Annotated in this window: 56 protein-coding genes and 5 pseudogenes (1 of these 61 only partly in view); 27 read left to right on the forward strand and 34 right to left on the reverse strand. The window is 62.0% G+C overall.

Translation table 11 applies throughout. The features are described from left to right. The 13 genes from IZV00_RS20745 (at window position 1) to IZV00_RS20805 (ending at window position 12621) form a co-directional block, all read left to right on the forward strand. Entirely contained in the window at window positions 1–438 is a 438-nt protein-coding gene (locus tag IZV00_RS20745) for a periplasmic heavy metal sensor (protein ID WP_179563619.1), read from the forward strand. Beyond that, the gene (locus IZV00_RS20750; RefSeq protein WP_174839326.1) at window positions 435–1007 is read left to right on the forward strand and encodes an RNA polymerase sigma factor; all 573 of its coding nucleotides are present in this window, start codon (window positions 435–437) and stop codon (window positions 1005–1007) included. Before IZV00_RS20745 ends, IZV00_RS20750 begins: the two co-directional genes overlap by 4 nt. Before the next feature lie 93 nt (window positions 1008–1100). Beyond that, window positions 1101–2996 (forward strand): copper resistance system multicopper oxidase, encoded by a 1896-nt coding sequence (locus IZV00_RS20755; RefSeq protein ID WP_196227741.1) that lies wholly within the window; start codon window positions 1101–1103, stop codon window positions 2994–2996. Continuing rightward, entirely contained in the window at window positions 2993–4255 is a 1263-nt protein-coding gene (locus IZV00_RS20760) for a copper resistance protein B (RefSeq protein WP_196227742.1), read from the forward strand. The genes IZV00_RS20755 and IZV00_RS20760 overlap by 4 nt, the downstream gene beginning before the upstream one ends. Before the next feature lie 77 nt (window positions 4256–4332). Continuing rightward, window positions 4333–4971 (forward strand): hypothetical protein, encoded by a 639-nt coding sequence (locus tag IZV00_RS20765; protein ID WP_230463545.1) that lies wholly within the window; start codon window positions 4333–4335, stop codon window positions 4969–4971. A 44-nt stretch (window positions 4972–5015) separates the two neighbouring features. Beyond that, on the forward strand, window positions 5016–5462 hold the full coding sequence (locus tag IZV00_RS20770; protein ID WP_174839329.1) for a DUF305 domain-containing protein: 447 nt from the start codon (window positions 5016–5018) through the stop codon (window positions 5460–5462). 70 nt (window positions 5463–5532) lie between these two features. Beyond that, entirely contained in the window at window positions 5533–5928 is a 396-nt protein-coding gene (locus tag IZV00_RS20775; protein ID WP_149524031.1) for a DUF305 domain-containing protein, read from the forward strand. 43 nt (window positions 5929–5971) lie between these two features. Next, window positions 5972–6415 (forward strand): DUF411 domain-containing protein, encoded by a 444-nt coding sequence (locus IZV00_RS20780; protein WP_196227743.1) that lies wholly within the window; start codon window positions 5972–5974, stop codon window positions 6413–6415. Between the two features lie 46 nt (window positions 6416–6461). Next, window positions 6462–6836, forward strand: a complete 375-nt coding sequence (locus IZV00_RS20785; RefSeq protein WP_196227744.1) for a hypothetical protein — start codon at window positions 6462–6464, stop codon at window positions 6834–6836. 102 nt (window positions 6837–6938) lie between these two features. Next, a complete protein-coding gene (locus tag IZV00_RS20790; RefSeq protein WP_149524029.1) occupies window positions 6939–7232 on the forward strand; it encodes a hypothetical protein in 294 nt (97 codons plus the stop codon). A 135-nt stretch (window positions 7233–7367) separates the two neighbouring features. Continuing rightward, window positions 7368–8690: a TolC family protein gene (locus IZV00_RS20795; protein ID WP_196227745.1), complete on the forward strand. Its 1323-nt coding sequence runs from the start codon at window positions 7368–7370 to the stop codon at window positions 8688–8690. 12 nt (window positions 8691–8702) lie between these two features. Continuing rightward, a complete protein-coding gene (locus IZV00_RS20800; RefSeq protein WP_006961814.1) occupies window positions 8703–11612 on the forward strand; it encodes a Tn3 family transposase in 2910 nt (969 codons plus the stop codon). A gap of 142 nt (window positions 11613–11754) precedes the next feature. Then, window positions 11755–12621: a recombinase family protein gene (locus IZV00_RS20805; protein WP_006961816.1), complete on the forward strand. Its 867-nt coding sequence runs from the start codon at window positions 11755–11757 to the stop codon at window positions 12619–12621. 64 nt (window positions 12622–12685) lie between these two features. Here IZV00_RS20805 and IZV00_RS20810 read toward each other — a convergent pair. The 12 genes and pseudogenes from IZV00_RS20810 to IZV00_RS20865 form a co-directional block, all read right to left on the reverse strand. Next, window positions 12686–13045, reverse strand: a pseudogene (locus IZV00_RS20810) (ATP-binding protein); the annotation flags it as partial. Next, window positions 13042–14529, reverse strand: a complete 1488-nt coding sequence (istA, locus tag IZV00_RS20815; protein ID WP_196227746.1) for an IS21 family transposase — start codon at window positions 14527–14529, stop codon at window positions 13042–13044. The pseudogene IZV00_RS20810 and the gene istA (IZV00_RS20815), both read right to left, overlap by 4 nt. 90 nt (window positions 14530–14619) lie before the next feature. Next, window positions 14620–15198 (reverse strand): MBL fold metallo-hydrolase, encoded by a 579-nt coding sequence (locus IZV00_RS20820; RefSeq protein ID WP_230463546.1) that lies wholly within the window; start codon window positions 15196–15198, stop codon window positions 14620–14622. 21 nt (window positions 15199–15219) lie between these two features. Next, window positions 15220–15861, reverse strand: coding sequence for a DsbA family protein (locus tag IZV00_RS20825; protein ID WP_188658603.1), 642 nt, complete (start codon window positions 15859–15861; stop codon window positions 15220–15222). A gap of 2 nt (window positions 15862–15863) precedes the next feature. Further along, window positions 15864–16490 (reverse strand): DsbA family protein, encoded by a 627-nt coding sequence (locus IZV00_RS20830; RefSeq protein WP_188658602.1) that lies wholly within the window; start codon window positions 16488–16490, stop codon window positions 15864–15866. Beyond that, window positions 16487–17296, reverse strand: coding sequence for a TlpA disulfide reductase family protein (locus tag IZV00_RS20835; protein WP_188658693.1), 810 nt, complete (start codon window positions 17294–17296; stop codon window positions 16487–16489). The genes IZV00_RS20830 and IZV00_RS20835 overlap by 4 nt, the downstream gene beginning before the upstream one ends. Next, window positions 17296–18078 (reverse strand): sulfite exporter TauE/SafE family protein, encoded by a 783-nt coding sequence (locus tag IZV00_RS20840; protein ID WP_188658601.1) that lies wholly within the window; start codon window positions 18076–18078, stop codon window positions 17296–17298. The genes IZV00_RS20835 and IZV00_RS20840 overlap by 1 nt, the downstream gene beginning before the upstream one ends. Beyond that, entirely contained in the window at window positions 18075–19307 is a 1233-nt protein-coding gene (locus IZV00_RS20845) for an NAD(P)/FAD-dependent oxidoreductase (protein ID WP_196227747.1), read from the reverse strand. Before IZV00_RS20845 ends, IZV00_RS20840 begins: the two co-directional genes overlap by 4 nt. Further along, window positions 19304–19738: a TIGR01244 family sulfur transferase gene (locus IZV00_RS21450; RefSeq protein ID WP_043060757.1), complete on the reverse strand. Its 435-nt coding sequence runs from the start codon at window positions 19736–19738 to the stop codon at window positions 19304–19306. Before IZV00_RS21450 ends, IZV00_RS20845 begins: the two co-directional genes overlap by 4 nt. Before the next feature lie 18 nt (window positions 19739–19756). Next, window positions 19757–20182: a DUF6691 family protein gene (locus IZV00_RS20855; protein ID WP_043060756.1), complete on the reverse strand. Its 426-nt coding sequence runs from the start codon at window positions 20180–20182 to the stop codon at window positions 19757–19759. Beyond that, window positions 20182–20622 (reverse strand): YeeE/YedE family protein, encoded by a 441-nt coding sequence (locus IZV00_RS20860; protein WP_043060755.1) that lies wholly within the window; start codon window positions 20620–20622, stop codon window positions 20182–20184. The genes IZV00_RS20855 and IZV00_RS20860 overlap by 1 nt, the downstream gene beginning before the upstream one ends. Continuing rightward, entirely contained in the window at window positions 20622–21551 is a 930-nt protein-coding gene (locus IZV00_RS20865) for an MBL fold metallo-hydrolase (RefSeq protein ID WP_196227748.1), read from the reverse strand. Before IZV00_RS20865 ends, IZV00_RS20860 begins: the two co-directional genes overlap by 1 nt. Window positions 21552–21623: 72 nt before the next feature. Here IZV00_RS20865 and IZV00_RS20870 point away from each other — a divergent pair, with 72 nt between their 5' ends. From IZV00_RS20870 to nhaA, 4 genes are all read left to right on the forward strand, one after another. After that, window positions 21624–22247 carry a peroxiredoxin gene (locus IZV00_RS20870; protein ID WP_043060754.1) on the forward strand — a complete coding sequence of 208 codons (624 nt, stop codon included), beginning with the start codon at window positions 21624–21626 and terminating at the stop codon, window positions 22245–22247. Beyond that, a complete protein-coding gene (locus tag IZV00_RS20875) occupies window positions 22244–22654 on the forward strand; it encodes an ArsR/SmtB family transcription factor (RefSeq protein ID WP_043060753.1) in 411 nt (136 codons plus the stop codon). The genes IZV00_RS20870 and IZV00_RS20875 overlap by 4 nt, the downstream gene beginning before the upstream one ends. A 28-nt stretch (window positions 22655–22682) precedes the next feature. Continuing rightward, on the forward strand, window positions 22683–23228 hold the full coding sequence (locus IZV00_RS20880) for a DsrE family protein (protein ID WP_373284538.1): 546 nt from the start codon (window positions 22683–22685) through the stop codon (window positions 23226–23228). A gap of 326 nt (window positions 23229–23554) precedes the next feature. After that, window positions 23555–24736: a Na+/H+ antiporter NhaA gene (gene nhaA, locus IZV00_RS20885; protein ID WP_043060751.1), complete on the forward strand. Its 1182-nt coding sequence runs from the start codon at window positions 23555–23557 to the stop codon at window positions 24734–24736. Here nhaA and IZV00_RS20890 read toward each other — a convergent pair. The 11 genes and pseudogenes from IZV00_RS20890 to IZV00_RS20940 form a co-directional block, all read right to left on the reverse strand. Then, on the reverse strand, window positions 24729–25466 hold the full coding sequence (locus tag IZV00_RS20890; protein ID WP_196227749.1) for a sulfite exporter TauE/SafE family protein: 738 nt from the start codon (window positions 25464–25466) through the stop codon (window positions 24729–24731). The genes nhaA and IZV00_RS20890 overlap by 8 nt on opposite strands. A gap of 58 nt (window positions 25467–25524) precedes the next feature. Continuing rightward, window positions 25525–26241, reverse strand: a complete 717-nt coding sequence (locus tag IZV00_RS20895; protein ID WP_196227750.1) for a sulfite exporter TauE/SafE family protein — start codon at window positions 26239–26241, stop codon at window positions 25525–25527. Window positions 26242–26278: 37 nt separating this feature from the next. Continuing rightward, window positions 26279–26536, reverse strand: a complete 258-nt coding sequence (locus IZV00_RS20900; protein WP_052814241.1) for a PepSY domain-containing protein — start codon at window positions 26534–26536, stop codon at window positions 26279–26281. Window positions 26537–26639: 103 nt separating this feature from the next. After that, window positions 26640–27032: a fluoride efflux transporter CrcB gene (gene crcB, locus IZV00_RS20905; protein ID WP_249042167.1), complete on the reverse strand. Its 393-nt coding sequence runs from the start codon at window positions 27030–27032 to the stop codon at window positions 26640–26642. A 49-nt stretch (window positions 27033–27081) separates the two neighbouring features. After that, window positions 27082–27894, reverse strand: a complete 813-nt coding sequence (locus IZV00_RS20910; protein ID WP_043060748.1) for an undecaprenyl-diphosphate phosphatase — start codon at window positions 27892–27894, stop codon at window positions 27082–27084. Then, the gene (gene eno / locus IZV00_RS20915) at window positions 27891–29186 is read right to left on the reverse strand and encodes a phosphopyruvate hydratase (protein WP_043060770.1); all 1296 of its coding nucleotides are present in this window, start codon (window positions 29184–29186) and stop codon (window positions 27891–27893) included. The genes IZV00_RS20910 and eno overlap by 4 nt, the downstream gene beginning before the upstream one ends. A 19-nt stretch (window positions 29187–29205) precedes the next feature. Continuing rightward, a complete protein-coding gene (locus tag IZV00_RS20920) occupies window positions 29206–29835 on the reverse strand; it encodes a 2,3-bisphosphoglycerate-dependent phosphoglycerate mutase (protein ID WP_076718498.1) in 630 nt (209 codons plus the stop codon). Between the two features lie 3 nt (window positions 29836–29838). After that, a complete protein-coding gene (locus tag IZV00_RS20925) occupies window positions 29839–30657 on the reverse strand; it encodes a universal stress protein (protein ID WP_229664494.1) in 819 nt (272 codons plus the stop codon). Further along, the gene (locus tag IZV00_RS20930; protein ID WP_196227751.1) at window positions 30654–31472 is read right to left on the reverse strand and encodes an ABC transporter ATP-binding protein; all 819 of its coding nucleotides are present in this window, start codon (window positions 31470–31472) and stop codon (window positions 30654–30656) included. The genes IZV00_RS20925 and IZV00_RS20930 overlap by 4 nt, the downstream gene beginning before the upstream one ends. Next, window positions 31469–31681 (reverse strand): hypothetical protein, encoded by a 213-nt coding sequence (locus IZV00_RS20935; RefSeq protein WP_043060745.1) that lies wholly within the window; start codon window positions 31679–31681, stop codon window positions 31469–31471. Before IZV00_RS20935 ends, IZV00_RS20930 begins: the two co-directional genes overlap by 4 nt. Continuing rightward, window positions 31678–31974: pseudogene (locus IZV00_RS20940) on the reverse strand (histidine phosphatase family protein); the annotation flags it as partial. The gene IZV00_RS20935 and the pseudogene IZV00_RS20940, both read right to left, overlap by 4 nt. A gap of 15 nt (window positions 31975–31989) precedes the next feature. Between IZV00_RS20940 and IZV00_RS20945 the strand changes: the two are divergent. From IZV00_RS20945 to IZV00_RS20955, 3 genes and pseudogenes are all read left to right on the forward strand, one after another. Next, entirely contained in the window at window positions 31990–32754 is a 765-nt protein-coding gene (locus IZV00_RS20945) for an IS6-like element IS6100 family transposase (RefSeq protein WP_001389365.1), read from the forward strand. A 53-nt stretch (window positions 32755–32807) separates the two neighbouring features. Further along, window positions 32808–33065: pseudogene (locus IZV00_RS20950) on the forward strand (recombinase family protein); the annotation flags it as partial. Continuing rightward, window positions 33062–33847, forward strand: a complete 786-nt coding sequence (locus IZV00_RS20955; protein ID WP_196227729.1) for an SDR family NAD(P)-dependent oxidoreductase — start codon at window positions 33062–33064, stop codon at window positions 33845–33847. The pseudogene IZV00_RS20950 and the gene IZV00_RS20955, both read left to right, overlap by 4 nt. 89 nt (window positions 33848–33936) lie before the next feature. Here the strand turns inward: IZV00_RS20955 and IZV00_RS20960 are convergent, their stop codons facing one another. Beyond that, entirely contained in the window at window positions 33937–35049 is a 1113-nt protein-coding gene (locus IZV00_RS20960; RefSeq protein ID WP_230463543.1) for a tyrosine-type recombinase/integrase, read from the reverse strand. A gap of 114 nt (window positions 35050–35163) precedes the next feature. Between IZV00_RS20960 and IZV00_RS20965 the strand changes: the two genes are divergently transcribed. After that, a complete protein-coding gene (locus tag IZV00_RS20965) occupies window positions 35164–36189 on the forward strand; it encodes a hypothetical protein (protein WP_196227730.1) in 1026 nt (341 codons plus the stop codon). A 61-nt stretch (window positions 36190–36250) separates the two neighbouring features. Here the strand turns inward: IZV00_RS20965 and IZV00_RS20970 are convergent, their stop codons facing one another. The 3 genes and pseudogenes from IZV00_RS20970 to IZV00_RS20980 form a co-directional block, all read right to left on the reverse strand. Next, entirely contained in the window at window positions 36251–37267 is a 1017-nt protein-coding gene (locus tag IZV00_RS20970; RefSeq protein WP_092960248.1) for a ParB/RepB/Spo0J family partition protein, read from the reverse strand. Window positions 37268–37313: 46 nt separating this feature from the next. Continuing rightward, a pseudogene (locus IZV00_RS20975) lies at window positions 37314–38515 on the reverse strand (AAA family ATPase). 189 nt (window positions 38516–38704) lie between these two features. Continuing rightward, window positions 38705–39799, reverse strand: a complete 1095-nt coding sequence (locus IZV00_RS20980) for a replication initiation protein (RefSeq protein ID WP_196227753.1) — start codon at window positions 39797–39799, stop codon at window positions 38705–38707. 751 nt (window positions 39800–40550) lie between these two features. Between IZV00_RS20980 and IZV00_RS20985 the strand changes: the two genes are divergently transcribed. The 6 genes from IZV00_RS20985 to IZV00_RS21010 all read left to right on the forward strand — a co-directional run bounded on the left by IZV00_RS20985 (window position 40551) and on the right by IZV00_RS21010 (window position 47590). Further along, a complete protein-coding gene (locus IZV00_RS20985) occupies window positions 40551–40871 on the forward strand; it encodes a single-stranded DNA-binding protein (protein WP_196227731.1) in 321 nt (106 codons plus the stop codon). Between the two features lie 194 nt (window positions 40872–41065). Continuing rightward, the gene (gene istA / locus IZV00_RS20990) at window positions 41066–42586 is read left to right on the forward strand and encodes an IS21-like element ISRsp3 family transposase (RefSeq protein ID WP_032490240.1); all 1521 of its coding nucleotides are present in this window, start codon (window positions 41066–41068) and stop codon (window positions 42584–42586) included. Then, window positions 42576–43355 carry an IS21-like element ISRsp3 family helper ATPase IstB gene (gene istB, locus IZV00_RS20995; RefSeq protein ID WP_006955904.1) on the forward strand — a complete coding sequence of 260 codons (780 nt, stop codon included), beginning with the start codon at window positions 42576–42578 and terminating at the stop codon, window positions 43353–43355. Before istA (IZV00_RS20990) ends, istB (IZV00_RS20995) begins: the two co-directional genes overlap by 11 nt. Before the next feature lie 185 nt (window positions 43356–43540). Further along, window positions 43541–44821 (forward strand): metallophosphoesterase, encoded by a 1281-nt coding sequence (locus IZV00_RS21000; RefSeq protein WP_156518813.1) that lies wholly within the window; start codon window positions 43541–43543, stop codon window positions 44819–44821. A gap of 88 nt (window positions 44822–44909) precedes the next feature. Further along, window positions 44910–46793, forward strand: a complete 1884-nt coding sequence (locus IZV00_RS21005; RefSeq protein WP_156518803.1) for a CehA/McbA family metallohydrolase — start codon at window positions 44910–44912, stop codon at window positions 46791–46793. Between the two features lie 32 nt (window positions 46794–46825). Beyond that, the gene (locus IZV00_RS21010; protein WP_001389365.1) at window positions 46826–47590 is read left to right on the forward strand and encodes an IS6-like element IS6100 family transposase; all 765 of its coding nucleotides are present in this window, start codon (window positions 46826–46828) and stop codon (window positions 47588–47590) included. A gap of 54 nt (window positions 47591–47644) precedes the next feature. Here IZV00_RS21010 and IZV00_RS21015 read toward each other — a convergent pair. The 7 genes and pseudogenes from IZV00_RS21015 to IZV00_RS21050 all read right to left on the reverse strand — a co-directional run. Continuing rightward, window positions 47645–47980 (reverse strand): annotated as a pseudogene (locus IZV00_RS21015) (histidine phosphatase family protein); the annotation flags it as partial. After that, window positions 47977–49836, reverse strand: coding sequence for an alkaline phosphatase family protein (locus IZV00_RS21020; RefSeq protein WP_196227733.1), 1860 nt, complete (start codon window positions 49834–49836; stop codon window positions 47977–47979). The gene IZV00_RS21020 and the pseudogene IZV00_RS21015, both read right to left, overlap by 4 nt. A gap of 180 nt (window positions 49837–50016) precedes the next feature. Further along, window positions 50017–50796, reverse strand: a complete 780-nt coding sequence (gene istB, locus IZV00_RS21030) for an IS21-like element ISRsp3 family helper ATPase IstB (protein ID WP_006955904.1) — start codon at window positions 50794–50796, stop codon at window positions 50017–50019. Further along, a complete protein-coding gene (gene istA / locus IZV00_RS21035) occupies window positions 50786–52306 on the reverse strand; it encodes an IS21-like element ISRsp3 family transposase (protein WP_032490240.1) in 1521 nt (506 codons plus the stop codon). Before istA (IZV00_RS21035) ends, istB (IZV00_RS21030) begins: the two co-directional genes overlap by 11 nt. An 87-nt stretch (window positions 52307–52393) precedes the next feature. Next, complete coding sequence (locus IZV00_RS21040; RefSeq protein ID WP_196227734.1) at window positions 52394–53920, reverse strand: hypothetical protein; 1527 nt, start codon at window positions 53918–53920, stop codon at window positions 52394–52396. 366 nt (window positions 53921–54286) lie between these two features. Beyond that, on the reverse strand, window positions 54287–54676 hold the full coding sequence (gene cueR, locus IZV00_RS21045; RefSeq protein ID WP_196227735.1) for a Cu(I)-responsive transcriptional regulator: 390 nt from the start codon (window positions 54674–54676) through the stop codon (window positions 54287–54289). Next, a protein-coding gene (locus IZV00_RS21050; RefSeq protein ID WP_230463547.1) for a heavy metal translocating P-type ATPase crosses the window boundary here: on the reverse strand, window positions 54673–56250 show its 3' portion. The gene runs 681 nt beyond the window's last position; only the last 1578 of its 2259 coding nucleotides appear in the window; its start codon lies beyond the right edge, outside the window; its stop codon occupies window positions 54673–54675. Before IZV00_RS21050 ends, cueR begins: the two co-directional genes overlap by 4 nt.

Genomic DNA, 56250 nt, shown 5'->3' on the forward strand with positions numbered 1-56250 from the left:
ATGAAGGCAAAGTTGATTTTTTTGGTAGCTGTCGTCGCCTTCGTCGCAGCCGTTGCGGGCGTGTTCCTTGGGCGTCACTTCTTCCCCCAGCCCAAGGCGGCCGGTGTCGAACTCCACGACGTGTTGCACAGCAAGCTCGACCTGGACGACCGTCAGAAGGCGCAGATCGAACTGCTTGAGCAGCGCTTTGCCGTGCGTCGTCGCGCGCTGGAGCTCGAACTGAGAGCGGACAACGCGCGTCTCGCGGCCGCGATCGAAGCCGAACATGGCAACGGACCGGGTGTCACGGCGGCCGTCGATCAGTCGCATCAGGCGATGGGCGAGCTGCAGAAGGAAACGCTTGGCCATATCTTCGCGATGCGCCAGATCTTGCGCCCTGATCAGGCCAAGACCTTCGATCAGGCGGTGGTACATGCGCTCACCGACGATGCACGGTGAGTCTGGATCTTCGCGCGTGCTCGGACGGTGAACTTGCGGCGCTAACGCTCGCCGGTCGGCAGCCGGCCTTCGCAGAGATCATGCATCGGCACCAGGCTGCGATATTTCGACTGGTACGCGGCCTGGTGGGGAATGCCGAGGACGCGCTAGACCTCACCCAGGACTGCTTCGTCTCCGCGTTCAGCCATCTGCGAAAATATGATGGCGCGCGGCCGCTCCGGGCTTGGCTGTCCCGGATCGCGATTAACAAATGCCGCGACTGGCACCGCCGCCAGAAGGTGCGGCAGCTTTTCACCTTCGGTTATGCAGCGTCCGACGCCGAGATCGAACAAGTGCCGGATGATGCACCTTCCGCGCATGCCAGTGCCGACTCAAAAATGGAGATCAAACGAATGGCCGCCGCAATCAGCGCGTTACCGGTCTCGTTGCGGGAAGTTCTGTTGCTCCGCACAGTCGAAGGGCTGAATCAGTCGGAAGCGGCAACTGCGCTCTCGATAAGTGGCAAGGCGGTCGAGACGCGCCTTTACCGTGCGCGGTCGCGCCTTGCGGAAATCTTGGCCGAGGAATGAGGGGTGCGCCCCGCTCGCGCGTAAGGAGAGAGAGATACCGCGCTCGAGCGCCTTTGCGGACCCGGAGTGCTGCACGTTGAACAAGGAGATACTATGCCCCCGGTATTGACCCGCCGCGACCTTTTCCGCGGTGCCGCATTGACCGGCGGTGGTCTGGCATTGTCGGCCTGGATGCCGGCATGGGCTCAGCCCGTTTCGGCCGGGATCGTGAAGCCGCTCCCGATCGTCACCGGGAACGACATCACGCTCAAAATCGCCCATCAGATGATGATGATCGATGGCCGGGCAAGCCATGCCATTGGCATCAACGGCACGGTGCCGGCACCCCTCATCCGGCTGCGCCAGGGCCAGACGGCGCGCCTGTCGGTGATCAACGATCTCGACGAAGACAGCTCGATCCACTGGCATGGCTTACTCGTACCATTCCAGTTTGATGGCGTGCCCGGGATCAGCTTCCCCGGCATCAAACCAAAGTCGACCTTCGTCTACGAGTTCCCGATCGTTCAGGCGGGCACATATTGGTATCATAGCCATTCGGGGCTGCAGGAGCAGATGGGCCATTATGGGCCGATCGTCATCGATCCGGAAGGCGAGGACCCGATCCGCTCGGATCGCGAGCATGTCGTCGTGCTGTCCGACCATAGCCAGATGCACCCCCACGCGATTTTCCGGAAGCTCAAGCAGGTCGGCGGGGGCTATTTCAACTATCAGCGCCAAACGCTGGCCGGTCTCCTGGCCAAGAAAGACCAACCACTCAAGGAACGTCTCGACTGGGGCAATATGCGTATGGACCCGACCGACGTTTCCGATGTCACGGGTTCGACCTATACATATCTCGTGAACGGGCATGGCCCGCAGGACAATTGGACTGCGCTCTTCCGGCCCGGCGAGCGGGTCCGGCTGCGTTTCGTCAACGCCTCTGCGATGACGACATTCAATGTCAGGATTCCCGGCCTCAAACTTACGGTCGTTCAGGCCGACGGGCTCAACGTCAGGCCTGTCGAGGTTGACGAGTTCCAGATCGCGGTGGCCGAGACTTACGACGTCATCGTCACACCGACTGATGATCGCGCCTATACGCTGGTCGGCGAATCCGTCGATCGGTCGGGCATGGCCCGCGCAACCTTGGCTCCGCGCGAAGGCATGGCAGCTGAAGTGCCTGCGCTACGCAAACGTCCCCTCGCTAATATGAAAGACATGGGCATGGGGGACATGGATATGGGTGGCATGCAAGGCATGGACCACTCAGCGATGGGACATGACATGTCGGCAAGCGGGGCCGCCGCGGGCGGTATGGCTGGAATGAACATGGAATCCGGCGCCTCGATGCCCGCAATGGACAAGCCGGCCGATGGTTCGATGGCGAACATGCCTGGAATGGGTGCGCCTGCCGGCGACGCGATGGGCGGCATGGCGATGGGTGGAATGGGCGGCATGAATATGCGCGACGCGAGCAAAGCCCCGCAGGTCAAGATGGGGCCTGGCGTGCAGACGATCTCTCCTATGCCGATGGATCGCACGGGAGAGCCCGGACAGGGCCTTGACGATGTCGGGCACCGTGTTCTGGTCTATCGCGATCTCATGGCGGTCGACCGCAATCCCGACGTGCGGGCACCCGACCGCGCAATGGAGATTCATCTGACCGGAAACATGGAACGCTATATGTGGTCGTTCGACGGCGTGAAGCTGAGCGACAAGCGGGAGCCGATTCCGTTTCTCGAAAATGAACGGGTGCGTGTCACGCTGGTGAACGACACGATGATGTCGCACCCGATCCATCTTCACGGACATTTTTTCGAGCTGGTCACGGGCCATGGCGAATATTCGCCGCGCAAGCACACGGTGAACGTCGCGCCGGGCGGCAAGGTGAGCTTCGATCTCACCGCCAACGCCGTCGGAGATTGGGCGTTCCACTGCCATATGCTCTACCACATGCACGCCGGGATGATGCGCGTAGTCTCTGTCCGTCCCCGGGGAGAAACCGCATGAAGTCGCTTCTTCTCCTGATCAGCGCTGCGCCGCTCGCTTTCGCAGTACCGGCGAGCGCGCAATCCATGCAGAATATGCCGGGCATGAACATGCCTGCAGCCAAGGCGCCCGCGAAGAAGAGGCCTGCAGCAAAGCCCGCTACGCCCGCCAAGCGCAAAACGTCGGCCAAGCCGGCTACCAGACCAACACCCGCCAGGCGCGCGACACCGGCGGCGAAACCCAATGCCGCCGCCCACGACATGTCGGTAATGGGCACCATGCCCGGAATGGATATGTCGGGAACGGCGGGAAGCAAGGCATCTCCGAAGGCCGATCCCCACGCCGGACATGACATGTCGAGCGTGCCTGGCATGACAATGCCGGACACGGCGGGTGGCGCTATGAAACACGATATGCCCGGCATGAATATGCCTGCTGCTGGAAGTGGTCAGCCGATGGAGCATGACATGTCGTCGATGCCCGGGATGGCGATGGATGGGCAGATGGCGGGGCATGGGGCAGGGGGCACGAGCCTTGTACCGGGCAACGCGCCGGCACCATTGCCGCCGAGCGATCACTATGCGGATCGGATTTACCAGAACGGCGCGATGGCCGATTCCCGCGCTATGTTGCACAACGAACATGGCGGCAGCACATCCTCGATGATCCTGTTCAACCTGGCCGAATATCAGGTCCGAAATGGTCGCGATGGCTATCGCTGGGACGGCGAAGCGTGGTTCGGCAAGGATCTCGATCGGCTTGTCGTCAAGACCGAGGGCGAGGGGGCTTTTCGAGAAGGCGTCGATAGCGCCGAAGTTCAGGCGCTCTACAGTCGCGCACTCGATCCCTACTGGAATGTGCAGGCGGGTGTCCGCTACGACTTCAAGCCCAATCCCTCCCGCACCTACGCAACGATCGGCATTGAGGGCGTCGCGCCTTACTGGTTCGAAACGGAAGCTGCCGTGTTTCTGTCGAACAAGGGCGAGGTGCTGGGACGGGTCGAGGGCTATTACGATCAGCGCCTCACGCAGCGTTTGATCCTTCAGCCCCGCGTCGAATTGAATCTTTCGGCCCAGGATGTGCCCGAAACCCGGATCGGGTCGGGCCTCTCCAACGCGGAGCTGGGCCTGCGCCTGCGCTATGAGATTCGACGTGAGTTTGCGCCCTATATCGGCGTGTCCTACGATCGAAAATTCGGGCAGACTGCGGATTATGCCCGCGCCGATGGAAAAGGCGTCAAGGCGACCAGTTTCGTCATTGGCGTGCGGACCTGGTTCTGAGGAGCAACCGGCTTCGGCTCCACGTCGGGGCTAGCCGCGTCCACCGCTGGCTGGCTCTGATCATCGGTGTCCAGCTCTTGCTATGGTTTGCCAGCGGCCTGATCATGAGCGTGCTGCCGATCGACCGGGTTCGCGGTGAACGTCTCGTGGAGCGGGTATCGCCAGCGACGCTTGATCAAGCTCGTCCCCGTGCACCGCTGGATCTCGTGTTGCGCGAGGCGAACAAACCCGCGCGAGAGGTCCGATATCGTCTGCTGCTGGGACGCGAAGTCGCCGAGGTCGAGCTGGCCGATGGTGCGGTGGTGCTCCAGGATGCCGAGACTGGAAAGCGCATCCCTCCTCTAAATGCTGCAATGGCGCGAGCAGTCGCGGTCCAAGCCTATCGCGGCGTGGCGCCGACGCCGAACGTACGCGCCATTTTGACCGCCAGCACCGAATATAAGGCGACGCTGCCGGCATGGCGGGTCGATTTCCCGGACCGCGACGCGACCCGTATCTATGTTGCGCAAAACAGCGGTCGAATCGTCGCCGTCAGGAACGGCACCTGGCGTCTCTACGACTTTTTTTGGGGCCTCCACATCATGGACTGGAAGAACCATGAGGATTTCAACACACCTTGGCTGATTGGATTCGCCGCTGGGGGGCTTGCGCTGGCGATCGCTGGTTCTGCCCTTTTGTATTTTCGCTGGCCGCGAAAGCGGCGCCGCAAGAACTGAACGAACATGGGGAATTCTTGGGCGGGGGCCAAAGGAGACGACCGATGATGAAGAATGCTTATGCGAGCCTCGCGCTGCAGACGCTGGTCGGCGGCATCATCATGTATTTGGTGATGTTCGTCATGATCGACAGCTTGGGGAGCTTCTACAATAATCTCAATATGGTCTACATGACGCTGATGATGGTCGCGCCGATGGTGGTGCTGATGATCCTCGCAATGGGTCATATGTTCCCATCAAAGGTGGCCAATGCTGCTCTTCTGGTCGGCTCGGTTGTGATATTTGCTGGATCGTTCGCCCTGATCCGTACGCAAACGACGATCGGTGACACGGCATTCCTGCGTTCGATGATCCCGCACCATTCGGGGGCGATCCTCATGTGTCGCGAGGCGACCTTGAAGGACCCCGAAATCGTCCGGCTGTGCGGTGGCATCGAGGAATCCCAACGGCGCGAGATTGATGAGATGAAGGCTATTCTCGCCCGCAAGTAGGTTTCGCCATCCCATTCTCGAAAATTAGCGCAGGCTTGCGAGGGTATTGGCGCGCTCGCGCGTATTAACAATGCGGGGCGATGAGGAGAGAATTGTGAAGAAAATAATCGCCGTCATGATCGTCGGATTGTTGACCACACCCGCGATCGCGCAAATGCAGGGCATGGACCATTCGAAGATGGACATGGGCCAGATGACGAACCCTACGCCGGCCAACCCGTATCCGCTGGCCGAGATGGAGATGCATCAGAAGATGATGTCCGCCATGGGCGGCGACGCGACGGAAACCTGGGTTCGCAAGATGATCGAGCATCATCGCGGCGCGATCGCGATGTCACGCATCGTCTTGCGCGACACAAAGGACGCGCAGGTTCGAACGATGGCGACCAAGGCGATTACCGAGCAGACTCGGGAAGTGGGCGAGCTGCAGGGCTGGCTAAGGGCTCACCACAAGCGTGCGCAGTAGAGACTTTCCCCCGCCCAAGGGCGGGGGATAACTGAAGGTGTATATGCCACTGAAACTCGTTCTTGCTGCGTTCGCCGCGTCTGTCTCGGTCGCCAGTGCCGCGGCTGTACCTATCACAGTCCATCGCGATCCAGGATGTGGTTGCTGCGAGAAATGGGCCGCCCAGGTCCGCCAGCAATTCGGCCGGCGCGTGGCCATAATCGATGATCAGCAGCGATCTGCCTTTCAGCGCACGCACGGCGTGCCCGCTCGGCTGTCATCATGTCATACAGCGATCGTCGACGGCATGGTTTTCGAGGGACACGTCCCTATCGCGGACATGAAGCGCGTTCTCGCGCAGCGTCCTCGTGGTGTGAGCGGTCTTGCCGTAACGGGCATGCCTCTCGGATCACCAGGCATGGAGGCCCCCGGGCAGCCGGTTCAGCCGTTCAATGTCTTAGCCTTTGGTGCAGGAAGCAAAACTATCTACGCGCGGCACGGCGAATGAGCATGGCGTTGCTCTTGGATCAAGATTGGCGTAGTTGATTACAGCTGTGAAACGTGCGCTTCCCCTCTTTCTCCTGCTCGGAGCCCTGCTCGGTCTGCTCGGCCAGGAAGCCGCCTTTGCGTCAGCACCGCCTGTAGTGTCCGTATCGATGGCGATGACCGGGACGGCCGATTCCGGCATGTCCGAAGACTGCATGAAGATGATGATGCAGCAACAGCAGCCCGCGCAGAAACCCTGCAAGGGCATGACGCTCGCCTGCATCGCCGCGATGGGCTGTGTCATTCCCATGGCGGTTCGCAATGACGCACCGACGCTTGCGGTGCGCGCGGCCGATCCGACCCTGGCCTTCTGGTCGACCACCACTGTCCTGCGCGGCGGTGACGTTGCTCCCGAACCGGAACCGCCGACTCTCCTTGGCTGATCGAACTCGGCCGTAAGGCTGGAAGGGTCGTTGCGCCTGTCGCGGATCGAACCTCCTGTCCAACCTGCGGCTACCCCGATGATTTGCCAAAGGATGATAGTTATGAAGAACCGTGTTTTCTATGCGCTGCTGGGCGTAGCCCTTGCCGCACCCGTCGCCGCATTCGCCGGCCAACCGGACCACAGCCAACAGTCCGGCCATTATGAGTGGAAGTCGGTCCCGCAATATGGACCGCGTGCGCCGCTCCAGGGACAGCGGCGCGTCTGGGTGCCTGATACCACGCAAGTGGCGGCGTGCGACTGCGACATGATGAAGATGAGCAGCGCCGACGCTGCTGATTGCATGAAGCAGATGCACAGCATGGCATCGCCTTCGTCGGCCCCGTCGGTCGGTTAGGCAAAAGTTCTGGCCGCTTCAGGTCGCATAGACGGCTAGGCCAGCAGTGGCGGCAGAATGCCCCCCATTCCGCCGCCACTGATATGCCTGTCATAGTGTGCGCGGCCGATCCGGTCCTCCGATCAGGAGTTTTCCATGCGATTGTTTGTTTGTGCGCCGCTGCTCGCGGCGATCCCCGGGATTGCGTTCGCCGGTCCGCTGACCTTCGATGCGGCGCTTCGCCAGGCTAAGCACGATGCTCCCTCCATTCGAGCGAAGACACTTGGCACTGATGCCGCGCGTTCGGCGCGTGGGGCCGCGGGAACGCTGCCCGATCCCACCCTCGCAGTGGGCGTAGACAGCTTCCCGATATCAGGACCGCTCGCGTTCGAGCCGCAGCGGGACAATTTTACCATGGCGCGGGTGGGCGTGTCTCAGGACATTCCTAACCTCGCCAAGCGCCATGCCCAGCAGGCGCGCGCCGATAGCGACATCAGGGCGGCGGAGGCTGATACGGCGGTCGAGGCGCGCACCGTCGAGGTAGGTACGGCGTTGGCGTGGATCAATCTGGCCTATGCCGAGCGCAGGCTTGCCGCTCTTGAAGACGTGCTGTCCCGGCTCGAGCGCGTCGTAGGGACCACGACCGGCGCTGTCGCTTCGGGCAGCGTACGGCCGGCGCAGACGCTTGCCGGTCAGCAGGCCATCGCCACGATGCAGGATCGCCGGAGCGAACTGGTCTCGAACGTCGCGCGTGCCCGCGCTACACTTACCCGTTGGACCGGCGATCCCGCGCCGGAGATTGCCGGTCCAATTCCCGAATTTCCGGTCGATGGGACCGAACTTCGTGCTGGCCTCGATCGCCATCCCACCATCCAGATGATCGATGCCCAAGCTGGGCAAGCCGATGCCGATGTAAGGGTGGCGGATGCCGGTCGGCGTTCTGACTTCGGCGTGAATGTCGCCTATCAGCGCCGCGATCCCCGTTTCGGCGATTATGTCTCTGCTGGCGTGACGGTCAGCCTGCCGTTCTTCACCCGCAATCGTCAGAACGCCGGAATCGCCGCTGCCCAGGCCAATGCCGGGCGCGTTCTGGCCGAACGCGGAGCGGCGCGCCGCGCTCTTGCTGCCGACCTCGATGCCGATATCGCCGACCATGTCATGCACCACGAACAATGGATGCGCGCGCAAGGAACGCTGCAGCCGCTGGCCGAGCAGCGCGTGAAACTGGAGACCGCCAGCTACGGTGCTGGACGTGCCAGTCTTGTCGATGTCGCCGACGCTTATGCCGCGCTGGCCGACGCAACCCTCACTGTCCTCGACCGCGAGGCGCTGGTCGCCGCTGACGGCGCGCGATTGACTCTCACATACCGGCCCAGTCGGCCCGAAGCTGCGATTTTGGTCATCTTGGAGAACACGTCGGGAACGGGCTGGTTGTTGTTGACGATCGCCCATGCGAGGAACGACGTTCCGCTCCGATAAGGGAGCGGCGTTATGAGCCTTGGCGTTTCGAGTGGGGATCTGATCGGCTCCTGGAGCCTGAGTTTTTCGGACATCGCGTTCGTGACCGGCAAAGCGGAGACGGCACGACTGGGATTGGCGGTTCAGCTTAGATTTTTCGCCGGGCATGGCTTCTTTGTGCCGGATCATGCGTCGATACCCTCCGACGGTGTCTTGTATCTGGCGGAGCAACTTGGTCTCGATGCCAAATCCGTGAACCACTATGATTTTTCCGGGCGCACCGCCCGCCGGCATTGCGCGGAGATTTTGCGGCATCTCGGGTTCCGCCGTATGACGCAGACGGATCGCAGGGCGTTGTCGAGGTGGATTTCCGACGATCTTTGTGCGGGCGGGCAGCCGATCAATGCCATGCTCGAGCATGTTTTCCTGTGGTGCCGCGACCGCCGTATCTATGGGCCGTCGCGCAAGGAGCTGGAACGCCTCGTCCGTTCGCAACGACACCTCTATCTGGAGGCCCTGTTGGCCCGAGTCCGCGATCGGCTTGCGCCGGATGCGGTCGCCTTGCTGGAAGCCTCGCTCGCCGATCCCGATGGCCCGACCGGCTTCAACACGATGAAGGGGGATGCAGGTCAGGCGACGCTCGAAAACATTCTTGGCGTGACCGCCAAACTCGCCTTTATCCAACGGCTTGCTCTTCCCCGAGATTTCCTATCGGTCACGGGCAAGGCATGGGTCGATCAGATCGTTCGCCGGGTTGCCGGCGAGAAAGCCTCGGAGATGCGCCGGCATGTACCGGCGCGCCAGCTCGGGCTCTATGCCGTTTATCTGATGGCGCGGGAAGCTCAGCTTACGGATGCGATGGTCGACCTGCTGATCGAGACGGTCCATAAGATCGGATCGCGCTCGAAACGCAAGGTGGTGGGCGATATCGCGAAAGACATCGAGCGGGTCTATGGCAAGGAGCGACTCCTGGTCGAGATTGCCAGCGCTTCGATCGACGATCCATCCGGGCGCATCTGCGATGTCATTTTCCCAATCGCCGGCAAGGACAAACTGGCGGCGATCATCAAGGAAAGCCAGGCAAAGGGCGCCTTGGATCGGCGGATCTACAAGGTGATGCGGAGGTCATGGGCCAATCATTATCGCCGTATGCTGCCAAGCCTGCTTTCGGCACTGGAGTTCCGGTCGAACAACGCCGTGTGGCGTCCGGTGCTGGCGGCCCTGGACTGGATCAGAAGCAAAGTGGATGATGGATGCCGCTACGTGCCGCCGCACGCAGTGCCGGTCGACGAGGTCATTCCGGCGAGATGGCGCAGTTCCGTCATTGATGAAGAGGGGCGCGTAAACCGGATCAGTTATGAGCTTTGTGTCCTCGCGCAACTGCGCGATCGCATCCGTTCTAAGGAAATCTGGGTTGTCGGGGCGGACCGATACCGCAATCCCGATGACGATCTTCCCAAGGACTTCGATGCGCGGCGAGAAGCATATTACACAGGATTGAACCTGACGGCGGATGCGCGTGCATTTTCAAGCGCCATCCGGGAAGAGCTTGCTCAGGAACTGTTGCTCCTCAATGCCAATATTCCCCGGAACGACAAGGTTCGGCTGCTGTGGCGCGGCGAGAACCGTATATCTCTCACCCCGTTCAAACCCTTGCCCGAACCCAGGGGTCTCGCCTCGATCAAGACCGAGATCGGCCAACGCTGGCCGATGACCGGGCTGCTCGACGTACTGAAGGAGGCTGCCCTTGATACGGGACTTCTCGAAGCGTTCGAAACATCGGCCTCGCGTGTTGCACTGCCGAAAACCGCGCTGGATCAACGTCTCCTGCTATGCCTCTACGGCCTGGGAACGAATGCCGGGCTCAAGCGGATCGCCGGCGCCACCCCCGATGTCAGCTATGAAGAGCTGCTGCATGTCCATCGCCGCTTCGTTCATGCCGCGGCGCTCAAGGAGGCGTGTGCCAGGGTTGCGAATGCGACCCTGGCAATCCGCAATGCTGCAGTCTGGGGGGACGCCGGCACGGCCTGTGCGTCAGATTCCACAAAGTTCGGAGCCTGGGATCGCAACCTGATGACGGAATGGCATGCGCGTTATGGTGGACGGGGCGTCATGATCTACTGGCATGTCGAACGACGCGCGACATGCGTCTATTCCCAGCTCAAGCGCTGCTCTTCCTCCGAGGTCGCCTCCATGATCGAGGGCGTGCTGCGCCATTGCACCGACATGGAAATCCAGCGACAATATGTTGATAGTCATGGCCAAAGCGCGGTTGGCTTTGCATTTTGCCGGCTTCTCGGATTTGAGCTTGCACCCCGCCTGAAAGCGATCGCTCGCCAGAAGCTGGCTCTTCCCGATGTCGGCATGCGAACGCGGCTTCCCCACTTGCAGCCGATCCTCTCCAGTCCGATCAACTGGGATGAGATCGAGCAGCAATATGACGAGATGGTCAAATATGCAGCCGCGATGCAGACAAAAACCGCCGACCCGGAGGCGATCCTGCGCCGGTTTAGCCGCTCCGAGGTGATGCACCCGACCTACAAGGCGTTGAGTGAGCTGGGCCGCGCGGTCAAGACGATCTTCCTGTGCCGGTATCTGCGCGAGGAGTCCTTCCGCCGCGAAATTCATGAAGGCCTGAATGTCGTTGAAAACTGGAACAGTGCCAATGGGTTCGTTTTCTTCGGCAAGGGCGGCGAGATCGCCACTAACCGCATCGATGAGCAGCAGCTCTCGGTCCTGGCGCTACATTTGCTGCAAGCGTCGCTTGTCTATGTGAACACCCGAATGCTTCAGAGCGTGCTGGTGGAACCGAAATGGACGGGCCGGATGACGCCGGATGATTATCGCGGCCTCACACCGCTGATTTACAGCCACGTCAATCCTTATGGCCGCTTCGACCTCGATCTGAATAGCCGGATCGATTTTGGGCGGCTTGCTGCCTGACCGGGGCCTTTCCGCTCGCACCATTTGGGTGCACCCGAACGTGACGATCGGAAGTGACATATACGACATGTCACAAAAGGGTGGTTCCGTCACCAATGTTACTGTACGAGGGCAAAGCCACCCTAATGTGACGGATTTGCCCATGACCCGCGTCGGCTACGCCCGCGTCAGCACCATCGACCAGGATCTCGACATCCAGGTTGCCCGGTTGAAGGCAGCGGGCTGTGAAATCCTCCGCTCCGAAACAGGCTCGGGCGCATCGCGCACTGGACGCACGGAGCTTGAGACGATCATGCAGTTCCTGCGCGCCGATGACGAACTCGTCGTCCTGCGTCTCGATCGGCTCGGTCGCTCCACACGCGATGTTCTCAATCTGGTTCATGAACTCGACCAGAAGGGAGCCTCATTGCGGGTGCTTGAGCCGGAGGTGACGACGGCCGGAAGCATGGGGCGGATGGTGATCACCATTCTGGGCATGGTCGCGGACATGGAACTGACGTTCATCAAGGACCGGCAGCGCGCCGGGATCGAGGCGGCGCGCGCCGAAGGCGTCTACAAAGGCCGGAAGAAAAACATCGATGACGATGAAATCCGACGCCGGATCACCGCCGGCGCGAGCAAGGCCAGCGTCGCGCGCGACCTCAAGATCTCAAGAATGACCGTCTATCGGGCGCTTGACGTCATTCCTTCAAGGATCGGGCTGCCGGAAAAGCCGCCTTCTGTCACCATCGCCCTGCATCTGACCATCGAGAACTTCAACAAGCATGGTCGTGGCAGAAAGCCCGCTCGCGAGCGCATTGAGGCGATGCTGGAGCGGGATTACCAGATGCAAAAGACCGGGAACTGCGATTACACGCTGACCGTCGCCTATGATCAGGGTGCCGATGGCGTCAGCCTCGATGATGAGATCGCATCTCTCCAGACAGAGATGTTCAACATCGCAGAGAGCTACAGGTGCTCGATCGAGACCGATGTTTACGAGATTGGAGGACAAGAGCGAGCCTGGTAGATCGCCATGTTCAATCTTTGTTCTTCAACATGGCCAAAATCGCAGCTTCGGGCCGACTGGGCCTGTTACCCAGCGCGATGACGTTCTCTCGGCGCAGGATATATTCCGAGCGGGCGAGTTCGAGCACCAGCATCTTGTTGAGGCTGGGGATGGCGGTGAAGTCGAAGGTGTCGAGACTCTTCACCGCCGGGAAGCGGGCGGCGCGGATCCGCCGCTCGACCGTGCGCCGCTCCCGGTCGATGAGCTCAAGCTCGATGAGACGCAGCAGGTAGCGCGGGTGGTCGATACCGTCGCGGGCGCATTCGCGCGCGACCTTCTCATATTCGCGCAGCACGGTCGGCAGCTTGAGCTGCTTGAGGTGGTGGGCGAGCAGCACCTGGGGTGTCCCGCCGGTCGTGCCGGTCGGCATCTTGTCGCTTGTCATGCCGCCAGCACTCCATAGTCCGCCGCCCGGGTCGTCTTCACGTCCGTCCGGGGCAGGTGCGGATAGGCGGCCAGATCGAGACGGGGCGGTCGCCGTTCGATACGCGCCAGCGCGATGAGCTTCACCGCGTCGAAGCCGATGGCGCCGAGCTGCACGGCCTGTGTCACCGCGTCGGTGACGACGGCGAGCGGCAGGGCTTCGAGCAGCCGCAGCACCTGGATGAACTCCCGCTTCCCCTTGTTGCCCATACGGGCTTCCAAAAGGTGGCGCAGATGCTGGAAGATCTCGGGCAGATCCCAGCCCTGCAAGGCGGCCGCCTGGTCGAGCGCGCCGGGCTTCTGCTCGATGAGCGCGAGATAGTGCAGCGGGTTGGCGACGAAGGCGCCCTCGCCATAGCTGCGCGGATGGCGGGCGATCTCCTCGCCGGCGATGCTGATGACGACCTCGTCGACGAACCCCTTCACCAGGACGTCGCGGAAGCCGTAGGCGGTCGGCACCGAATAGTCGTTGGTCCGGTAGCGCACCAGCGCGGTCGACGACACGCGCGCCGACCGCTTCTCGCACGGCTCCAGCGGCACCGCCGGCAAGGCCCGGAAGACCTGCCGGTCGGCGGCAAGCCGCTCGGCGATGGTGTCGGCATGGCGTCCGGCATGCCCGTTCTGTCGGGCCAGGCAGTCCTTCGCCAGGCGCTCGTTCAACTCGTCGAAGCTGGCCGCCACGGGAATGGGCACCATGAACATCGCGCGGGCGTGCTTTACCAGCGCCTCGACCTTCCCCTTGTCGTTGCCCTTGCCGGGCCGGCCAAACCGGTCGGCAAACAGGTAGTGGCTGACCAGCTCGGTGAAGGCCCGCGTGCGCTCGCGCTTGCCGTCGCCGCAGATCCTCGCCACCGCAATCTTCAGATTGTCGTAGAGAATGGACAGCGGCACGCCGCCGAAGAAGGCGAAGGCCGAAACATGGCCGTCCAGGAACGCCTCGGTCGTCTCGCGCGGATAGGCCTTCACGAAACACGCATCGGAATGCGGTAGGTCCATGCAGAAATAATGAACCTTCTGCCGCACGCCGCCGATCTCGGCCCACGCCTCGCCGAAGTCGACCTGGGCATGGCCCGGCGGGTGCGCCAGCGGCACGAACGTCTCCCGGCTGCGGGCCCGACTTAGCCGCACATAGTCCTTCACCACCGTGTAGCCGCCGCCATAGCCATGCTCGTCGCGCAGCCGCTCGAAGATCCGTTTGGCGGTGTGCTGCTGCCTGGCCGGCGACAGGCGGTCCTCGCGCAGCATGGCGTCGATGACCGGCAACAGCGGCCCCAGCTTCGGCTTCTCCGGCGGCTTCGCGCGCCGGTAGCCTGGTGGCAGCGAGAACGCGCACATCTTCGCCACCGTGTCCCGGCTCAGACCGAACACCTTCGCCGCTTCCCGGCGACTATGACCTTCCACGAACACGAAACGCCGAACGACCGCGTAGCTCTCCAAGGCAAACATCCTCGCCGCCCCAAATGGAGCAGCTTACCACTGGCAGGATTTCTCTCCGCCGCACCGGCACCTATGCCGGCGCTCCCGTGGCCGGGTTTGTCACCGCCCTACACACGCGTGCGCGTCCCCGCCAGGGAAATCCGCCCGGCTCGTGCCGCTGTCAGGCACCATAAGGGTGTCGTGAACGAACGACGCGTCACCCACGACATAGGTGATCGAGGCGAGCGTGTGGCCGGGCGACAGCATGACGTGCGCGTCGAGCGAGCCGATCCTGAACTGCTCGCCATCGGCGAACAGGCGATCCCACTGGCTGCCATCGACGGGCAGGTCGGGCAGGCAGTAGATGTCCTGCCAAAGCTTCTGCACCTCTATGACCTTGGCGCCGATCGCGGTTTTGCCACCTGTCTTTTCAGCAAGGTACGGAGCAGCGGAGAAGTGATCGGCGTGGGAATGGGTATCGAGTACCCATTCTACTGTAAGACGCTTCGCGCGCACATATTCGAGGATCATATCGGCATTGTCGGTTGCGGTCGCACCGGCGCGCGGATCGAAATCGAGGACCGGGTCGATAATCGCGGCGACCTTCGTGGCCTCGTCAACTACGACATACTGGAAGCTGCCGGTGCGCTCGTCATGGAGTGACGCGATCGTCATGCCCTTGTGATTATACTCGATCATGTTTCGTATCCTCTCGCATCGTCAGCTTTCTTCCCGCGCACGCGCGAACAGCCGTTTGAAATCGCCGGTGTCGATCGCGCCCATCACCAACAGGCGACCGGCAAGATAACCCGGGGTGCCGGCTAGCCCGATCGAATAGGCTTCCTGACCGTTCGCCCGCAGGCGGGCTGCGACAGCGTCAGCATGGGCCGCAAGCCAAGTCGTCGCGCGCAGCCAGTCGCCGCCAGCGCGCATCACGACGTCCCGCAGCATTGCGTCGTCGATCGTGCGGCTGTCCGTCATCAACGCACGGTGGACGACTGGGTAAATCCCTTGCTCGGCGCACGCGAGCGCCACGCTTGCGGCACGTTCGGATGGTGGACCGAAGATCGGCCAGTCCTTGTAGATGACCCGCACCTTGCCGTCGCGCTGCACAGCCTCTTCCAGCGCGGGAAACCCGTGACGGCAAGCCGGACAACGATAGTCGCTGAACACGGCAAGCCGGAGCGTAGCGTCGGCAGGCCCGTCCTCAGGCGAGCCATTGCCGGCCAGGATCAGGTCAGCGGTCGGCCCGACGTCGCGCCCGATCGGGGCGGTACGCCACAGAACCTGCCCGACTGCCCAACCACCCACGACCACCGCGCCTAAGCCGGCAAGCTGTCTCCGATTGAGCGGCCCGGGCATGGTCAGCGCGCCGCAGGTTTTTTGCGCGCTTCCGCGACGAGACGATGCAACGTCGGGAGATCGACAGCACCGGCGACGACCTGCGAGCCGACGATCAACGCCGGCGTTCCGTTGAAACCGATCGCTTGGGCGATGCTATCGGTGCGCGTGAGCAGTGCGTCGATTTCGGCGCCACGCGTCTTCAAATCGCGTTGCAGACGGGGCCAGTCGACCCTGGCTTTGGCAGCCGCTGCCTTGACGCCCGCGCTGTCGAGCCGCGCCGGCGAGGTCATGAGGGCCTCGTGAAAGGCGGCATGCCTGCCCTGCCATTGGCTCGCGACGGCCGCGCGTGACGCCTCACGCGAGGCAGGTCCGAAGATCGGCCAGTCCCGGTACACGACCCGTACTTTCGGGTCGGAGTGAAGCAGGGCGTTCAGCACCGGCTCCATGCGACGACAATAGGGGCAGTTGTAGTCAAAGAACTCGACCACCGTGACATCATAGGTCTTGCCCGCGCGCTTGGGAGCCGCGGGATCATCGACGACGGACTTGCGCGACAGATCGGGCTGCTGGGCCATGAGAGGCGTGATCGGTGCGGCGAAGGCAAGCGCAGCCAGGAGGCCCCGCGACAACAGGTTGCGACGGTTCATCGGTGTTTCCTTGCTAATTCGATTCCATCGGCGAGGGCAGCGCGTGACAATTCGCCGAGCTGGAGCTGCACGATCGTGCCGTCGCCTGCGACGAAAGCCGTTGCGGGATATCCCACCACCTTCAGGGCTTGGGAAAGCCCGCGATCGGGGTCGAGCGCGACATGCCGCGCACCGACACCTTCACGGTCGAGAAAGCCGCTGACGATCGCTTGTGCCTCGCCCTGATCGGCAAGAAGGATCGGGACCTCGCCAGGGCGCGATGCAACCGCATCGAGCATCGGCAGCTCACGCCGGCACGGGCCGCACCATGTCGCCCACAGGTTGACCACGAACGGCCTGCCACGGAGGCGATCAAGCGGAAGCGGAGCGCCGGACGGGGTCGTCAGGTTGAAATGATAGGGGAACGGGCCGTAGGTCACGGGAGGCATCAGGGCCTGAAGCGAGAACCAGAGGCCACCCGCAACAGCCAACGCTCCCCAGCCTGCCGCCAGCGCGCTTGAGCGGCCAAGCCGGGTGGCCAGCGTCGCCGCAGCGCCGAGAAGCCCTGCGACGGGGGAAAAGCCGCCCTTCCACACGGCAAGGATGGACAGCGGAGCGTCGGCGTAGCTCGACCAATGCGCTGCGACGTAACCGGTCCGCGCCGCGACCATTCCAGCGACGATGGCGCTGGTTGCGGCTGCCGATACGCGAGGGAAGCGGAACCGACCGGCCAGCGTCGTGAGGCCAAGGAACACGACGATGCATAGCACAGCAAGCCCGCGATCGACGACCAGCATCAGCGGCCCGATGGCAATCGCACCCCCCATCAGAGAAACGCGGCCGTGCTCTTCCAAATCATATAGGCCGCCACCACGAAGATCAGGACGGCGAAGACCGTGGTGAGCGTGCCGCCGGTGCCGAGGCGCTTCGCGATCCGCGTGCCGATCAGGCCACCGACAACCCCACCGGCGATGAACACGAAAGCGAGCGGCCAGTCCACCAGACCGGAAAACGCGTAATTGGCGGCCGTCGTCAGCCCGAACGCGGTGACGGCGACCAATGACGTGCCGACAGCGTTCAAAATCGGCATGCCCGTCGACCCGATCAGGCCGGGGACGATCAGAAAGCCCCCGCCGATGCCGAAGAAGCCCGAGAACAGACCGGTGCCGAGGCCATAGCCCAGCACCTTCGGTGCCTTTTCCCGGTTGCACTCCGCTCCCGGGCTACCCGTGTCACCCCGCCCGCGCAGCATCAGGACGCCGACGACGACCATGACCAGCGCGAACAGGAATAGGAGCTTGCCGCCGTCGACGGCCTTGCCCGCAGTGGAGCCGAACAGGGCACCGATGACGCCGGCGGTCGCATACATGCCGCCACAGCGCCATTTAACGGTGTGCGCCCTTGCATGACCGATCAGCCCGGTTGCAGCGTTAGCGGCGACCGCGAACGCGCTCGTGCCGATGGCGAGGTGGGCGTTGGGCACGCGCACCAGATAGACCATGAGCGGGACAGCGAGGATCGAGCCTCCCCCGCCGACCAGACCGAGGGTGAAGCCCACCAGGCTGCCCGACAGCGCGCCCAGCAGATACTGGATCGGTTCGAGGGTCATGCCGCCTTGCCGATCTCATGCGGAGCCGCCATCCACTCATGGCCTTTCAGCATGCCCTGCCAATAGATCGGGGGCAGCATCCGCACCTTCAGGAACCAGGCCGCGCGCGTCGGGCGCGTGCCGTTCAGCAGCCACGACGGAAAGCTGGGGAGGAGTTTTCCACCATAGCCGAACTCGGCAAGGACGATCTTGCCGCGCTCGACGGTAAGCGGGCACGATCCATAACCGTCATAGTCGGCGACTGGGGCTTTACCATCGAGTGCGGCGAGCGCGTTGACCGCCACCACGGGTGCCTGCTTGCGGGCTGCCGCGGCCGTCTTCGCATTGCTCGTCCCGGCAGCATCGCCCAAGGCAAAGACGTCGTCGTACCGCTTGTGGCGCAGCGTGGCCTCATCGACCTCGACGAAGCCGTTTGCCGCCGCGAGCGGACTTTTGGCGACGACGTCATGCGAAACCTGAGGCGGCACGACGTGGAGCATGTCGAACTCGCGCTCGACCCGCTCGCTGACGCCGTCCCGCTTGTGCTCGAACGTGGCAATACGCCGATCGGCGTCGACCGCGACTAGGTTGGATTCGAGCCTGAGGTCGATCCCGTACTTCCCGACATATTCCATCAGCGCAGGGACGTAGGTCGCAACGCCGAACAGCGCCGGGCCGGCGTTGTGAAACTCGACGTCGATCGCTGGAAGAACACCGTGATCGCGCCAGATGTCGCAGGACAGGTACATCGCCTTTTGAGGAGCGCCGGCGCATTTGATCGGCATCGGCGGTTGCGAGAACAGCGCGCGTCCCCGCTGCAATTCCTGGACAAGCTGGCAGGTGTAAGGTGCCAGATCGTAGCGGTAATTGGACGTGACACCGTTGCGGCCGAGTGCTTCGGGAAGCCCGGCGATCTTTTCCCATGCGAGGCGCAGGCCGGGGGCGACGATCAGGACACGGTAAGCGATCGTATCCCCGTCGCCCAGGGTGATCGCCCGACGCTCGGGGTCGATGGCAATCGCAGGCAGCCGGATCCATTCGACGCCCTTGGGCATCACGTCGGCTTCCGCCTTGCGGGTCTGTTCGGGGGTGAAAACGCCCGCCCCGACCAACGTCCAACCGGGCTGATAATAGTGATCTTGGGCCGGATCGACGACCGCGATCGACACTTGGGCGTTGCGCTTCAGAATGCTGGCGGCCGTTGCGATACCCGCGGCTCCGCCTCCAATGATGACGATGTCGTAGGTCATTTGCCGGCCTTTCCGGAACGGCGGGCGAGCGCCGACTTCAGATCGGCCAGATCGTATCCGGCTGCCTTGGCCTGACCGATGATCGTCGCCGGATCGGCGTGATCCGCCTCCGCCAGCGCCCATAGGGTGGCCGCCCGCGTGCCGCTTCGGCAGAAGCCGAGCGTCGGCCCCGGCAGCGAGGCCAGCGCTTCCTTCATCCGGTCCGCATCGGCATCGGTCGCCTTGCCCGGCACGATCGGGACATGGGCGAACCCAAGGCCATGTTCTTCGGCGATCCGGGCCATTTCGTGCGCGCTCGGCTGCCCTGGCTCCTCGCCATCGGGCCGGCTCGAAATGATCGAGTGGTATCCTGCCTGTGCGGCAGCAGCGACGTCATTTCGGGTAAGTTGGGGAGCAGCCGAGAAGGACGATGTGATCTTCTTGAAGGCCATGTGACGTCTCCTATCCGGTCACGCCGAACGGCGTGGGGTGAGTGCGAAGCAGTGGATGGCTGCGCCGAGCGCCATTGCAGCGATGAAGAGCAGCGCGGGGGCAGGCTGGATCGCGAGTGCGGCGATGGCAGGGCCCGGGCACAGGCCGACAAGGCCCCAGCCTATGCCGAACAGGGCGGCACCGCCGATGAGGCGCGCGTCGATCGGCGACGTGGCGGGCGTATGGAATTGCTCGGCGACGATCGGCGTGGAGCGCCGACGCACGATGAGCCAGGCCAGCGCCATCGGCAGGATCGCTCCGGCCATGACGAAGGCGAGGGTCGGGTCCCAGGCACCGGCGACGTCGAGGAACGCCCGCACCCGCGCAGGATCGATCATGCCGGACACGGCGAGGCCGGCGCCGAACAGCGTGCCGCTCATGAGCGAAAGGAGGCTCTGGCGCATCACGATACCACTCCCGCCAGACGCATGAGGGTCACGGTGGCGATACCGGTCGCCATGAACGTACCCGTCGCAACGATGGACCGCGGCGACAGGCGCGACAGGCCGCAGACGCCGTGACCGCTGGTGCACCCCGCGCCGAGCCGCGTACCGATCCCGACGATCAGCCCGGCGACGGCGATCAGCCCAAGGGATGTCGGGAAGCGGGCTTCCACATCCACATCGGCCGCGGCCAGCGCCGCACCCAGCGGCAGCCCTGCCGTGAAAAGCAGTGCTGTCATCCAGGGAGCGCCCCCTTCGGAGAGGCCGAGGACACGCGCGAACATCCCGCTGACCCCGGCGATCCGACCGTTGCCCAGCAACATGATCGCCGCAGCGACACCGATCATCAGGCCACCGATGAAGCCGGCAAGCGGCATGGCATGGGGAAAAAATTCGGGCATCACAGCGCATCCAGTGGAATCTTGAGGTAGCGGGTGCCGTTGGCTTCCGGCGCCGGCAGATGGCCGCCGCGCATGTTCACCTGCACCGACGGCAGGATGAGCTTGGGCATCGCCAAGGTGGCGTCCCGACTGGTGCGCATCGCGACGAAGTCGTCTTCGTTCACCCCTTCGTGGACATGGACGTTGCCGACGCGCTGCGCGCCCACGGTCGTTTCCCAGACATACCGGTCGCGACCCGCAGCCTTGTAGTCGTGGCACAGGAACAGTCGCGTCTCGTCAGGCAACTGCATCAGCCGGCGGATCGAGCGGAATAGCTGGCGCGCATCACCACCGGGGAAATCCGCGCGTGCGGTGCCGTAATCCGGCATGAAGAGGGTATCGCCGGTGAAGACCGCGTCGCCGATGACATAGGCCATGTCGGCGGGGGTGTGCCCCGGCACATGCAGCGCGATGGCCTCGATGTCGCCGATCGCAAAACGGTCGCCATCGTCGAACAGGCGGTCGAACTCGGAGCCGTCGCGTTCGAAGTCGGTTCCGGCGTTGAAAATCTTGCCGAAGACGTTCTGCACGCGAATGATCTCGCGGCCGATCGCGAGCTGACCACCCAGCACCTTTTGCAGATAGGGCGCCGCAGACAGGTGATCGGCATGGGCATGGGTTTCGAGCAGCCATTCGACCGAGAGGCCGTGCTCCCGCACATATGCGATGACCGCGTCCGCTGATGTCGTCCCGGTGCGGCCTGCCGCGGCGTCGAAGTCCAGGACGCTGTCGACGATCGCCGCCTTCCGCGTGGCAGGGTCCCAGACGACGTAGGTCGCGGTGTTGGTCGGCTCATCGAAGAAGGAATGGACAATCGGCGCTCCTGCCGCCTTCGCACGTTCAATCTGCGCAACTGCCTTGTTTAACGCCGACTCCACGATCGTCTCCATTTATTGATTTCATGGTTTATGTAGTTGTATAATCTGCTTGCGTCAACGGGCTGCCCGTGCCATCTGAAAAGCATGGAAACGATGGATGCAGACGTACCGCGCTCGTTGCGCATCGGGGACGCGGCCCCGAATTTCATTGCCCGCACGACGCAGGGCGAGATGTCGCTCGATCAGTATCGTGGTCGTTGGGTCGTGTTCTTTTCGCACCCGGCTGATTTCACGCCGGTCTGCACCAGCGAGTTCGTGGCCTTGGCGAAGGCCGCACCGCAATTCGAGGAGCTGGATTGCGTCCTGCTCGGGTTGTCGGTCGACAGCCTGTATTCGCACGTCGCCTGGTTGCGCGCGATCAAGGATGTCTTCGGTGTAGAGGTGCCGTTCCCGGTCGTCGAAGACCCGTCGATGGCGGTGGGTTACGCCTACGGCATGCTCGACGAACAGGCCGGCGACGCCTCAGCCGTCCGCGCGACTTATTTCATCGATCCCGAAGGCATTATCCGTGCGCTCAACTGGTATCCGATGAACGTCGGGCGATCCGTCGACGAGATGCTCCGCACAGTCAGGGCATTGCAGCGTTCGGCCGATGGGCAAGCCTATACGCCGGCCGACTGGCAGCCGGGTGATGATGTCCTGCTGCCGCCTGCCTTGCCGGGTAGCGCCGGTGACGACTGGTTTCATCAGTTAAAGGCCGATCGATGACAGCGATCCATCAATCCCGCGCGATCGCCGATGCGGCGGTCGAAAAGCTGCGCGTGTTCGCCCAGCCTCAGCGCCTCATGATCCTGTCCTATCTGCTCGGCGGTGAGCGTCAGGTTGCGGACATAGAGGCTGCTACCGGCGTGACCCAACCGGCCCTCAGCCAGCAGCTTGCCGAGCTGCGCCGCGCCGATCTGGTGAAGACAAGACGTGAAGCCAAGCAGGTTCACTACCGGCTTGCCGATGACGCAGCTGCACTGTGCGTGCGCACGCTGGAAGCGATGTTCGGCGCTGACGATACAGCCGTGGAGGAAGCAGCTCCCGCTCCCCGTCCGGCGCGAGCGCGCGGGGCGTCGGTTGCCGCGCGGCCGCGAAACATGGGCGCGGCCGTGTTTGCGAGGGTCGGATGATCATTCCGGTTGTGGAAGGAAAAATGAGATGCGGCTTCCCGTTATCGCAGTTGCAGGATGCCTTGCCGTCATGAGCAGTGCCGGGTCAGCGGGAGGCACCGCTCAACAGCCCGTGATTGCCGGCTATGGCAAGATCACGCCGGTAGAAGGCGCGGTTGAGCGGCCGGACCGCTCCCTGCGCTATCGGGTACTGTTCAGCGTGACGAAGGCGGCGTCATCCCCCGACAAGGTCAATCCCTCGCTGGAGAAGGTCGCGCGCTTTCTGAATCTGCTCGGCGCGGACAACGTGCGGCCAGCACAGGGAGATGTGGTCGTGATCGTCCACGGCCCGGCGACACCGATTATTGCTGAAAATGGGGCGTATGCGACGAAAACCGGCGCTGCCACGAACCCTAATCTTGCCCTGATAGCGGCGTTGAAACGAGCAGGCGTGTCCGTTCGGGTGTGCAGCCAGGCTCTGGTCGGGAACGGGATTGCCCCTGCTGAGGTCGACAAGGTCGTCGAAGTCGATGTGTCGGCGCTTACGACGATGGCGACGTTGCAGATACGCGGTTGGGCATTGATCCCGGACTGATCGCTTTCACACTGTCCCGAAGCGCGATCGATTCCGAGAACGTCCCCTCGTCTCGTTGGCCGTTCCTTGGTGGGACGAGCGATAAGACCTCGGATACCGATCGGATGTCGACCGCCTGTTTGATGATAGCGGCCGCTGCAGCTCTCATGGGCCTGCTTGGATCGTTTCAATTGTACGATGGGCTCACGGCACGACATGACGTTGCCCTGATGATGTGACGATGCGATAGCTCTCCCCGGGTGTTCGCCGCCATATTCGGAGGTGGGCAGGTTCTTACGCTGGTCGGGCCGCCAGCGTCCGAATTCTCACGTCCGGATACCCTGTTGATGAGCCATGCCCAATCGCACCCCAGTGCGATCCGCCGTTTTCTCGAAGCACAGTCATCAGCCGGACTGGTTCTCATGGCCGCCGCGGTGGTTGCGCTCATCATCGCCAACTCGCCTCTCGGACCGGGTTATGCAGCGATGCTGCACGCCTATGTCGGGCCGCTGTCGCTCGAACACTGGATCAATGACGGTCTGATGGCGGTGTTCTTCCTGCTCGTCGGGCTGGAGATCAAGCGCGAGGTAGTAGACGGCCAGCTCTCGACATGGCCGCGGCGCGTCCTGCCGGGCATCGCAGCCGCCGGCGGCATGATCGTGCCCGCTCTTATCTATCTCGCATTCAATGCCGGACCGACCGCGGCCGGATGGGCGATCCCCGCGGCGACCGATATCGCCTTCGCGCTGGGCGTCATCGCACTGCTCGGTAATCGCGTGCCTGCATCGTTGCGCGTGTTTCTCGCGGCGCTGGCGATCATCGACGATCTCGGCGCGGTGCTCATCATCGCGCTGTTCTACACGGCCGACCTCTCGTTGCCTGCACTAGCGGGGGCGGGAGCGGCGCTCGCGGTTTTGATCGGGTTCAACCTGTTCAAGGTACGACGCCTGTCGCCCTATCTTCTCGTGGGCATCGTTCTTTGGGTACTGGTTCTGCGCTCGGGCATCCACGCGACGCTCGCCGGTGTCATGCTGGCCTTCACCATACCGATGGAGCGCACTCCCGGTCGATCCGACCATGCCTGCGTCAGCCCGCTGCATCGACTGGAACATGCCCTGCATCTGCCGGTGAGCTTTCTGATCGTTCCCGTCTTCGGGCTGGCGAATGCCGCGGTGCCGGTGCTGGGGCTCCCGCCGAGCGCGCTGGTCGCGCCCGTCACGCTCGGCGTCGCGGCAGGATTGCTGCTCGGCAAGGTCGGAGGCGTCTTCGGCTTTGCGTCGATCGCGGTCAGGCTGGGGCTGGCCGACAGGCCCGCACATGCGGGGCGGCTTCAGATGCTCGGGGTAGCGCTCCTGTGCGGCATCGGGTTCACGATGAGCATCTTCATCACGCTGCTCGCCTTTCCGAGCAGTCCCCTCCTCCAGGCGGAGGCCAAGATCGGTGTTCTTGCCGGCTCGCTGATTTCCGGTCTGCTCGGCTATTTCACACTGCGATGGGCCAAGCGTGATTCCGGGGGCAACGTCAGGTGAGCGCCAGTTTCCCGGCTGCGATCAGAAGGACAGCGCCGAGCGCCTGAAGCAGGCGCCGGGAATCGAGCTTCGACACACCGAGCCGGGTGCCGATCAGCGCGCCGAGAAAGACGGCCACGACAAAGATCGGCAACTCGCGCGGCAACCGGCCGACCGACGTGAGGTTGTCAAGCAACCCGGCGATCGAGACGCACAGGATGAAGGCGGCCGACAGTCCCGACGTGCGGCGCGGCGTCTCCCAGCCCAGGAGCAGCACGAGCGGACTGAGGAATATGCCGCCCCCTGTCCCGGTCAGCCCAGACAGCGCGCCGATGCCCGCTCCGGAGAGGATCGCGATTCCATGGCGAGGCGGCACCGGTTCCGGCGCTTCATGCTTCGACGGCCACAACAGGCGGATCGCGGCAAGCAGCAGCACGGCCGCGACGATCGGGCGGTAGATGTACCCCGGCAGATGGAGTTGCCCTGCCAGATAGGCGGCCGGGATCGCGCCGATCACGAACGGCAGCAGCAGCCTTGCATTGAATTGCCCGGCGCGCACGAAGCGCCAGGTCGTGAAACTTGCGACGAGAATGTTGAGGATCAGCGCGGTCGGGCGCATCGTCTCGGCGGGCAGCGAGAACAGCGCCATGATCGCCAGATAGGCCGATGCGCCGGCATGGCCGACCGAGGTGTAGAGTGCCGCACCCGCCATCATCAGAAGGGCGAGCAGCAGTACGGTGGAGGCATCCATCGCACGGACTTTCGGATAAGCAGTGACGGGATACGGCTATTGCGCCGATCCCCTATTGTCAGCCCATGACGATCATCTGCACCGCGATCAGTGCGAGCAGGACCATCACGAATTGGCGAAAGCGGTCGACGGGCAGTCGCTTGATAAGCGAGCGCCCGGCCCAGGTGCCGGCGATCATCGCGAGGCCCATCGCAATCGCAAGGGGCCAGAAAGCCGGTCCAAGATCGATCGTCGCGCCATAAACGATGGTCTTGGCACCGTGCATGGCAATGGCCGCAGTCGCATCGCTCGCAACATAGGCGAGCGGGGGCAGGCCGAGGCTGAGGAAGACCGCGGCGCCGAGCGGTCCGGCACTGCCCACAAGGCCGGATAGCAGGCCGGTAATGCCACCCCCGACGACCAGAACCCGGCGCGATGGCTTGAACGCGATCATACCCGTCGCCTTGAGAACGACGAGCAACAGGATCGCTCCACCGACCAGGCGAGTGACGAGGCTGGTCGGAAGTGATGCGAAGGACAATGCCCCCAGCATCGACAGCGGAATGGCCGCCGCGAGAAACAGCAAGACCGGGCGCCAGCGTATCTGCTGCCAGTTCATGACGGCACGGGCACCGTTACCGATGATCTGGATGATCGTCAGCAGCGGCACTGCTTCGGTCACGCCGACGACTTGGTTGAGGAGCGGCAGGAGCAACAATGCGCCTCCGAAGCCCGCAGACCCCGAGATTGCGGCTGCAACGAACGCACCCAGGACGAGTAGCAAATAGTCAGTCATGCGGCGCCCGGCCTGCCGGCGCGAGCGCCGGGCATGGTCAGTCGTTGTCCTCGCGCTCGCGCGAAATGATCTTGTAGTCCGCTGACAGCTTCAGATCGTACACGCCGTCCTTGCAACGGGCGTTGTCCACCTCGAATCCACCGTCGTCACGCTCGACCTTCGTCGGATTGGTGCAGCCAGCGGCGCGGATTGCCTTCATCACCGATGCGCGCTGCGCCTTGGTGGGCATGTCATTATCGGCAAAAGCAGGCGTCGCCAACGCGATCGCGACCGTTGCCGCAAGCAGCATCTTCATGAAAATTCTCCCGTTGCAGTTCCGGGCAAACGTCATTCTTTCGAGAGCGTTCCTGATCGATATCAGTATCGGTCAACACCGTGCGTTGGTGCAGCTGTTCGCATCATCCCCAGCGCCGCGCGGCGAGAAGGGCGATTGCCAGGACCGTCAACGACAGCACGATGCTGGCAGCGGCATAAGCAATGGCAGAGCCGATCTCGCCGCGTTCCCATAACGTCACGATATCCAGCGAGAAGGTCGACCATGTCGTAAAGCCGCCGATCAGTCCGGTCGTCACGAACAGCCGCAGTTCGGGATCGTTGATGCTCCTTGCCGCGAACAGGCCGATCATCAGGCCCATCAACGCCGAGCCGACGACGTTGATGACGAGCGTACCCCAGGGAAAGTTCGCACCCGTGAAACGCAGGGCAAGCAGACCAACCCCGTGGCGCAGCATTCCGCCGATGCCCGAGCCAAGGAACACGACCAGGAAACCTGTCCAAAGAGGCATTGTCATTCCGTTGCTTGCAGAGTGGCAAAGAAGCCGACGGAAGGCAGCGCGTCGGTCAGCCCGAGGCGAGCAACCCGGCGACCACGAAGCCGAAGACGATCCGATACCACCCGAACGGCTCGAAACCGTGCCGACCGACGTAGCGGACGAGCCATCTTACGACCGCCATCGCGACGACGAACGACACCACCAGCCCGACACCGATCGCCATCACGTCATCGACCCCGATGATGTCGCGGTTCTTATAGAGATCGAGCGTAGCGGCGCCGAACATGGTCGGGATCGCCAGGAAGAACGAGAATTCCGTGGCCGCTCGACGCTCGACACCCAACGCAACGCCGCCCATGATGGTCGCGCCGGAGCGAGACACGCCGGGGATGAGCGAGAGAAGCTGGCAAAGCCCGATCCCGAGCGCGAGCGATGGCGACAGGTGTTCGACGTCGCCGGCAACGACCGCACGGCGCTTGGCCCACCGTTCGATCACGATGATCGCAATCCCGCCTGCAACAAGGCTGACGACCACGACATAGGGCGAAAACAGCACCTGTTTGATGAAGTCGTGTGCCAGTCCGCCGACGATGACGGACGGAATGAAGGCGATGAGGACGTTGCGCGAAAAGCGTCGTGCGCCGGCATCGCCCTTCAATCCGGTCACCACCAACCACAGCTTTGCGCGATAGAGCCAGCAGACTGCCAGAATCGCGCCGACTTGGATGACGACATCGACGATGCCCGCTTGCCGTCCCTCATAGCCGATCAGACGCTCGGTGAGGATGAGGTGGCCCGTCGAGGAGACGGGAATGAACTCGGTCAGGCCCTCGACAATGCCGAGGACGACGGGTGCGACCAATGCGGTAGGATCGATCATGCCCGCCTCTCGACGTAACGGGCAAACGGAGCCGCCATGCGGGCACGATCGCCCAGCTCCGCCTCGATCGCGATGAGGCGGTTATATTTGGCAAGCCGCTCGCCGCGACACGGGGCGCCCGACTTAATCTGGCCTGCACCCATCGCGACCGCAAAGTCGGCGATGAAGTCGTCTGCGGTTTCACCGGAGCGATGCGACACCATCGTCCCCCATCCCGCTTGCTGGCAGATGCGGACGGCCTCGATCGTCTCCGTCACCGTTCCGATCTGGTTCGGCTTGATGAGGGCGGCATTGGCAGCGTGTCGGGCGATGCCTTCACGGATGATGCGGGGGTTGGTGACGAACAGGTCGTCCCCGACGATCTGTATCCGATCGCCCTGGTCGGCGGTCTGATCGATGAACCCGGCCCAGTCTTCCTCGCCAAAGCCGTCTTCGATCGAGACGATCGGATAGGCATCGATCCAGCGCCCGTAGAGTGCGAGCAGTGCCGCCCGATCGAGCCGTCCGGTGCGCGACCGCGACAGGTGATAGCTCTCACCCTCGGCAAAGGACGATGCGGCGGGATCGAGCGCAATCGCGATATCGACCCCGGGGCGATACCCTGCACGTTCGATGGCTGCGACGATCAGCTCGCAGGCGGCCTCGTTGCTGTCGAGCCGAGGCGCGAAGCCACCCTCGTCACCCACCGAGGTCGCAAGCCCGCGGTCGTGCAACAGGCTACGCAGGGCGGCATAGGTTTCCGCACCGTAGCGCACGGCTTCCGCGAAACCCGGCGCACCGTGCGGCACGATCATGAATTCCTGGAAGTCCAGGCTGCTGTCGGCATGTTTGCCGCCGTTCAGGACGTTCATGCAGGGCACCGGCAGGAGATAGTCATCGGCGTCGTTCAGGCTCCGGTAGAGTGGTCGCCCTTGTGCCAGCGCGGAGGCGCGCGCGACGGCAATGGAAACGCCCAGGATGGCGTTGCCACCGAGCCGGCCCTTGGTGTCGGTGCCGTCGAGTGCGATCATCACATGATCGATGTCGGATTGCGCGCGGGCATCCAACCCCATGAGTGCATCTGCAATCTCGCCTTCGACATGAGCGGCAGCGCGCCGCACGCCCTTGCCGCCGTAACGGTTACGGTCGTCGTCGCGAAGTTCGACGGCTTCGTGCAGGCCGGTCGAAGCCCCGGACGGGACCGAGGCGGTTGCCGAGTTTCCGTCCGTCAGCGTCACCGTGACGGACAGGGTCGGATTGCCCCGGGAATCCAGGATTTCCAGGGCTTGGAGACGGGCGATCTGGCTGTCGATGGACATGGGAAATTTCCTGTCAGGAGATGATCGCGCGATCGAGGATCGCGGTCGTTGCGGCGAATTCGTAGAGGATGGCACCGGCGGTCGGGATGTCGAACGTCTCGACCCCGACCGCATCGATGCCGTCGAGCGCCATGGCGAGTGCGCGCAGGCTGTTGCCGTGCGCCACGACCAGCGTGGCGCCGCCTTGCATAATGGCAGGCAGCATGACGTGGATGTGGTAGGCGAGCACGCGCGCTGCCGTATCGCGCAGGCTCTCCCCGTCGGGCGGTGCATCGGCATAGGAGCGGCGCCAGCGCAGCACCTGTTCGACGCCGTACCGATCTGCGGCTTCCGCCTTGTTCAGCCCTGTCAGCGCGCCGTAATCGCGTTCGTTGAGAGCCAGGTTTGCGATGACGGGAACGTCCTGACTGCCGGTCACGGCCGTGACGATGGCAGTGGTGTCGGCGCACCTGCGTAGCGTCGACCGGAAGATGCGGGCGGGCCGAATGCCGCGGTCCAGCAACTGACGGGCAACGGCGTCGGCCTGTCCGCGCCCGTTTGCCGTCAATGCGGGATCGGCCGATCCGGTAAAGCGATTGGCGGCGTTGGCTTCGCTTTCTCCATGTCGAAGCAGGATCAGGCGCGCATGGGCAGCTCCGTTCATCGTTCAATGGGCCATCAGCAACGGGATTTCGGCTGCGGCGAGCAGATGCCGCGTGGTGCCGCCCATGAACCATTCGACGAGCTGGTTGTGCCGGTAGGCGCCGGTCACCAGTAGATCGGCTCCGACAGCCTTGGCTTCCGCGACGAGCTGCGCACCCAGATTGTCACCCTGTCGGGGGACGACATGAAGTTCGTGCGTCACGCACAGTTCGTCGAGCAGCGCCTCGAGCTTCAGCGCCGGATCGCCATCCTCGCCGATGCGGATCGCGGTGACCCGGCTTGCCACCCGCAACCATGGTGCCGCCTCCCTGATCGCATGGCGGGCCGTATCGCTGTCGCTGAGACCGACAGCCATATGGCTGAATGCGGTGACGGCACCGGGCTGCCAGTGCGGTGGTACGATCAGGACCGGTTTGTCGGTGGAAAAGAGGGCTGCGTGAATGGCATCGCCACTGTCCATGCTCTGTTCGCGCGCGACCACGATCAGCGCATCGACGTTCGCGGCCTCGCTCGTAACGACGGCTTCTTCCGTGCCGACGACCGACCGCCAGAATACCCGTGGCGTGTCCTCGCCTGCCCCGGCGTTCCACGCGACGAAGGCGGCATGGGCCGCATCGGCACGCTCCTGCGCGGTCCCTTCATCACGTTCGCGCATGCGCTGGAACTGGATTTCCTCATCGCTGGAGGCGTGAATCCTATCGGGATCGACGACGACGTTGAGTGCTTCGATCGAAGCGTCGCCCAATGCTTTTGCGGCAAGAACCGCCGCATCCAGACAGGCAGGCGCGCTGTCCGCGCCCACGATGACAGCAAGCAGCTTCATGACATGATCTCCTGTGGCGAGGGATGAACGACTTTTGGATCAGCTATGCGCCCGGCCCGCGTCCGTGTGCCCAGCAGATAGTTGCGGAGCCACGGGTCCTGGCTGTGCTCCAGCTCACGGACGGGGGCGACGGCAAGGATCGTGCGATCCGACAGAACCGCGACACGGTCGCAGATGGTGTAGAGGGTATCGAGGTCGTGGGTCACGACCACCACGCTCAGGCCTAGTTCGCTTGCCAGACCACCGATCAGGGCATCGATCTGTGCTGCCATGATCGGATCGAGACCGGCAGTCGGTTCGTCGAGGAGGATGAGATCCGGGTCGCGCACGATCGCCCGCGCCACCCCCACACGCTTTTGCAACCCGCCGGAAAGCTCGGACGGGAACTTCCACAGCGCATCCTCGGGAAGTCCCGATGCGAGCGCCTTCATTCTTGCGACCGACAGGATCAGCTCTTCCGGCAAACCGTGATGTTCGCGCAGCGGCATCGCGATGTTGTCCACAACGCTGAAATCGGAAAACAGTGCGTTGGCTTGAAAGAGCACGCCCCAGCGCTGTTTGATCGCGGCCAGCGTCCGGTCGTCAGCCTGGTACAGATCGTCTCCGAACAGCCTGACGGTGCCCGCTTTCGGTGGCAGCAGGCCGATAATGCATCGAAGCAGAACCGATTTTCCCGATCCCGACGCGCCGACCAAGCCAAGAACCTCGCCACGCTTCATGACGAGGTCCACACCGTCGTGGATGATCCGGCCGCTCAGTTCGGTCACAACGCCCTCAAGAATGAGCGGAGAGGCATCGTCATGCGTGTTCGTCATGACCGGCCCACCCACCAACCGAACAGGCCGGTGACCGTCAGGAGGACGACCGTCGCCACCGCCCCGCTTCGCAGGGCCTCACGGGCTGCCCGCCCCTTGGGAAGCCGGTGCTGGCTATATTCGGCGTAAGTGATGATGCCGGCGCTGATCCCGCCCAGCGGTGCGAAGATGCCCCCTATCGCCCATGCGAGGAGGGCAGTCCGGTTCATGCCAGATTCCATCCGCGAATGACCCGCTCGGCATCATTGTGCTCGTAACCGAGAATGCTGATGCTGGCGGTGTCGAGGATGAAGAGCGCACCGGCCGCGGCGGGAAGCCCCAGCCAGCGCGCAGCCAGCACCCGCAGGATATGGGCGCTGGAAAAGATCAGGATGTCGGACGTGGAGGCCCGCAGGCGTTCGACGACGCGATCCGCCCGCGCCGTGATGTCGTCAGGTGTTTCACCTTGCGGGCAGCGGCTCTGTTGCAAAAATCGTGAAGCTTGAGCATGCTTGGCGGAGATTGGACGGACGGAACGATGACGGATTTCAAGTGGCGCCATTTCCAGGGTGATGTGATCCTGTGGGCGGTGCGCTGGTATTGTCGCTATCCGATCAGCTATCGCGACCTTGAGGAAATGCTGGCGGAACGCGGCATTTCGGTCGACCATACGACGATCTATCGCTGGGTCCAGTGCTACGCCCCGGAGATGGAGAAGCGGCTGCGCTGGTTCTGGCGGCGTGGCTTTGATCCGAGCTGGCGCCTGGATGAAACCTACGTCAAGGTGCGGGGCAAGTGGACCTACCTGTACCGGGCAGTCGACAAGCGGGGCGACACGATCGATTTCTACCTGTCGCCGACCCGCAGCGCCAAGGCAGCGAAGCGGTTCCTGGGCAAGGCCCTGCGAGGCCTGAAGCACTGGGAAAAGCCTGCCACGCTCAATACCGACAAAGCGCCGAGCTATGGTGCAGCGATCACCGAATTGAAGCGCGAAGGAAAGCTGGACCGGGAGACGGCCCACCGGCAGGTGAAGTATCTCAATAACGTGATCGAGGCCGATCACGGAAAGCTCAAGATACTGATCAAGCCGGTGCGCGGTTTCAAATCGATCCCCACGGCCTATGCCACGATCAAGGGATTCGAAGTCATGCGAGCCCTGCGCAAAGGACAGGCTCGCCCCTGGTGCCTGCAGCCCGGCATCAGGGGCGAGGTGCGCCTTGTGGAGAGAGCTTTTGGCATTGGGCCCTCGGCGCTGACGGAGGCCATGGGCATGCTCAACCACCATTTCGCAGCAGCCGCCTGATCGGCGCAGAGCGACAGCCTACCTCTGACTGCCGCCAATCTTTGCAACAGAGCCCTTCGGGCGGCATGCTGGTGTTCAACATCTTCGGCTCGCTGGCCCAATTCGAGCGTGACCTGATCCGTGAACGCACTCATGCCGGCCTCAAGGCCGCACGCGAGCGGGGCAACAAGGGTGGTCGCCGGCCTGTCGTTACCCCCGACAAACTACGTAAAGCGCGGGCGCATATCGCAGCGGGCCTCACTGTTCGTGAGGCGGCGGCCCGGCTCAAGATCGGCAAAACCGCCCTATACAAGGCTCTGGAAAACGCGTGAAACCGCTGGCGATCAAGAACTCGTGGGTGCTGGTCACAGGGGCTTCGACCGGTTTGGGCAGAGCGTCCGCCCTCCGCTTGGCGGCATCGTACCAGGCCAAGCCCCTGATTGTTGGACGAAGGCTCGACAACTTGCGGGAGCTACAGACCGAAATTGACGAGCGGTTCAATGTGCCGTGCGAGATTATAGTGGCTGATCAACGTGAAATCGAGGGCAGGGAGAAAATCGCGGCTAAGGTTGCAGAATTGCAAGTAACAGCCGCTTTGTTGGTTGCCGGAATGACGAGCGTTGGTTCATTTGATGCAGGCCGTGCCGACACTTATGCCGAGGTAATTGAAACAAACATACTCGGTTTCACGGATTTGCTGGCTCGCCTGATTGCGATTTTCAGGGAGCAGCCGTTTGAATCCTCAGTAATCGCCGTGTCGAGCCTGGCGGGCGAAACATCCGTGCCCTTCCAAGCGGTCTACGGCGCGTCGAAAGCCTATGTGAGCACCCTCATGCGAGCGCTTTCCGTGGAGCTTGCCGGGACGGGAGTGGGTGTTGGGTCTTTTGCACCCGGTGGAATCGACACAGACATGGCTGCCCTCAGCGATTTGAAGTGGGGGAGGTTGGGTTTGATGGACGTTGACCGGTGCGCGGCCCATGCAGTCCACGCTCTGGTTTATCGGCAATCCTTCGCCATACCGGGGATGGGCAACCAGCTCACATATTTGGCGAGCAGGGTTCTACCTCGATCGTTGGTCAATCGGATTGCCGCCCTCCCATATCGGCGCCCGTAGGGCGGCACCACATAAAAGGGGCAGGAAAGCCTGCGAATAGCATCTGCTGGCATCGTACCGGATTTGTTCGCCCTTAGCGTGCAGATACGTCACTTTCGTGTAGTCACCCCCTTAAGCAGGCGGACTAAATCGTCGGCGGTGAGATCGGGCAACGCGCCACGGTCAAACGCGCGTTGGATCATCGCGCGGTAGATCGGGCCGACCGAAGCAGGATGGAGAGCGCCCTCCCCCACATCATACTCGACCCGGGCTGGCACCGCGGGCTTGGGCAAGGTTTTGCGCAGATCCCACGCCTCGCGACTTGAGATGCTGTCGATACGGCGGCCCTTCACCGCCGGGCGCGCCTTGTAGCGCCGGACCTGCACGCGCCGGAACAGAGGCCCATGTTCGATCCCCGCGGCATCGCGCCATGCCGCGATCGCCGATACGGTGCGCGGGCTGAGATAGGCGGTCGCCCCCTCCCCTTCCTGGTCGCCCTTGTGGCGCAGGATCTGCAGCAGGCGCGCAGCAGGATCGATTGCCTCTTCGATATGCTCGATCGCGACCGCCACGAGCTCCGAGGCGCGCAGGCCGGTGTCGTAAGCAGTGGAGAGAAGGGCGCGGTCCCTGAGACCCGTCAAATTGTCGCCACAGGCCTCCAGGAGCGCCCTGATGTTGAGGCCGCGGGGTTTGTCCCGCTCGACGTCCTTGACCGGCCCCTTGAAGCGCAGCGGCCGCGCCTGGGCCTGCGCCGTCCCCTTCTCCCGCCGGATCGCGCGCAGCCGCAGCTTGACCAGCTCGGCCTGGGTCGGGTCCTTGAGGTCGAGTAGCTGATGGATCTTGGCGATCGACGCCTTGTAGCGGCCGAGCGAGGCGGGCTTGGCCCCCTGCCCCGCGCGCGCGTCGAGATAGTCGGCGACGAGCTCGGGCGTCGCCGGCAACGCGATCCGGTTCGTTCGGCGACACCACAGATCAAACGCCTCGAGGTCGGATTTGAGCGCGCGGACCGAGTGCGGTGAGCTCGCAGCCTGATAGGCGGCGATCAGCGCCTCGTTGATGACGATGCGCTCGCCGGCGCGCATCTGCGTCGCGGTCCAGGCGATCTCGGGGATCGTAGCGGCCGACACGGTGACATGCGCACCGGCCTGAAGGGCAAAATCGCCGCTTTCAGGACTTTCCTGCTCGTCTGTCCCGCTCGCCTCCATCGCCTCCTCGTAGCGCACCTTATAAAGAGGCGTCAAATATGGACATGTGATAACTGCAATTATCGTATGTCCGTATTTAAGGAACAACAGCACGGTAGACGGTAGGGCTACTTTAGGGATATGTTTAACGCCATGCCTGCTGCCATCCCAGACCTCTCAGAGCCAATCTGGACTTCCAGGCTCGTCGCCCGTCTGGAACGGGCGGCAGCGGCGATAGGCCGCCTCGATGCCCGTGTTTCTGCCAGTCCTGCCGCAGCGCCATGGCAGCGACGCGCCACCTGGACCGGCTATACCACGGCGCTGCAGGTGCAGGGCGCCGAGATTGACGAAATTGATATTTTCGGTCGGGAATGCGCCGTCAATCTGCCCGGCCGCCCGCCGATCCCGACCAATCTGGACGATCGTGATGCGCTTTCGATTTGGCAGCGGCAATTGGCCCAGCGCAAATCCCGTTATTGGCGAGACGAGTTCGCGATCTCAACGGACGTCCCAGAAGATTGGAGCCAGCGGCCAGCCCTCCTCCGCGCGCTTGAGATTACGGCCCGGCGCTCCCGCGCAGACAGCACGATCACGCCGTGGCTTGCCGTCCCTGGGCTCCTGCGATCGATGAAGATAACCCAGGCCGTGCTGCCGTGCCTGACCATTGGCGACAAGGCGCTTCGCCTCTCGCCGCGCGACACGCAGGCCATCGTCCTGCGCAACCTCCGGTCGCTTACCGATCGGGCGGAAGAGGGGCTGGTGAGGCTCCAGGCGCTCGAGGAAGACCGTTTACGCGCCGCCGCAGCCCTCCATGGCGCGCACCGTCCTGGCAAACTCCTGGATTTGCTCAGCCTTGTCCAGTTTGTCCCCGTCGTCAGTCCTCGGATGCTCGCCCGGCGATTGGACGTGACGATCTCTGGTGCCGGCAAGCTGCTTTCTCGCGCGGCAGAGCTAGACCTTCTAGTGGAAGTGAGCGGTCGTCAGGCCTGGCGGACCTATATGACGCGCGATCTGGCTATCGCCTTCGGGTTTGGTGTCCGTCCGGTAGGGCGTCCCCCTGCCCCGCCCCAGGCGCTCCCAGATTTTGTGCCCGCGCTCGCAGAGTTTGATCGTGAAATGGCCGAACTCGATTCGGTGCTAGCTGGCCTCGGTATCGATGTCTCGGCTCACCACCACTGATTGAGTCGCAGCGGGGCGTGACCGCTCGATGTCACGTCTCCCGTTCTTGCGTCGGCCCACTTCAGACCCAGTGGGCGTCAAGCACCTCGCGAATGGCTTTCTCGGCATCCTCACGAGAGGCCCCACCCCTATTGAGAATTGTCAGGCGAATTCCCTTGCGATCAGTGCCCTCGATGCGAAGCACGGCTTTCCCAGTCTCGCTCGATACAACCTGCGCCATTCCTGACTTCTTGGGGGATCCTGACCTTTTGGGGGCGTCGGCCGCCAGCGCCAATGCACGGACGATGTCAGGCACAGCAATGGGAGCGCCCTCCCCTCCCGATCGAACACTGAGCGCGGCCGCTTCAGCAAATACGCGTTGGCGACGATCGTCCGGCTTCAGCAATGGCTTAATCATTGTGACGTGCTTGATCCGCAAATCCTGCGGATTGGGAAAAGCGACCATCAATTCCGCCGGAAGGCGGGCGAGATCAAGATAGCGGCTCAGCCAGCTTTCTGTGACATTGATCCGCTCGGCCATGACCTTCTGCCGGCCCTCATAATAGGCATCAAGCGCACGGAGATAGTCGCGTGCCCGCTCCAGGTCGCTAAGGTCTTCGCGCGCCCTGTTCTCGATATCCGCGATGCGGAATGCTTCTTCATCCGACAGTTCACGGATGTCGACCAAGAACCGGAAGTCGGGGTAATTATGGTTACGCAGCCAGCTAATCGACCAGTGACGCCGAGCACCACAGATCACCTCGAAGTCAAAGTCTGGTTCGCCGCGCACCCGCCGGACAATTGCCGGCATTTCCTGGCGTCCTTGCGCCTTTATGCTCTCGATGAGATCGGCGCATCGCTCCTCGTTGAGGAGCGCATATTCCCGGTTATGCCCCGCCCACATTCGGCATCGAGCGGGATCGACCAGTTCATGCGTGCGGCTGACAACCGATCCCGCTGCCAATTCGGCCAAGCGGTTCTCTCTTCCAGTCAGTACATTCGAACCAAGGCCGGGACGACGCGGGGCGGGCGCACCATCTTCAGGCAGATTTATCCCGGCCGCCAAGTCAGCTGCGAAACTCGCATTCTTTCTGCTCATAATGCCGCCCCTCTACCCGGAATTGCACCGGTGCAATTTTTGCTTTTCATGCCAAACCTTCCTTTCGCAAACGGCCTAAGTGGCTGGGCCACATGGCGCGAATATCCAATTCCAGCTCAGCGTTGACGCCATCGAGATAAGTGAGGCAGCGGTTGCGCACCGCACTGCTTGTGACGGGGCCATCGAGTTCATAAACCGTCATTAAACGAGCCGTCGCATTGTCGATCTCAGCAGAATCCTTAAGCGGCGTACGCACCATCGCGTGACCGAACAACGTCCGCATCAGATTGAGCAGTTCCTTCTGCATTGACTTGTTCTCGTCGACCTTCGAGGCGACAAAGCGCAGGAATTTGAGAGTCGGCGCAAAGCCGCGTTCGGCCAGCGTCTCGATGGTCTCATCAAGCATCGCCAGAAACGCCGCGGTAGAAGAAAAGTCCATGACGGTTGGAGGCACCGGCACAACGAGAGCATTCGCCGCGCGCAAAACCGACAAGGATATGGCGCCAAGGGCTGGGGGCGGATCAAGGACGATGACATCGAAACGATCAGCAATGCTAGCGATGCCTTGAGAGAGGCGATCGATAAGCCCCCCTGCCCGCGCGCCATCCGGGCCGCGATCTCATATTCCGACTGAAACAGCCGCAAATTGGCAGGGATTAGTTCAAGGCCATCGAAATGCGTTTTGCGCAGGGCATAGTCGAGCGAGGTCATTTCCTCCTGGCGGAGAAAAGGATAGAGCGTGTCGTCCTCGGTCAGGTCGAGATCCGGCACATAGCCGAACAGCGTCGTTGCCGACGCTTGGCTATCGCAGTCGATCAACGCGACCCGATAGCCCTGGATGGCGAGATACTGGGCAAGATGCACCGACAGGGTTGATTTGCCGACACCTCCCTTGAAGTTCTGGACAGCAACGACACAGCACGGGTCGTCTGCTGCCCGCCAAGGTCTCGTGCCGAACAGGCCCCGCATATCGTTGAGCTGCGCGAGCGTATAACCCACTCTGCGATTATTCTCGGTTCGAGGTGGCGGCGGAAGTCGCCCGTCCTTTTCTGCGTCGCGGATCGCTGCAGGCGTCCGCCCCACCAGGTCGGCCGCCTTTCCGATTGGAAAAGTGGGCTCACGACGATCATCCGCCCGCGCGCTGCGCGCCGAATCGCGAAGCCGCTCCAGTACTGAGGACGTTCGCTGCGCAAGCGTGGCCACCGATAGAAGATCGTGGGTATCGTCGATGTCTAGTGATGCTGCCACAGGGCGCCCCTTTGCGAAACTCGGGGCACTGTAGCGCTAATTGCGCTTTTTGGTCAAATAGAAGTGGCATTTCGAAAGTCGCGGCGCATCGTGGTCGGCGTATCACCTGAATATCGCCAGTCACCGCTTTTCGATGGGTCTATCCTGACTCGGTGGGGGTAAAGGAAAATTGCACCGGTGCAATTTTCGTTAGGGGCGCCCCCTCCGCGCAACGAAACTCTCGCAAAAACCCGTCCAAGAACTCATCAGTTTAGCACCCTTAAGCTTCGCCAGACGGTCGCCCATCTGCTGACGGTAGGCGTTGGCGATGATATCGATATCCCATCCGCCACCGTGCGACCGGGCAATGGCGGCTAAGCCTTCCGCTTTGAACCGGATCGTTCCTTGCGGAAAAACGATCTCGGAACTTTTCTCCGGCGCGATAAGCGCGCTGATCGCAGCCTTCACGACCGATCCCACTTCCACCGTGTCGGCGACTGTTTCCACAGCCCCTTCCCGGCGCGCTTTGCGTCCTGTCGAGTGCCGCTCAATCTCATCAACAGTAGCGATCTGCGCTGGCGCATCCTTCGGTTCGAAACGGAACTCGATCTCGGTCACTGTTCGGCCTTGCCGTATCTCCTTCCACTCAACCCGGAAGTGAGCGAGCTGATCAATCTCAGCCTTTGCCTTTTCGAGCACCTTGCGACGGAGTTGCGCGAAATCCTTATACACGTCCGGCGATATCCCCAGCGCTGCGCGCAGCGCTGCCATATCGCCCTTCCAGGTCGACTGGCGACGGTGGAGCCGCAGCGATCCAATCTCATAGAGCTTGAGCGCATAGCTCGACCGGAAGCCCAGCACCGCCTGCCTATTAAGGACGGCATAGCTCTCGGATTCCTGGATGAGCTTGCGCGCATCAGGCGTAAACTCCCATTCGATCCAACCTGCATCCGCCCCGTCTGTATCTTCCGCCTCTTCGCGAGACGACGAGATCAGGGAAAAGCGCAGGGTGGCTTTCTTGCCGCGCCAGGACCGGTCGTCGATCGCGAACAACGTCCGGTGAAGTTCCTCCAACATGTCGGATATACGTTCATTACCCTTATGACCGCGGCGAATATCGGCCTTGCGCATGCGATGCGGCCGATCTTGCCAGGCATCGCCGCCTGCGGTCAGGATCATCAACGCCAGCAATCGGGACGCCGTCAAACTGAGCGACTGGCCTTTCACAAATTTGATCTCAACGATGCTGCCGGGTTTGGCGAATTCTTCACCACCCTTCGCCTGCAAAGCCGCTGCGACACGCATAGCGCGGCCCGGCGCCGAATCGGCTTGCGCCTCTTGCGCTGCATCGGCGCTTAGATTTTCCGCATGTTCCATGTCATATAGGCCGAACGCATATTGGGCAGATTCGCCTAATTGCTGCCTGACCTGTCCTCGCTCGTCAAGTCAGGGCAGGCTGAAACACTTTCTGTCGCCCCCATCCGGTCAGGTTGGAACCGTGTGGCACTCCCGCAAAAGCACTGGGATCCTGCCGAGTCGCAATGCGATTTGCGTTCTCTTCGTTTTCGGCTCGCTCACGCTCGATAAACGCTGCAGAACGACACCATTCACAGGCGCGAAGCCGCCAAAGGCCATCGCCCCCAATCGGTCAGGATAGCCCCAATAGGTCAGCTATCTGCCCCCGACCGGTCAGGTTGACGCCCCCGCCGGGTCAGGCAAAGTCCCCCGTTCGGTCAGGATAAACGTTACAGATCATTGAAATTACAGGCCTTTTCGGCACCGAATCTGAATCACTTAGAATCATGAATCCTTCCGCTGCGAGCAGCGGCGTTGTTTTAGATTGATTCTAAAAGAACAAGCAGGCGATTCGCTCACCCCTTTAGGTCGGACAGCATAACCGATTCCCCCTAGCTGGGGGGATACCGCAAGACCGGTGTTCCACGATAGCATCCCGGTCTCGATCCTTGGCAGATCCGCCAGCGACGAGATCCCCGGCGACCCGACAGCAGCTGAATCACCGCTCGTCGCCGCTGGGCAGACGCAGTGAGGAGGTAGCATGATCAATTTTGCCAAATTCGAGATTATCGGACGGATCGGCGAGATTGACGCCAAGCCCAAGGTCACGAGCATCTCGGTATGCGCGAATTATCGCCGCCGCGCAGAAGGCGACCAGTGGATCGAGGATAGCTACTGGAACCGCGTCGTCATTTTCAGCGACGGCCAGCGGAAATATATCGATGAGAAGGCCCAGGTTGGCGATCTCGTACGGATCGCCGGACGGCTCCGCGACACCTCCTACGAGCGCGATGGCACCACCCACTACACGACCGACCGGATCGTCGAAGAGTTCGGTGTGCTCGCGGCAAAGGCGGCATAGTGCGTAGGACGTAGCGCCGATCGGGCAAGAGGGGAGGGGGCATGCGCGGAGCGAACCTAAATCTTCGATAGGAGTTTCGCTTATTGTTGAGTTGCACTGAGAAGTGACCCGGGAGGGTTATAAGTTTTCACTGAGAATTGACCCATGTTTTCCTCGCCCCTGGCTGACAGTCAGGAGGCATCGGAGTGATCGACATGGACCTACTCAGTGTGATCCGCCGCTGGCATTTTCGGCAAGGCATCCCCATTCGCGAGATCCGGCGGCGGACTGGATTATCGCGCAACACGATCCGCAAATATCTGCGCGATGACGCGGTGGAGCCGACGTTCAAGGTTCCCAAACGGCCGAGCAAGCTTGATCAGTTTGCAGAAAAACTGACGACGTGGCTGCGGGTGGAATCTGGCAAGTCGCGCAAACAGAAGCGAACAGCCAAGCAGCTACATGCAGATCTGGTTAAGCTGGGCTACGAGGGATCATACAGCCGTGTTGCCGCCTTCGCCCGCTCGTGGAAGACCGAACGCCAATATGAAAAGCAAACCAGTGGGCGCGGCACATTCGTACCGCTGATCTTCCAGCCCGGTGAGGCCTTTCAGTTCGATTGGAGTGAAGATTACGCCCTTCTGAATGGCCGGCCTACCAAGCTGCAGGTGGCCCATACCAAGCTCTCCCACAGTCGGGCGTTCATCACGCGAGCCTATCTGCTGCAAACGCACGAGATGTTGTTCGACGCACTGACGCAGGCCTTCCGGGTGCTGGGCGGCGTGCCTCAGCGTGGAATATTCGACAATATGAAGACGGCTGTAGACCGGATCGGCCAGGGCAAAGTCCGACAGGTCAATGCGCGGTTCGCTGCCATGGCCAGCCACTACCTGTTCGAAACGGATTTTTGCAATCCGGCCTCAGGCTGGGAGAAAGGTCAGGTCGAGAAAAACGTTCAGGATGCGCGTCGACGGTTATGGCAGCCAATGCCCAACTTCCCAGATCTTGATGCCCTCAATGCCTGGTTGGAAGAGCGGTGCATCGCACAATGGGGAGAAATCCAGCATGGCGTCCTCCCCGGCACAGTTGCCGATGTGCACGCCGTTGAGATTATCAGCCTGATGCCGATGGGGCGGGCCTTCGATGGCTTTGTCGAACATACCAAGCGCGTGTCGCCGACCTGCCTGATCGCGTTCGAGCGCAATCGCTATAGCGTTCCTGCATCCTTTGCGAACCGGCCAGTGAGCCTGCGGGTCTATCCTGATCGGTTGGTCATCGCGGCCGAGGGGCAAATCTTGTGCGAGCACAACCGGATTATCGACCGTTCTCACCAGAAGCCGGGGCAGACGATCTATGACTGGCGGCACTATCTGGCAGTTGTTCAGCGCAAGCCTGGCGCTTTGCGCAATGGGGCGCCATTCCTCGAAATGCCCGAAGCCTTCCGGCAACTGCAGGGGCATCTGCTCAAGCGGCTCGGTGGTGACAGGGAGATGGTCGAAATCCTCGCCCTTGTTCTACAGCATAACGAACAGGCTGTGCTCAGCGCCGTCGAACTGGCCCTCGAAGCTGGGGTGCCGACCAAAACCCACATCCTCAATGTTCTGCACCGCCTGATCGATGGCAAGGCTCCACCGGCATCCCCAATCGATGCCCCGCAGGCCCTGCGCCTCGCCCAGGAGCCTGTTGCCGATGTCGAACGCTACGACACGCTGAGGGCGTTACGCCATGCGTCATGATCCGGCCAGCGCCGCTGTGGTTGTCATGCTACGTGGCCTCAAAATGTATGGCATGGCGCAAGCCGCTGGTGATCTGATCGAGCAGGGCGCGCCAGCCTTTGATGCTGCCGTTCCGATCCTCTCACAGCTTCTCAAGGCGGAGATGTCCGAGCGGGAGGTCAGGTCCATTGCTTACCAGATCAAGGCAGCCCGGTTCCCGGCCTACAAGGATCTGGCAGGCTTCGACTTTGCCGTCAGTGAGGTCAACGAGGCGCTCGTGCGTCAACTTCACCGTGGTGACTTTATGGATAGCGCCGACAACGTCGTACTGATCGGCGGACCAGGCACCGGCAAAAGCCACATCGCGACGGCTTTGGGCGTCCAGGCGGTTGAGCATCACCGCAAAAAGATCCGCTTCTTCTCCACCGTCGATCTGGTCAATGCGTTGGAGCAGGAAAAGGCCGCAAACAGAGCGGGCCAGTTGGCCGAGCGTCTGTTGCGCCTCGACCTCGTCATCCTTGATGAGCTGGGATATCTACCCTTCAGCCCTTCAGGCGGGGCCATGCTGTTCCATCTGCTCAGCAAACTCTATGAGCGGACCAGCGTTGTTATCACCACCAACCTGAGCTTCAGCGAGTGGTCCAGTATCTTTGGCGATGCCAAAATGACCACCGCCCTGCTGGATCGCCTCACGCATCATTGCCATATCCTTGAAACCGGCAATGACAGCTTCCGCTTCAGAGCCAGTTCCGCCGCCCCAAAATCCAGAAAGGACAAATCACCCGCTTGACCCTGCTCGTCGCAGGCAGTACATCATCCACGCCCACCCGGGTCACTTCTCAATGAAAATCCCGGGTCACTTCTCAGTGCAACTCAACAGTCCAAGGGAGCCGCGCCACGCGGGCTCCGCGCAAGAACAGATAGGAAAGGGCCGTAATGTTCTGGTCTCAAACGAACCGCCGATTTGTTCTCGGCATGCTTGGGTCGGCTGCCCTCGCGATCGCTTCCGGCGTCCAGGCGCGCGATCAGGCGAAAAAGGGCGATACTGCGTTCACGATCGCGGTCATACCCGATACGCAGAATTATCTCGATTTCACGCATCAGGCGAAAGACGGTTTTCCGTTCGATGCCGCCAAGATGTTCATGGATCAGATGCGCTACGTAGCCGACAATGTCGAAGCCAAGGGTGGCGACATCGCGTTCGTCACTGCCTTGGGCGACATATGGCAGCATCAATCCAAGCCGATCGATCCCGAGCATGAGAAGCGGGGGTTCCGGCGTGTTCCAAACCCTTTGCTCGATCATCATCTATCGCCGTCGAATCGCGTGATCAGCGAGGAAATGCCGATGGCCCGGGAAGGCTATAAGCTGCTGGCGGGGCTCGTTCCCTTCTCCGTTGTGCCGGGCAACCATGATTATGACGCCATGTGGACCGACGCTCGGCAGCCGCCTTCGGCAAATGCAACATTGAGCGATTTCAAGACGCTCGGACAACTGCATCTCGGCGGATTGGACAACTTCCGATCAGTGTTCGGAAATGACTCCGATTTTTTTAAGGGCAAGCCCTGGTACGTCGCTTCGCATGACGGCGGTGCCGACAGCGCGCAGATCTTCACGGCCGGCGGTTTGCGCTTTCTTCACATCGGGCTACAGTTTGACGCACCGGACGCCAGTCTGGAGTGGGCAGCGCAGGTGATCCGGGATCATCCTGGCCTCCCAACGATCATCGCGACCCACGATTATATGAATAATCGGGCCGAGCGCAGGCCTCTTCCGCTTCTCGATGCCAACTCCCTCGATCCGGGAGACAACAGCCCCCAGGAAGTGTGGGACAAGCTGATCAGCAAGCACGACCAGATCTTTTTGGTGCTATGCGGACATCAGCTCGGTCAATCCATAAGGACAGACAAGAACGATGCCGGTCACGACGTGCTCCAGCTGCTCTCGGATTATCAGGATCGACGCCAGACATTCCTGGATGCCGGTGGCAAGCCGGACTTTTGGAGCGGCATAGGTGATGGATGGTTTCGCCTGATGCGCTTCGACCTAGGAAAAGAAGAACCAACGATCGCGGTTCGGACCTATTCGACGCATTACAAGAAATTCAGTCGCGACGAAGGGAAATACCCCGCCTGGTATCGCGATCATGAGCAGCCTGGGATGGCCGACGACAAGTTCCACGACATGGACGACTTTGTCATCGTCCTGAAGGATTTTCGGGCGAGATTTATGGAGGGCAGGCGCTTCGCGCAATAGCACTGGACGGGGCGTCGATGAGCTCAAATTAAGGCTCGGATTGGTTCAAGAAGGTATAAAATCGTACCATCGTGAGGAAGGCGAAACGTTGGACCAACCATTCAAACCAGATCGTCGCCAACTTCTGGCAGGCGCAACATTGCTGCTGGGCGCCAGCCATTGGCCTGTCTTCGCCTCGACTGACGCAATTGAGCCGCAGCCGTACTTCGCGAGCGTGAAACGCGCGGTCGAGCAACTGGCCGCAATGGGGCAGCCGATTGCCGATGCGGATATGGCCAGGCTGGCGAGTCTGTTCTCGAGGGAAGATGCTGAGGCAGTTATTGCCGCCGAGGCGCTTCTCGAGCGCTATACACTCGCTAGGGTCACGCTCGACAAAGGCGGCATGGGCGCCGCTGCGTTAGGCGGAGCGAAGCGCCATTTGGTCGAGCAGGGATGGACCGCGTTCTTGGTGAGGGTCTCTAACCCATCATCGCTAACGCAGGCATTCGAAATTTACAGCGGCAGTGCGATGCCTGCGCGGATGTTCCCACAGGCCTCGAAGATCGCCGCTGAGCAGAAGGCCTATCTTGCCGATACCGTTCGAAAGGAAGCCCTCATCGAACGAATGTGGCTGATGTCGCAAATCGAAGCTTCGCCAGTGCTGAGCGGCAATGTCGTGGAGTACAAGATCGCCACGATTTACAGCAGGGACCGGGGAAGAAAGACGGGCAGGTTGGGCTTTGGGGCAGGAATTTTGCAGGACAATCCTTCCTGGGGGGCCGTAAGTCGCGCATCGGTAGCTAACCCGCTCGTAACCGATTTTGTCTCTCAACCATCTCGCGATATTCAGCTGCAGATCCTCGATGATGATGGTGTCGGCTGCATGGCATCGCTGATGATCCATGACGCCAATAAGCATATCTATCCGCCCCAGGTGATGCGCCTAGCACCCGACCTTGCGTTTCAACCCCACATATATCGAGCCGATGGCGAGACCGTCCGCCTGCCAGACGGCGAGTATCATATAATGGTCCGTAGGGGGCCTGAGTATCTGGTGCAGCGCGCCACCGTTCGCGTTTCGGCGAGCGACGCACGAATAGCGGTGCGGCTCAAACGATGGATCGATCCGGCGAAATGGGGCTGGTACTCTGGCGACACGCATCTCCACGCCGCAGGTTGTGCTCATTATATGTTGCCTACCGAAGGGGTAGCACCTGAAACGATGATCCGTCACATAAGAGGCGAAGCTCTCTCCGTTGGCGAGGTCTTAACCTGGGCTGGAGGTTATTCCTACCAGAAGCAGTTCTTTTCCGGTGCTGCGATCAGTCCCGAGGCGCGGCTCGAACATCCTCAACTGCAGGCTGCTAACAACGCAGACTGGAAGCCCATGCCCACGCCGAAAGATCGAGAGAGCATGCTCCGCTACGATCTCGAGATCTCGGGTTTTCCGTCAAGTCTTTCCGGGCATTTGATCCTGATGAGACTTAAGGAGCTTAGCTACCCTGGTACGCACGCGGTGGAGGACTGGCCATCTTGGAATCTCCCGGTGGCGAAATGGGCGAAAGCCCAAGGAGCACTGGTAGGATACACCCATTGTTCATTGGGTATGATAGTCGGCACCAACGCTCTACCAAATTACGAAATTCCAACTTTCAACAGCATCCGCACGAACGAAGCGATTGTTGGCGTGACCCACGGCGCGGTCGATTTCTTGGCAGGTTGCAATGGTCCCCCTGCTGCTGAGCTCAATGCGTGGTATCATCTGCTCAACTGCGGTTACACGCTGATGATGGCAGGCGAGACGGATTATCCGTGTATCGTGCCTTCGGTCGACTCTCGGCCGGGGATCGGACGCACCTACGTGAAGTTGCCACAAAGGCCAGTGGACGATGCGGGTTACAGCGCCTGGGTGGACGGTCTTGAGAATGGCCACCTCTACTGGGGTGACGGCAGAACGCATTTTCGGCTCTGTTGCAAAAATCGTGAAGCTTGAGCATGCTTGGCGGAGATTGGACGGACGGAACGATGACGGATTTCAAGTGGCGCCATTTCCAGGGTGATGTGATCCTGTGGGCGGTGCGCTGGTATTGTCGCTATCCGATCAGCTATCGCGACCTTGAGGAAATGCTGGCGGAACGCGGCATTTCGGTCGACCATACGACGATCTATCGCTGGGTCCAGTGCTACGCCCCGGAGATGGAGAAGCGGCTGCGCTGGTTCTGGCGGCGTGGCTTTGATCCGAGCTGGCGCCTGGATGAAACCTACGTCAAGGTGCGGGGCAAGTGGACCTACCTGTACCGGGCAGTCGACAAGCGGGGCGACACGATCGATTTCTACCTGTCGCCGACCCGCAGCGCCAAGGCAGCGAAGCGGTTCCTGGGCAAGGCCCTGCGAGGCCTGAAGCACTGGGAAAAGCCTGCCACGCTCAATACCGACAAAGCGCCGAGCTATGGTGCAGCGATCACCGAATTGAAGCGCGAAGGAAAGCTGGACCGGGAGACGGCCCACCGGCAGGTGAAGTATCTCAATAACGTGATCGAGGCCGATCACGGAAAGCTCAAGATACTGATCAAGCCGGTGCGCGGTTTCAAATCGATCCCCACGGCCTATGCCACGATCAAGGGATTCGAAGTCATGCGAGCCCTGCGCAAAGGACAGGCTCGCCCCTGGTGCCTGCAGCCCGGCATCAGGGGCGAGGTGCGCCTTGTGGAGAGAGCTTTTGGCATTGGGCCCTCGGCGCTGACGGAGGCCATGGGCATGCTCAACCACCATTTCGCAGCAGCCGCCTGATCGGCGCAGAGCGACAGCCTACCTCTGACTGCCGCCAATCTTTGCAACAGAGCCCGGGCAGCCATCGCGAAACAGCATCCAATCCGGGCGATCGGCCAGAATCTCTTTCGTGGTTCGACCTTCGTAGGCACCGTAATCCCACTCCGCGAGGTCATCGACGATTGCGATCTTCCGGGAGAAGCCTGCCAGTTCGCCGGTTCGACGCGCGCGCTGCGACGGGCTGGACCATATTTGCGAAAAGGGACGTGCCGGCAGGCGCTCGCTCAGGCGTTGGGCAGCTTCCTCCCCGCCCTTCGTCAAGGGAATGTCGCTTCGACCCGTATGCTGACGTGTCAGGCTCCAGGCCGTCTCACCATGACGGACAAGCCAGAATTGCGGCAGCCCCGTCATCGACGCGCTCCCCGGCCAGCGGCTTCAGGTGCTGCCACATCAGCCAGGCCGAGAGTGCGGCCCGCAAAACCCCCGGCGTCGAGATAACGAATGCCTGCCGCCTCCTGATAGCGCAGCAGGGTGACGAGACCATTCCCGGCGGCAGCGGATCGCTGCTCGCCCCGGACATAGGGGGTCATCCGCCCCCCGGGCATCGCTTCGCTCATTACCCGGCCGGTCAGCGCACCATGCGGCGTCGGGGAGAGGCGTAGCAAGGCCATCATCGTGTGTCCGATATCCGCGTTGCTGACCGGTGCCGGATCGACGAAACGCCGTTTGAAATCGGGGCCGATCGCCGCTGTGAAGTTGAGGGTGTCGCCGCGGCCGAAGCTGCCGTGCATGCCCTGGCCTTGCTGCAGCGTCGTATCCGCCACCTCCACCTGACAGTTCGTCGGTATTGCGCAGCCGGTCGTTGCCGAGCGGAAGATGACGACGATCGACGGTACGGGGGGCAGCGCTGCCCCTTTGAGGTTGATCGACGATAATGGCAGCGTGCCGGCGATCGAGCCGAGCCGATCATCGACGAAGATTCCGCTGATATAATCCTGGTCAAGCAGCGCGGTGACGATACGGCGCGCGAGCGTCGGATCGCGTCCAGGCAGGTACAACAGGTCCGACCCGCCATTGGCGGCAACCACGATGTCGGGATGAGAGGGATCGGCCCCCAGCAGTGCGTTGCCGCGACTGGGATGAGCACCCGTTGTCACCGGCGCGTTGCCGGCCTCGGGATCGAATGCCGGCATATTCAGCGCCGACGCCAGATCAAGCGCGAGAAAGCCGGGCGGGAGGAAGCCTTCAGGAACATCGGCATACCGCGTCCGTGCTGCACGGCTCGTGTCGCTTTGCTTCGAGATCGTGGAAAAGCCGTGGTCCGACGTGACGATGATATCGGTCGTCCGATCTAGGCCAAGCCGCTTGAGCGCCGTTCGCAGCTTTGCGAGATCTCCATCCGCGTTGCGGATCGCAGCAAAGGTCGTCGGACCATTAATTCCGGGCGTCAGGCGGTTGAGACTGTCGCCCTGATTGTGCTGGGTCCCATCGGGATCGCGTGACCAGAAGACCATCGCGAAAGGCCGGTGACGTGCCTTGAATGACGGCAGCGCCACGCGGGTGGCGACATCGATGAAATAGTCCTGCTGCGCACGATTGGCCTCGCGCGTGCCGGGTGTGCGAGCGTCCCCCGAACGGCCGTTGGCACCCCTGTCCGGTGCGACGAGCGGCAGCCCCGCCCTGGTCATTCCTGTGACAGTGTCGGGCGAAAGCGCGATGCCGCCCGGCCGTCCGGTGGAGTCGTCGACGATGATCGTCGTCATACCGTCGCGAGCGAGGTGATCCTGGATAAGCGCTGGGCCGAGCTTGCCGATCGCGGCGGTGCCGTATCCCGCTTTGCGTGCGGCTTCGAGAACAGTCGTTTCGTTGAGGTAATTGCCGCCGAAGTGCGTATCGACCTCGCCGAGCACGGCATCGTTTTCGAGGAACGGGGTGACGCTGCCCGCCGCGCTTGCGATCGGGGCGGCCGTCCAGATCGTGTTGCTGAAATCGCCGGTATCGCCAAGCTGATGGCCGGTCGCGAGACTGGAGGCATTGGCGGTCGTGAACGTCGGGAATACCGAATGGCTGTTGGGAAAGTAGGTCCCGGCATCCCGTAGCCGGACCAGTTCAGGCGCGGTTTGAGGGGTGACGATCTTGCCTCTCAACCCGTCGATGACGACCAGAATGACGTTGTGCGGAGTGCGGGCGCGCTTTGCGGTGCGAGCTTCGAGTGCCGGTGTAGCGGCAATGGCGACGGCAGCGGCGACGATCGGGAGATAGCGCATCGTTGGTTTCCGTTCGAAAGGCATCAGGCAAGCGCGACGAGCACGGCGCCGGCACCGATCAAACCGATGCCGAACCAGCCCCGCAGGGAGAGGTGTTCACCAAGAAGCGTCACGCTGTTGAGTTGCACTGAGAAGTGACCCGGGTGGGCGTGGATGATGTACTGCCTGCGACGAGCAGGGTCAAGCGGGTGATTTGTCCTTTCTGGATTTTGGGGCGGCGGAACTGGCTCTGAAGCGGAAGCTGTCATTGCCGGTTTCAAGGATATGGCAATGATGCGTGAGGCGATCCAGCAGGGCGGTGGTCATTTTGGCATCGCCAAAGATACTGGACCACTCGCTGAAGCTCAGGTTGGTGGTGATAACAACGCTGGTCCGCTCATAGAGTTTGCTGAGCAGATGGAACAGCATGGCCCCGCCTGAAGGGCTGAAGGGTAGATATCCCAGCTCATCAAGGATGACGAGGTCGAGGCGCAACAGACGCTCGGCCAACTGGCCCGCTCTGTTTGCGGCCTTTTCCTGCTCCAACGCATTGACCAGATCGACGGTGGAGAAGAAGCGGATCTTTTTGCGGTGATGCTCAACCGCCTGGACGCCCAAAGCCGTCGCGATGTGGCTTTTGCCGGTGCCTGGTCCGCCGATCAGTACGACGTTGTCGGCGCTATCCATAAAGTCACCACGGTGAAGTTGACGCACGAGCGCCTCGTTGACCTCACTGACGGCAAAGTCGAAGCCTGCCAGATCCTTGTAGGCCGGGAACCGGGCTGCCTTGATCTGGTAAGCAATGGACCTGACCTCCCGCTCGGACATCTCCGCCTTGAGAAGCTGTGAGAGGATCGGAACGGCAGCATCAAAGGCTGGCGCGCCCTGCTCGATCAGATCACCAGCGGCTTGCGCCATGCCATACATTTTGAGGCCACGTAGCATGACAACCACAGCGGCGCTGGCCGGATCATGACGCATGGCGTAACGCCCTCAGCGTGTCGTAGCGTTCGACATCGGCAACAGGCTCCTGGGCGAGGCGCAGGGCCTGCGGGGCATCGATTGGGGATGCCGGTGGAGCCTTGCCATCGATCAGGCGGTGCAGAACATTGAGGATGTGGGTTTTGGTCGGCACCCCAGCTTCGAGGGCCAGTTCGACGGCGCTGAGCACAGCCTGTTCGTTATGCTGTAGAACAAGGGCGAGGATTTCGACCATCTCCCTGTCACCACCGAGCCGCTTGAGCAGATGCCCCTGCAGTTGCCGGAAGGCTTCGGGCATTTCGAGGAATGGCGCCCCATTGCGCAAAGCGCCAGGCTTGCGCTGAACAACTGCCAGATAGTGCCGCCAGTCATAGATCGTCTGCCCCGGCTTCTGGTGAGAACGGTCGATAATCCGGTTGTGCTCGCACAAGATTTGCCCCTCGGCCGCGATGACCAACCGATCAGGATAGACCCGCAGGCTCACTGGCCGGTTCGCAAAGGATGCAGGAACGCTATAGCGATTGCGCTCGAACGCGATCAGGCAGGTCGGCGACACGCGCTTGGTATGTTCGACAAAGCCATCGAAGGCCCGCCCCATCGGCATCAGGCTGATAATCTCAACGGCGTGCACATCGGCAACTGTGCCGGGGAGGACGCCATGCTGGATTTCTCCCCATTGTGCGATGCACCGCTCTTCCAACCAGGCATTGAGGGCATCAAGATCTGGGAAGTTGGGCATTGGCTGCCATAACCGTCGACGCGCATCCTGAACGTTTTTCTCGACCTGACCTTTCTCCCAGCCTGAGGCCGGATTGCAAAAATCCGTTTCGAACAGGTAGTGGCTGGCCATGGCAGCGAACCGCGCATTGACCTGTCGGACTTTGCCCTGGCCGATCCGGTCTACAGCCGTCTTCATATTGTCGAATATTCCACGCTGAGGCACGCCGCCCAGCACCCGGAAGGCCTGCGTCAGTGCGTCGAACAACATCTCGTGCGTTTGCAGCAGATAGGCTCGCGTGATGAACGCCCGACTGTGGGAGAGCTTGGTATGGGCCACCTGCAGCTTGGTAGGCCGGCCATTCAGAAGGGCGTAATCTTCACTCCAATCGAACTGAAAGGCCTCACCGGGCTGGAAGATCAGCGGTACGAATGTGCCGCGCCCACTGGTTTGCTTTTCATATTGGCGTTCGGTCTTCCACGAGCGGGCGAAGGCGGCAACACGGCTGTATGATCCCTCGTAGCCCAGCTTAACCAGATCTGCATGTAGCTGCTTGGCTGTTCGCTTCTGTTTGCGCGACTTGCCAGATTCCACCCGCAGCCACGTCGTCAGTTTTTCTGCAAACTGATCAAGCTTGCTCGGCCGTTTGGGAACCTTGAACGTCGGCTCCACCGCGTCATCGCGCAGATATTTGCGGATCGTGTTGCGCGATAATCCAGTCCGCCGCCGGATCTCGCGAATGGGGATGCCTTGCCGAAAATGCCAGCGGCGGATCACACTGAGTAGGTCCATGTCGATCACTCCGATGCCTCCTGACTGTCAGCCAGGGGCGAGGAAAACATGGGTCAATTCTCAGTGAAAACTTATAACCCTCCCGGGTCACTTCTCAGTGCAACTCAACACTTCTGTTTTGTCCGACAGGATCAGGCAGGATTTGCCTTTGAGCGCACAGTCGGCCGCGATAGCAGTGATGGTGTGCGATTTGCCCGTGCCCGGCGGCCCCTCGACGACGATGATGCGGCCATCGGGATGCTGGATGGCATTGAGGATCTTGATCTGCTCCTCATTCAGAGGAACCGGGGAATCGATCACGACCCTGTCAACGATCGAGCGGCTGTCCCACTGCGCGTCGATTTCAGGCATGATGCTTTTGGGGTTCTCCGTCAGCACGCTGCCGACGATACCCTGGAACAGCTCCATGACGCCGGGCTCGTCTAGGCGAGCCTGCGTGATCATCTCCTCATAGTCGTTGAGGAGAGCCTCGTCCGACCGGTCGAAGACAGCGATATGGAGCGCAGTCGACAAATGAACGCCGGTGTTCGACGCCTCGCTGATCGGTCCCGGCTGCAACTCGATTTGCCCGCCCAGATCGAGGGCATTGGCGATCTTGCGGAACAGGGGTTGAACCGCGTCCGCAAGGCTCTCGCCTTCGGCGAGGTAAGTGATCCGGTCAGTGATGGGACTCAGCCATTGGCGGAGCTGCCGCTCGCCAAGCTCCTGCAGCACGTAATCAATCGCGCGCTTGTTCGCATAGAGATGGTTCAGGAGCGTGAGCGTGTAACCGCCGTCTCCGCGGGTAACCTCGATCGGCACGTAGAAAAGCGGATAGGCGTGGCCGCCATATTTGAGCTGGCCGATATAGAGATAGAGCTGCAAGCCTTCGCCGGTCATCGCGTAGGTGTCGAGATCTCGGAATTCGAGAAAGGCGTCGGCCGCCATAAAGTTTTCGAAGTAGCTCAGCACCTCGGCGCGAACGTCGTCGAGGGCGAGGTGGCTTTCGAGGAGCTCGATCAGCTCGCCATTCTCGCCCGTGGCGAGAAACCGGCTCAGTACCTCCGGCAGGATGGCATCCAGCCGTGCCGCGACGATTTCGATCAGCTCGGCTTCCGCGGAGTATATGGAATCGTGGACCGAATAGGATTGCTGCGAGAGCGGACCGTCGAGGAGCGCGAGGAGAGGGGCTACAACCTGTTGGCGGATCTCGTCGGCGAGCTTGAGCCGGATTCGATCGACCCATTCCTCGGGATTTTCGACCGCCAGCCCTCGGCTTGCCTCGGCATCGGCGAAAACAGCCGCCCTAACACTGAGCAGATTGTCGTCGGTGAGCGCCTGGACCTGCTCCTTGATGATAACACGCAGCGTGTTCGTGATGGGGCGCGCATAGATGCGAGGCGCGAATTTGAGCGTCGGATCGCCTTCGGACCGCTTCCCCATGATTTGCCAAAGGTTGTGCTGGAGGCCTGGATAGACGGCCACGCGCATCGCCGAGCGGAACCCGCTTTCGTTCTGAAGGACGATGCGACGGCGCGGCGCCTGTTGGCGCTTGAAATCGGACTCCAAGAAGTCGAGGAAATACTGAGATACCTTGATCGATATCTCCTTGATCGTTTCACCTGCGAAATTCAAAGCACCCACCCCACGCACCGAATTCAACCGCGCAGCTCGCGCTGCACGGTCCCCAGGGGGGAGAGTATCAGCGGTCGTACGCCAGTCCTAACCCTTCGCGGACTGCCGCCCGTTGCTGCCCGAACTGGTCGACCACGTCACCGAAAATTGCGCTTTCACATTGATTTCGTCGAGATGAAGCAGCGGAACAAGACTGGCTGGAGCCTTCAGCGCTGACCGACCTCAACCGAGCATCAAGAGGCTGCTGAACTTCATTGTGCACCGGCAAGGTCACCAAATCGCGACCCGCTGGCATCGTCCGGCACCCTAGATACGGCCGCTTCTTATTCGTTTCGAAGACCTATCGGTGTGCAAGCTACACCCAAATCATTTGGTTTGTAGTGCGTCGATGATGGGACAATCTGGCCTCTCGTCCCCGTTGCAACGCTCGGCAAGGTCCAGCAACGATCTTCTGAGCGCTTCCAATCCAAGCGCCTTGCGATGCAATTCGGCGGCACGGGACAATGCGATGTGCTTCACGTCGGCGCTTTCACGCGCACCGTCCGACCACAAGCTTAGCAGCGACCGAATATCCTCGATCGGAAAGCCCAGGTCACGGGCATTGGCAATGAACCGGAGACGATGCAGGTCGGCGTCGGAATAATCGCGATAGCCAGACTGGCCGCGCGGCGCGGCACCGATCAGGCCGATCTTCTCATAATGGCGAATCATGCGCTGCGAGACGCCGCTGGCGCTCGATGCCTCGCCGATCTTCATAGCCTGGCCCGGTTGAGTCTGAGCGCATTGGTCACCACCGTGAAGCTCGACAGTGCCATCGCGGCGCCAGCGATCATCGGCGACAGCAAGATGCCTGCGATGGGGTAGAGGATACCGGCAGCGACCGGTACGCCGACCCCATTGAAGACGAACGAGAAGAACAGGTTCTGCCGGATGTTGCGCATGGTGGCGACTGCGAGCCGGCGTGCACGAACCATCGCGGCGAGATCGCCCTTGGTCAGCGTCATACCCGCGCTCTCGATGGCGACGTCAGTCCCGGTGCCCATGGCGACGCCGACATCCGCCGCCGCCAGCGCCGGGGCGTCGTTGATCCCGTCGCCGGCCATCGCGACCACTGCGCCTTTTGCTTTGAGTTCACCAATGATGCGGGCCTTGTCCTCGGGCTTCAGCCCGGCATGGACTTCGTCAATGCCGCCGATAGCCCGCGCCACCGCATCGGCTGTCGCTCTCGCGTCGCCAGTAAGCATCACGATCCGCAGCCCTTCCTCGCGCAGGGCGGCGATCGCGGAGGCCGCCGATTGCTTAATCGGATCTGCGACCACGAGGAGGCCGACCAGGTGGCCATCGATCGATACGAGCATCACGCCCGCGCCCTCACTGCGGTGCTTGTCGGCTACGTTATCAAAGGATGACGGATCCACACCAACGCGACGCATTTGTTCGGCATTGCCGACCACCACGTCGCGCCCGTTCGCCTTGCCACTGACACCAAGCCCGGTCTGGGACTCGAACTGCTCGACTTTCGCAATCGGAAGCTCGGCTTTGCGCGCGGCTTCGACGATGGCCTGGGCAAGCGGATGTTCCGATAGAGCTTCAACGGCGGCTGCGGTCGACAACACCATGTCGTGCTCATACCCCTCAGCCAACTCGATGGTCGTAAGGGCCGGGCGGCCCTCGGTCAGCGTGCCGGTCTTGTCGATCACCAGCGTGTCGACCTTCTCCATCATCTGCAGCGCTTCGGCATCCTTGACGAGCACACCGGCACGCGCGCCGCGGCCGGTTCCTACCATGATCGACATTGGCGTCGCCAGGCCGAGCGCACAGGGACAGGCGATGATGAGCACGGCGATCGCATTGAGCAGGGCATGACCAAAGCGCGGCTCAGGACCGACGAAATTCCATACAATGAATGTCGCGATCGCGATCGCGACGACGAGCGGCACAAACCAGCCCGATACGCGGTCAGCAACCGCCTGGATCGGCGCGCGACTGCGCTGGGCTTCCGCGACCATCTTCACGATCCGCGCGAGCACCGTATCTGTGCCGACCGCGCGCGCCTCGATCACCAGCGTTCCCGTGCCATTGACGGTGCCGCCCGTGACAGTTGCGTCCTTCTCCTTGAGGACGGGGGCAGGTTCTCCCGTTATCATGGACTCGTCGACCGACGAGCGCCCGTCGATAACAACGCCATCGACCGGCACCGCCTCACCAGGGCGCACGCGGACATGGTCGCCGGCCATCACTTCGGCGAGATCGACCTCCACCTCTTTGCCCTCGGCATCGATCCGCCGAGCGGTCTTCGGCGCAAGATCCATCAGCGCACGGATCGCGCG

This window comes from Sphingobium sp. Cam5-1 (assembly GCF_015693305.1).
Classification (GTDB): domain Bacteria; phylum Pseudomonadota; class Alphaproteobacteria; order Sphingomonadales; family Sphingomonadaceae; genus Sphingobium.

Excerpts from the sequence above, each read along its gene's own strand:
- IZV00_RS20745 (WP_179563619.1), top strand. The coding sequence starts at position 1 with ATGAAGGCAAAGTTGATTTTTTTGGTAGCTGTCGTCGCCTTCGTCGCA.
- IZV00_RS20755 (WP_196227741.1), top strand. The coding sequence starts at position 1,101 with ATGCCCCCGGTATTGACCCGCCGCGACCTTTTCCGCGGTGCCGCATTG.
- IZV00_RS20760 (WP_196227742.1), top strand. The coding sequence starts at position 2,993 with ATGAAGTCGCTTCTTCTCCTGATCAGCGCTGCGCCGCTCGCTTTCGCA.
- IZV00_RS20770 (WP_174839329.1), top strand. The coding sequence starts at position 5,016 with ATGATGAAGAATGCTTATGCGAGCCTCGCGCTGCAGACGCTGGTCGGC.
- IZV00_RS20775 (WP_149524031.1), top strand. The coding sequence starts at position 5,533 with ATGCGGGGCGATGAGGAGAGAATTGTGAAGAAAATAATCGCCGTCATG.
- IZV00_RS20780 (WP_196227743.1), top strand. The coding sequence starts at position 5,972 with ATGCCACTGAAACTCGTTCTTGCTGCGTTCGCCGCGTCTGTCTCGGTC.
- IZV00_RS20790 (WP_149524029.1), top strand. The coding sequence starts at position 6,939 with ATGAAGAACCGTGTTTTCTATGCGCTGCTGGGCGTAGCCCTTGCCGCA.
- IZV00_RS20795 (WP_196227745.1), top strand. The coding sequence starts at position 7,368 with ATGCGATTGTTTGTTTGTGCGCCGCTGCTCGCGGCGATCCCCGGGATT.
- IZV00_RS20800 (WP_006961814.1), top strand. The coding sequence starts at position 8,703 with ATGAGCCTTGGCGTTTCGAGTGGGGATCTGATCGGCTCCTGGAGCCTG.
- IZV00_RS20805 (WP_006961816.1), top strand. The coding sequence starts at position 11,755 with ATGACCCGCGTCGGCTACGCCCGCGTCAGCACCATCGACCAGGATCTC.
- istA (WP_196227746.1), bottom strand. The coding sequence starts at position 14,529 with ATGTTTGCCTTGGAGAGCTACGCGGTCGTTCGGCGTTTCGTGTTCGTG.
- IZV00_RS20820 (WP_230463546.1), bottom strand. The coding sequence starts at position 15,198 with ATGATCGAGTATAATCACAAGGGCATGACGATCGCGTCACTCCATGAC.
- IZV00_RS20825 (WP_188658603.1), bottom strand. The coding sequence starts at position 15,861 with ATGCCCGGGCCGCTCAATCGGAGACAGCTTGCCGGCTTAGGCGCGGTG.
- IZV00_RS20830 (WP_188658602.1), bottom strand. The coding sequence starts at position 16,490 with ATGAACCGTCGCAACCTGTTGTCGCGGGGCCTCCTGGCTGCGCTTGCC.
- IZV00_RS20835 (WP_188658693.1), bottom strand. The coding sequence starts at position 17,296 with ATGGGGGGTGCGATTGCCATCGGGCCGCTGATGCTGGTCGTCGATCGC.
- IZV00_RS20840 (WP_188658601.1), bottom strand. The coding sequence starts at position 18,078 with ATGACCCTCGAACCGATCCAGTATCTGCTGGGCGCGCTGTCGGGCAGC.
- IZV00_RS20845 (WP_196227747.1), bottom strand. The coding sequence starts at position 19,307 with ATGACCTACGACATCGTCATCATTGGAGGCGGAGCCGCGGGTATCGCA.
- IZV00_RS21450 (WP_043060757.1), bottom strand. The coding sequence starts at position 19,738 with ATGGCCTTCAAGAAGATCACATCGTCCTTCTCGGCTGCTCCCCAACTT.
- IZV00_RS20855 (WP_043060756.1), bottom strand. The coding sequence starts at position 20,182 with ATGCGCCAGAGCCTCCTTTCGCTCATGAGCGGCACGCTGTTCGGCGCC.
- IZV00_RS20860 (WP_043060755.1), bottom strand. The coding sequence starts at position 20,622 with ATGCCCGAATTTTTTCCCCATGCCATGCCGCTTGCCGGCTTCATCGGT.
- IZV00_RS20865 (WP_196227748.1), bottom strand. The coding sequence starts at position 21,551 with ATGGAGACGATCGTGGAGTCGGCGTTAAACAAGGCAGTTGCGCAGATT.
- IZV00_RS20870 (WP_043060754.1), top strand. The coding sequence starts at position 21,624 with ATGGAAACGATGGATGCAGACGTACCGCGCTCGTTGCGCATCGGGGAC.
- IZV00_RS20875 (WP_043060753.1), top strand. The coding sequence starts at position 22,244 with ATGACAGCGATCCATCAATCCCGCGCGATCGCCGATGCGGCGGTCGAA.
- IZV00_RS20880 (WP_373284538.1), top strand. The coding sequence starts at position 22,683 with ATGCGGCTTCCCGTTATCGCAGTTGCAGGATGCCTTGCCGTCATGAGC.
- nhaA (WP_043060751.1), top strand. The coding sequence starts at position 23,555 with ATGAGCCATGCCCAATCGCACCCCAGTGCGATCCGCCGTTTTCTCGAA.
- IZV00_RS20890 (WP_196227749.1), bottom strand. The coding sequence starts at position 25,466 with ATGGATGCCTCCACCGTACTGCTGCTCGCCCTTCTGATGATGGCGGGT.
- IZV00_RS20895 (WP_196227750.1), bottom strand. The coding sequence starts at position 26,241 with ATGACTGACTATTTGCTACTCGTCCTGGGTGCGTTCGTTGCAGCCGCA.
- IZV00_RS20900 (WP_052814241.1), bottom strand. The coding sequence starts at position 26,536 with ATGAAGATGCTGCTTGCGGCAACGGTCGCGATCGCGTTGGCGACGCCT.
- crcB (WP_249042167.1), bottom strand. The coding sequence starts at position 27,032 with ATGACAATGCCTCTTTGGACAGGTTTCCTGGTCGTGTTCCTTGGCTCG.
- IZV00_RS20910 (WP_043060748.1), bottom strand. The coding sequence starts at position 27,894 with ATGATCGATCCTACCGCATTGGTCGCACCCGTCGTCCTCGGCATTGTC.
- IZV00_RS20920 (WP_076718498.1), bottom strand. The coding sequence starts at position 29,835 with ATGAACGGAGCTGCCCATGCGCGCCTGATCCTGCTTCGACATGGAGAA.
- IZV00_RS20925 (WP_229664494.1), bottom strand. The coding sequence starts at position 30,657 with ATGAAGCTGCTTGCTGTCATCGTGGGCGCGGACAGCGCGCCTGCCTGT.
- IZV00_RS20930 (WP_196227751.1), bottom strand. The coding sequence starts at position 31,472 with ATGACGAACACGCATGACGATGCCTCTCCGCTCATTCTTGAGGGCGTT.
- IZV00_RS20935 (WP_043060745.1), bottom strand. The coding sequence starts at position 31,681 with ATGAACCGGACTGCCCTCCTCGCATGGGCGATAGGGGGCATCTTCGCA.
- IZV00_RS20945 (WP_001389365.1), top strand. The coding sequence starts at position 31,990 with ATGACGGATTTCAAGTGGCGCCATTTCCAGGGTGATGTGATCCTGTGG.
- IZV00_RS20965 (WP_196227730.1), top strand. The coding sequence starts at position 35,164 with ATGCCTGCTGCCATCCCAGACCTCTCAGAGCCAATCTGGACTTCCAGG.
- IZV00_RS20970 (WP_092960248.1), bottom strand. The coding sequence starts at position 37,267 with ATGAGCAGAAAGAATGCGAGTTTCGCAGCTGACTTGGCGGCCGGGATA.
- IZV00_RS20980 (WP_196227753.1), bottom strand. The coding sequence starts at position 39,799 with ATGCGTGTCGCAGCGGCTTTGCAGGCGAAGGGTGGTGAAGAATTCGCC.
- IZV00_RS20985 (WP_196227731.1), top strand. The coding sequence starts at position 40,551 with ATGATCAATTTTGCCAAATTCGAGATTATCGGACGGATCGGCGAGATT.
- istA (WP_032490240.1), top strand. The coding sequence starts at position 41,066 with ATGGACCTACTCAGTGTGATCCGCCGCTGGCATTTTCGGCAAGGCATC.
- istB (WP_006955904.1), top strand. The coding sequence starts at position 42,576 with ATGCGTCATGATCCGGCCAGCGCCGCTGTGGTTGTCATGCTACGTGGC.
- IZV00_RS21000 (WP_156518813.1), top strand. The coding sequence starts at position 43,541 with ATGCTTGGGTCGGCTGCCCTCGCGATCGCTTCCGGCGTCCAGGCGCGC.
- IZV00_RS21010 (WP_001389365.1), top strand. The coding sequence starts at position 46,826 with ATGACGGATTTCAAGTGGCGCCATTTCCAGGGTGATGTGATCCTGTGG.
- IZV00_RS21020 (WP_196227733.1), bottom strand. The coding sequence starts at position 49,836 with ATGCGCTATCTCCCGATCGTCGCCGCTGCCGTCGCCATTGCCGCTACA.
- istB (WP_006955904.1), bottom strand. The coding sequence starts at position 50,796 with ATGCGTCATGATCCGGCCAGCGCCGCTGTGGTTGTCATGCTACGTGGC.
- istA (WP_032490240.1), bottom strand. The coding sequence starts at position 52,306 with ATGGACCTACTCAGTGTGATCCGCCGCTGGCATTTTCGGCAAGGCATC.
- cueR (WP_196227735.1), bottom strand. The coding sequence starts at position 54,676 with ATGAAGATCGGCGAGGCATCGAGCGCCAGCGGCGTCTCGCAGCGCATG.